This window comes from Bradyrhizobium sp. P3_C3 (assembly GCF_056402655.1).
In genome coordinates this window covers 1-54,686 of sequence record NZ_JBFUGY010000017.1, presented here as the reverse complement: position 1 = coordinate 54,686, position 54,686 = coordinate 1, and the positions used below count along the sequence as shown (strand labels likewise).

The following is a 54,686-nucleotide window of genomic DNA, read 5'->3' as shown; positions in this document are numbered from 1 at the left end:
GTCCGGCCGCTTGCGGCCTTCGATCGCGGCCTGCCACTCGCCGTCGCGGCCGTTGAACGCCAAAACCTCGGCCCCGGCGGCAAGCCGCAGCACATTGCCGAGATAATTGCTCTGGTCGCGGTCGAGCGGAACCCTGGCGTCCTGGGCAAGGGGGACATCGACAAACAGGCGGGGGGCGCGAAAATCGTGGGAGGGCATCGTCCAAAGGTCCAATTTGCCGCCGTTATTAACCGAAAGTCGCCATTTCGGGGGTAAATATTGCCAAATCGGTGCGTCGGCGCGCCGCGCTCTTGCCCTATTCGACGGGTTGTTAAGGGCCGGCGGGAATCGTAAAATCGCGAGCACGCTGGTTGCGCTTCAATTGAGAAGACGCCGCACCCCGTAAGCTCCTGCCGGAGAGACTGCCTTCATGATCCGTCGTTTGATGGTTCCGATCACTGCCGCCATGGTCACCTTGGGTGCCGTGGGCGCCCACGCACAGGGCTTCCCCGCGCCGCTCCCCGGCCAGGCCCCAACCAGTTCCGCGTTTCCGCCCGTGAACGGCTCGGCGCCGAGCGCTTCGGTCGGTGCAGCGCCCCAAGGATCGTTTCCCGTGAACGGCGCCGCACCCGTCGGTGGCGCAGGTGCCTTCAGCGCCGCCCCGCCGACGCAAGGCGGTCCCGGCGAGGACTGCATGAAAACCTTCATGCCGCTGCGCGAGGAAGCCGAGAAGCGCGGCAAGCTGATCAAGGCCGCGAGCGATCGTCACGCGGCGCCGGACGAAGCCTGCAAGCTGATCCGCAATTTCAGCCAGGCTGAGACCAAGATGATCAAGTACATCGAGGTCAACGCCTCGAAGTGCGGGATTCCGGCGCAGGTCAGCGCGCAGATGAAGGACGGCCACAAGAACACCGAGGCCATGGCGACGAAGGTCTGCAACGTCGCGCAGCAGATGCAGAACCAGCCGCGCGGTCCGGCCGGTCCGTCGCTGAGCGAGGTGCTGGGCTCGGGCTCGGCGCCTGAAGCCAATGCTGGCAAGAAGGGCGGCAGCACCTTCGATACGCTCAACGGCAACGTCCTCACCCGATGAGTGATACATCCGCCCGCGTTGCCGATTCCACCGGCAACTGGGTCGATACGCTCGCGCCGCAATGGGCGCGGCCTTATTTGCGCCTGTCGCGCTTCGATCGTCCGATCGGCTCTTGGCTCCTGTTGATGCCGTGCTGGTGGTCGGCGGCGCTCGCTGCCGGCATGGCCCACGACGTCCGCGGCCTGCCGCTCACCATCGTGCTGTTCTTCATCGGCGCCTTCGTCATGCGCGGAGCAGGCTGCACCTGGAACGACATCACCGACCGCGATCTCGACGACAAGGTCGAGCGCACCCGCTCGCGGCCGTTGCCGTCGGGCCAGGTGACGACCAGGCAGGCGCTGGCCTTCATGGTCGCGCAGGCGCTGACCGGTCTCGTGGTGCTGCTGCAATTCAACCGCTTCGCGGTCCTGACCGGCATTGCCTCGCTTTTGATCGTCGCGATCTATCCCTTCATGAAGCGCATCACCTGGTGGCCGCAGATCGTGCTCGGCCTCGCCTTCTCCTGGGGCGCGCTGATGGGATTTGCCGTCACCTTCGGCCGCATCGAATTGACCGCGCTGGTGCTCTATGCGGGATCGATTTCGTGGGTGATCGGCTATGACACGATCTATGCGCACCAGGACGCCGAGGACGACGCGCTGATCGGCATCAAGTCCACCGCGCGGCTGTTCGGCGCGCACACGCACCAGGCGCTTATCCTGTTCTACGGGCTTGCGGTGATGCTGATCGGCGTCGCGCTGGCCTCAGGCGATGCGCGCTGGCCGGCCTGGCTCGGGCTTGCGGCGTTCGCCGTGCATCTGGCCTCGCAGATCGTGCGGCTGGATATCAGCGACCCCTTGCTCTGCAAGCGCCTGTTCTTCTCGAACAAGTATGCGGGCTTCCTGCTGTTTGCGGGATTGCTGGTCGACGCGGTGATGCGGGCGGCGTAGCCCGTAGGGTGGGCAAAGGCGCTCTTGCGCCGTGCCCGCCATCTTCCCGAGATTGAGATCAAAAAGGTGGGCACGCTTTCGCTTTGCCCAACCTACGGCACTGTGCGTGCCGTTCAATTCCTTGCGATGATCTCGCGTTCGCCTTGATGAACCGACAGCTCGCGCGTCATGGCGGTGCGCCGGCGCATCAAGAATTTCGGACGGCGGGCGCGGATCGCGTTGGCGCGGCGACGGCGCGGCGTGGGCTTGCGGGCACCTTCGTCGAGCTGCGGAAGCGCGAACAGCTCGCTCCAGATCGCCCAGGCCTCGGCGAGCTCGTCGCCATCGGTGCTGACCAGCAGCGGAACGGAAAGCGAGGGATCGCGATGCACGAGGACGAGGGTCTGCGCCTCGTCATTGCCGCGCAACGCAACGCCGGTGAAGTCGCTGACGCGGACGTTGATCGCCATCTGCATGCCGCGGACGGCACGGCGCAGCACGACACGCTCGCGATGAAGCTCGATCTGCCTGGTGTATCCGTCGGCGCGCGGATCGTGCGCATCGAAGCGGACCGGAAGAGAAAGAGGGTCGAGCCGCAAGCTGCGGCCCGACCCGGCGGGAGCGATCCCGCTTGTTGCTGTTTGACGCCTCACGGCTTTAGTTCTCCCCGCCGGGATTATGTTCCCGGTCGATGCGAGGACCTTAGCGCGCGCCGTTCCGAAACCACTTAAAAAGGCTGGTTAATCCAGCGTCACCGCCGCTCATGATTGACAAGACCTTGGCACGCATGATTGACGAGACGTTGCGCCGGACTTGCGAATCTGAGCTTTTTGCGGGCTGAAAACGCTTGAAGTCCGTACCAATTGGGCACATCTGGTGTTCAGGGCCGGTATCGCCCCGAAACCTCCCGCCGCAACAGGATTTCGTTTGTGAACCCTTCACCAAGCTCGACGCTTTCGCCCCAGGATTCGTCCAAAGCCAATCGCGACCTGTTCGATCAGACCGCGCTCTCCGATCTCGCGCAGCGGCTGGTCGAGGCGGCCAAGCGCGCCGGTGCGGATGCGGCCGATGCGGTCGCCGTGCGCGGCGTCTCGCAGGGCGTCGAGGTGCGTGACGGGCGCGTCGAGGAATCCGAACGCTCCGAGGGCGACGATGTCGGCCTGCGCGTGCTGGTCGGCCAGCGCCAGGCGGTGGTCTCGACCAACGACGTCAGCGGCGATGCCGTGACCAAGCTTGCCGAGCGCGCGGTGGCGATGGCGCGCGTCGCGCCCGACGACAAATATGTCGGCCTCGCCGATCCCGCGCTGCTCGCGCGCGACTTCCCCGATCTCGATCTGCTCGATCCCGACGTGCCAGCGACCTCCGAGCTCGAGCGCCGCGCGCTCGAAGCCGAGGCCGCCGCGCTCGCCGTGAAGGGCGTGACCAAATCCGGCGGCGCTTCCGCCTCCGCCGGCATGGGCGGCATGGTGCTCGTCACCAGCACCGGCTTCCATGGTTCTTATTTGCGTTCCAGCCAGGGCATTTCGGCGACCGCGATATCGGGCGAAGGCACCGGCATGGAGCGTGACTACGACTTCACCTCGGCGCCGCACGGCGCCGATCTCCTGTCGCCGGAAGTCGTCGGCCGTTCCGCCGGCGAGCGCACCGTGGCGCGTTCCAATCCGCGCAAGGTCGAGACCTGCAAGGTGCCGGTCGTGTTCGATCCGCGCGTTGCGGGCTCGCTGGTCGGCCACGTCGTCGGTGCCATCAACGGCGCCTCGATCGCACGCAAGACCAGCTTCCTGAAGGACAAGCTCGGCCAGCAGCTCTTCGCCAGGAACATCCGCATCATCGACGATCCCCTGCGCAAGCGGGGCCTGCGCTCGCAGACCTTCGATGCCGAAGGCGTCGCGGTGAAGAAGATCGCGCTGGTCGACGAGGGCGTGCTGACGACCTGGCTGCTCGACTGCGCGACCGCGCGCGAGCTCGGCCTCACCACCACCGGCCACGCCCATCGCGGCGTCTCGTCCTCGCCGTCGCCGGGGCCGTACAATCTGCATCTCGAACCGGGCACGCCGACCCCGGCCGAGCTGATCGCCGACATCAAGCAGGGCTTCTACGTCACCGACCTGATCGGCTCCGGCGTCAACGGCGTCACCGGCGATTACAGCCGCGGCGCCTCCGGCTTCTGGATCGAGAATGGCGAGCTGACCTATCCCGTCAGCGAAGTCACGATCGCGGGCCATCTGTTCGAGATCTTCAAGTCGATGCAGCCGGCGAACAATCTCGAGTTCCGCTACGGCATCAATGCGCCGACGGTGCGCATCGAGGGTTTGACGCTTGGCGGACGCTGACGCGCATGCAACAGACGAAACCATCCTGACGCGCGACGCGGCGCTGTTGCAGGACGCGGTGCGGGAGGCAGGCAGCCTCGCGCAGTCGATGTTCCGCACCGAATTGAGGAAGTGGACCAAGGGCGCGTCCTCGCCGGTGTCGGAAGCCGACATTGCCGTCAACGATTTGCTCGAAGCGCGCCTGCGCTCGGCGACGCCCGACTACGGCTGGCTGTCCGAGGAGAGCGCCGACGACGAGGTGCGGCTGTCGCGGCGGCGGACCTGGGTGGTCGATCCCATCGACGGCACCCGCAATTATCTCGGCGGCCATGACGAATGGTGCGTCAGCGTCGCGCTGGTCGAGGATGCCTCGCCGGTGCTGGCTGCGGTGTTCGCGCCCGCGACCGACGAGTTCTACTTCGCGGCCCGCGGGCAGGGCACGACGCTCAACGGCAAGGCCGTGCGGGCGGCGTCCGGATCCGCGCTCGACTTCTCCCGCGTCGCCGGCCCGAAGCCGATGGTCGAGCGGCTCAATAGTGCTGGCGGCGACATCAAGCTGCATCCGCGAATCGGTTCGCTCGCGCTGCGCCTGTGCCGGGTTGCCGATGGCGTGCTGGATGCGGCTTTTGCCGGGGGCAACAGCCATGATTGGGACCTTGCGGCGGCCGATTTGATCGTGCAGGAAGCGGATGGTAGGATGAGCGACCTCTCCGGAGATCCCATCCTCTATAACCGCCGGGAAGTCACGCACGGGGTGCTGGTGGCAGCTGGTCGCGATCGTCATGCGGGCATCGTCGCGCATTTTCGAAATCGACCCTTGCCCTGAGTGCGTCCGCCGTGCTTCTCGAACACTGCTTTGCCGGGCAGCCCGTTAGGAACAGAACCCATGCCAGATAGTGCCCCGCAACAATTGCTGCATCTCGTCATCGGCGGCGAACTGCTCGATCTCGAGCACAACACCTTCAAGAACCTCGATGACGTCGAGATCGTCGGCCTCTATCCGAACTATGCGTCCGCCCACGTCGCCTGGCGCGCCAAGGCGCAGAGCACGGTCGACAACGCGCAGATGCGCTATTTCATCGTCCATCTCCATCGGTTGCTCGACCCGAATCAAGAACCGGCGCGTTGAAAAAACTGCTTCGCAATACGCTGCGAAGCAGCTGGCTTCAGCGTGCCGTCGGGGTTCTGGCGGCCGAATATCTGCGTCTGGTCTGGCGGACCAACAAATTCACGTTCGATCCGCCGGAGGTCTACGACATCGTCGAGCCGCAGATCCCCGCGATCTTCGCCTTCTGGCACGGCCAGCATTTCCTCACGCCCTTCATCAAGACCAAGGAGTCCTACCGGGCCAAGGTCCTGATCTCGCGGCATCGCGACGGCGAGTTCAACGCGATCGCCGTCGAGCGGCTCGGCATCGGCCTGATCCGTGGTTCCGGTGACCACGGCGGCGCCTTCCACCGCAAGGGCGGGGTGGGGGCGTTCAGGGAAATGGTGCACACGCTCCAGGACGGTTGTAATGTCGCGCTGACCGCCGATGTCCCGAAGCGCTCGCGCGTGGCCGGGCTCGGCATCATCATGCTGGCACGGGAATCGGGGCGGCCGATCATGCCTTTCGCGATGGCGACCAGCCGCTTCATCCGGCTCAAGAACTGGGACCGCACCACCATCAACCTTCCGTTCGGGCGGGGTGCATTGGTCGGTATCAAGGAAATCCACGTGCCGCCGGATGCCGACGCCGCCACTATGGAAGCGCTGCGGCTGGAGCTGGAAGAGACCTTGAACGAGGCGACCCGCCGCGCCTATGCGCAACTCGGCCGTCCGGGGCCCCAAGATGGCTAATTCGCTGCCGATAACGCTGCGGATGTACCGGCGCCTGGCCTCGGGCCTGGTGCCGCTTGCGCCGGCGCTGATCAAGCGGCGGCTGAAGCAGGGCAAGGAGGATCCCGCCCGCGTCGGCGAGCGGCGAGGCCTGTCCCGGGACGTGCGTCCGCACGGCCCCCTGGTCTGGATTCACGGCGCCAGCGTCGGTGAGGTGCTCGCCGCAGCCGCGCTGATCGAGCGCCTGCGCGACCTCAATCTTCGCATCCTGCTCACCTCGGGCACCGTCACCTCCGCCGCCGTCGTCGCAAAGCGGTTTCCGCCCGACGTCATCCATCAATACGTGCCGTATGATTCCCCGCGCTATGTCGCGCGCTTCCTCGATCACTGGAAGCCGTCGCTCGCGCTGTTCATCGAATCCGATTTGTGGCCGAACCTGATCCTGGCGGGCGCCGCGCGCCGCCTGCCGATGGTGCTGATCAACGGGCGGATGTCGCCGCGCTCCTTCCCGCGCTGGCGGCGGATGTACGGCACCATCTCGGCGCTGCTGTCGCGGTTCGACATCTGCCTGGCGCAATCGAAGACCGATGCGGAGCGCTTCTCGGCGCTCGGCGGCCGCGACGTGGTCACCACGGGTAATCTCAAGCTCGACGTGGCCGCGCCGCCGGCCGATCCCGCCAAGCTCGAGCGGCTGATGGCGATGACGCGCGGCCGCCCGATCATCGTCGCGGCCTCGACCCATCCGGGCGAGGACGAGATGCTGGTCGCGGCGCATCGCAGCCTCGTCGGTTTCTTCCCGCAGCTTCTGACGGTGATCGTGCCACGGCATCCGGATCGCGGCACCTCGATCGCCGGCTTGATCACGGCGTCGGGCCTGAAGCCGGCGTTGCGCTCGCGCGAGGAATTGCCGACGGCGGCGACCGACGTCTATATCGCCGACACCATGGGCGAGCTCGGCCTGTTCTACCGCCTCTCGCCGGTCGTGTTCATGGGCGGATCGCTGATCCGTCATGGCGGCCAGAATCCGATCGAGGCAATCAAGCTCGGCGCTGCGATCGTCCATGGTCCGCACGTCTTCAACTTCGCCGATGTCTACGAGGCGCTTGATAGCAGCGGCGGCGCGCGCCAGGCCGACACACAGGAGGCGCTGGTCAAGCAGCTCGGCCAGCTGCTGGCCGATCCCACGGTGCGCGACGGGATGCAGCGCGCAGGCTCAGGCGTGGTCGAGGATCTTGGCGGCGCGCTCAATCGCACGATGACGGCGCTCGAGCCCTATCTATTGCAGCTTACCATCGAGATGGGGGCCGCCAATGCGTGAGCCGGCCTTCTGGTACCGGCCGCGTTCCATCAAGTCTCATGCGTTACGGCCGTTGGGCTTGCTCTATGGCGCGATCACCGAACGGCGCATGTTGCGCCAGGGCTTTGACGCCGGCATCCCCGTGATCTGCGTCGGCAACTACCATGTCGGCGGCGCCGGCAAGACGCCGACCGTGCTCGCACTGACGAAGCTGCTGCGCGAGCTCGGCGAGACGCCGGTGGTGCTCAGCCGCGGTTATGGCGGGCGCCTCAAGGGTCCGGTCATGGTCGACCGCGAGCGCGACACCGCTTCCGACGTCGGCGACGAGCCGCTGATGATGGTGCGCGACGTTCCCGTCGTGGTCGCGCACGACCGTCTCGAAGGCGTTGCGCTCGCGAAGTCGCGGGGCGCGACCGTGGTCCTGATGGACGACGGTTTCCAGAACCCGCGCCTGCTGAAGGACGCCTCCCTGATCGTGATCGACAGCGAGCGCGGCCTCGGCAACGGCAAGGTGTTTCCGGCCGGTCCCTTGCGCGCGCCGCTGAAGGCGCAGCTCGCGCGCACCGATGCGCTGGTGCTGATCGGCAATGGCCATGCCGCCAACGATGTCGCGGCGGAGCTTGCGAAGCGCAACAAGCCGGAGCTGCGCGCGCGCCTGAAGCCGGATGCGGCCTCGGTCGCGCAACTCCTCGGCAAACGAGTCTTTGCGTTCGCCGGCATCGGCGATCCCGCGCGTTTCTTCCGCAGCTTGCGCGCCTGCGGCGTCGAGGTCGCGCGCACGCGCCCCTTCGCCGATCACCACATGTTTTCGCAGAACGAGATCGCGGCGCTCGCAGCGGAGGCGCAGCGCGAGCAGCTCACGCTGGTGACGACGGAAAAGGATCTTGCGCGCCTGCGCGGCCGCGAAGGCGTGCCTGACGGCATCGTGCCGTTCGCGGTGCAGCTCGAATTCGATGATCCGGCAGCGCTCCGGCAATTGATCAGCGATCATCTCTACAAGGCGCGCGAGCGGCGGTTCGGCAGGCGATGATGTCTTGATGATTTCTTGGCGTGGGCAAAGCGCTCCGCCGTAGCCCAACACCGCGCGCCTTGCGATATGCGACATGTCGCGGCGGATGAATTGTCTTCCGCACGTTCGGGAGTTGATGTAGCCTCGCATGAGAGCCGTCACCGGGACGTGCCGAACTCCCGGCAATCATCGGCGGCGTTTATGCCCACGGCGGGCAACGTACCATCATCATTTCAGATGCGAGACCGTTACGATCAGTTCGGAACGGCAGGAGAGTTATTGCCAAAAGCTCAGAGGAGAACATGCCATGCATTTTTGCCTCACAGGACAATATACACCACGCGCTCTCAACGCCATTTTGGAAAACCCCACGATCAATCGCCAGGAGGCGGCGACAAAACTCATTGAAGCGGCCGGCGGCAAGCTGATTTCGATGTACAGCGTTGCTGCCGACGGTCCGGGCGTTCTGGTGATTTTCGATGTGCCTGATCCGAGCACGGCTCCGGCCATCTCCGGTCTGACCGTCACGGTGGGCACCCTGCAGAACGTGAAACTGACCCGGCTGTTCACGCAGGACGAGATCAAGCAGGTCCGCCAGAACGCGGCAAAGCTGCGCTCTTCGTATAGTCCGCCCGGAGGCTGACATCCGGATCTCACGCGATGCCGCCGCAATCGTATCAGGCGGCGGCAACGCTCACCTCACAGCAAAAAGCAGGTCTGAGGCGAAGGCCTTCCGGCGTCCATCGACGGACGTTGCGGGAGGGCGCGTGCTGTGTCCGGCGCCACAGGTCCGACTGAACGTGCTTGCCAGCGGACCCGTCAAGGGCGTGCAATCCCGGCTCAGCGGTCAGTCCCCTCACCAGGCTCCAACAGCCATCATTCCGATGATGGTCAGGCACGAGACGCAGGCCACCATGACAGTATAGCATTCGGGTGTATTCATCGCTTGCTCCCAAACTGCCGCCAATTGCTTGGTCACTGCTACGCGGGAGAGTTCGCCGGTCTCGGGCCGCTTCAATGCGGCACGCCACGACCGGTCTTGCGTTGTGCGTCCGTCCTCTCATCGTCACCCTGATCCGCAAGATGATGATGCGCTTCGGAAGCTTCAGAGCGTTGAGCTATGATCAGAAGCTGTTTCCGCATTTCAGCGAGGCGGGCGCGGCAATATTCACGATAGAGCATGTCTAGTATGGTGGGCATGATCACCCCCATCGTTGACTTTCGATTTAAAAAGTATCCACCGCGAATTTTCGAGGTGATCGTAGCCCGTCAGATGGCTCTTCCGATGTGAGCCCGTTCACAGACTGCATCAATTCCAAAGCTCAATGGTCGTTTGGTTGACTTGATGGTCTGTGCGGCAAAGCAGCAGGGCTAATTACCTAACGCGCACTCTAGCAGCGCTCTGTTTCACCAGAACTTCGTCAAACAACTTAAGGGCGCCGAACCGCAGCGAAAAATCCAACCACAGCGCGAAGTGACTTACCACGGAGTGCAAGCGCAATTCGTTGCAACGCGGATCGGCGCGACGGAGATCATTTCGGCGGCGAGGCGCGCAGTTCAGGTGCGCGCGAACCTCGTCTCCACCCTCATGCTGTGCGAAAAGCTGTACCGCGTCGTGCGACGCGGGCAGGACAGTTACCCTTTGCTCACCCTGTAGCAGCCCGCCATTCAGGCGACATTCATCGCAAGACGCCTATCGGTTCCAGACGATCAGGAGAATCCGATGAAACTGCCATCCGCAGCCGTCGCTGCCAGTCTTGTGTGTCTGATCATTGCGCCCGTGTTTGCGCAGACGGCGCCGACGACGGCTCCCGCTGCGCCAACCAGCACGGTGCCCGTCCCCGCGACCAAGCGCGTCACGTGTCTTGCGACGACGCAAAGCCTGAAGGGACAGGACAAGCGCGATCAGATGCAGCTCTGCATGGCGCAGGCACGGGTCGATTGCCTCAAGCAGGCGATCGATCAGAAGGTCGTCGGCGAGCCCAGGAAGACCTTCATCAAGACCTGCGTGGGCGGAGATGCCACTGAACAGTGATAGAAGCGCAGGCGCGGCCTCACGGCTGCGGCTTCAGCGCGCCGGGGAAATGCCGCTGCAGCACGGCGGCGGGCGTGGCGTAGGCCTCTTGCAGGTCCACGCTCCAGTACTTCAATTCGTCGAGCGGTATCCGCGTGTCGGTGATCGCGCAGCGCACGAAGGTCCCCGGCGAGATCACGCGGAAATCGCCGTCGAGATATTGCACCTGCGCTTCGCCATGGCCCGAGGGGCCGAACTTGTTCAGCACGGTCGAAAGTCTCCGTGGAAGGCCACTCCGTGGAAAACCCTGGAGGGCACGATGTGTTGCACCGGATTTAGCATAGATAGGGTGGCTTGTCCGCCCGGTAAACCCACCGGTTTGTGATGTTTTGCCGCCGTTTCCGCATGATAGTGCTTCGCGCGAGGGATGGCCGGTTCCGGCATCTTCCACGGCAGAATCCGATGCGCCTTCGACTGACCGCCCTGTTCCTGATGCTGCTGACGTCGGCCGCGCACGCCGCGCCGGCGCCGCAGGAGGTCGACATTCCGCTGTCGTCCGGAATCCTGCATGCGCAGCTCTACAAGCCCGAAGGCGAGGGGCCGTTTCCGACCGTGATCGCGCTGCACGGCTGCGGCGGCCTTGGCAATCATTCAGAATCGGTGCTGCCGCGCTATCGCGACTGGGCGCTGCAATTGCTGAAGGCCGGCAATGCCGTGCTGCTGCCCGACAGCTACGGTTCGCGCGAGCTCGGGCCGCAATGCCGCGTCAAGGAGATGCACGTCAAGGCGCGGCGCGAGCGCGTCGCCGACATCGCGGCCTCGCGCGCCTGGCTGATGAAGCAGGGTTGGGTCGCGCGCGACCGCGTCAGCCTGATCGGCTGGGCCAACGGCGCCAGCGCGCTGCTCTGGGCCGTGCGTCCGCAGAGCGCCGCGCGCGAAGCCGGGCCGGATTTTCGCGCGGCGATCGCGTTCTATCCGGATTGCCTGGTCTCCGCCGGCCTCGGCTGGAGCGCGCGGGTGCCGACCCTGGTGCTGATCGGCGCCAATGACGACGTCTCGTCGCCGCCGGCCTGCCGCCAGATGGTCGACGGCGCGCGCGGCCGCAGCGCGCTCACGCGCATCGTGGTCTATCCCGGCGCCTATCACGATTTCGACCGCGCCAATACGCCGCTGCACGCAGCTGCCGGCACCACCGACGCCGCCGCGCCCGAGCACGGCCATCTCGGCACGGACGCAGAGGCGCGCGCGGAGTCGCAGAAGGAAGTCGCGGAGTGGCTGGCGCGGTGAGGGCGGTCCTGTAGCCCGGATGGAGCGGGCTTGTCCCGCCGTAGCTCGATAGAGCGAAGGCGGAAGCGGGGCCGCCCGAGGAACAACGTTAGGCGGACAGCCCCGCATCGACCACCGCCCTGCACGGAGTATGGCCGACCGTGAATCTACGTATCGCGTGCCGCGGCGGTTTCAGCAGGTGACGGCGCCTTAGTTCGACCACGTTGTCGATTAAACGCAGTCCTCATGCGCAATCGCTTCGTCCTGTTCTCATCCGCACTGATCGTCTTCACCGTCGCGATCTTCCTGTTCGAAGCCCACGCCGGCGCGCCGCAACGCGCACCGGAACATTGCGGCTTCTGGACCACGATCGACGCGGGATTGTCCTGCCGGTAGGCGGGCTGCGCTCGCAATGACGAGGTTGTGGCGACACGCGTCCCCTACACTCACTGTCATCGCCCGGCTTGACCGGGCGATCCAGTACGCCGAGGCAGCTGTGATTCACCGAGACGCCGCGGCGTACTGGATTCCCCGCTTTCGCGGGGAATGACAGCGGGGGCGGAAGGCCGCCGTAGCGCTTAGAACAACGTGCCCTGATCCACCGGCTTGCCCGCGCGCTTCGGCGCGGGCTTGGCGTCCTGCGCGGCCGGCTTTGCTTGCGCCGGCGCACGCTTTGCCGTCGGCGCCGGGCGATCCGCGTCCGCCGTCGCGCCGACACGGCCGTCCGCAAACTCGATCTCGACGCGTGCGCCGGGACCAATCGCGTCTGCCGCATGCAGGGGATGGCCGGCTTCATCCCGCACCAAGGCAAAACCGCGCGCGAGCACGCCGCGATACGACAAGGCCGAGAGCAGCTTGCCGCTGTTCTCGATGCGGGCATCCAGCCGCTGCAACAGCGTGACAAGCGCGCGGTTGGCGCGCTCGGCCAGACGATGCGTGCGCTCGCGCTGGCGGGCAATTGCGTTGCGCTGCGCCTGCGCATTCGAAAGTTTCGAGGCGCGCAAGCGCACCTCCAGCCCGGCGAAACGGTCGCGCCGTTGCCGCAGCAGCGAGCGCGCGGACAGGCCGAGCCGCTCGCCGCACACGGTGAGGCGGTGATCGGCCTGCGAAATCTGCCCGTGCAGCACCCGCAGCGTCAGCTTTGCGCTCGCAGCGGTAAACCGGCGGAAATGCGCGTGCGTGTTGGCCTTGAGGCCGCGGGGTAGCGACGCGCCCGCCGAATCCAGCCGTTGCCGCGGGATCGCGAGCAGATCGCCTGCCGCGGGCAGGGCGCGCGCGGCGGCGCGCAGCTCGCTGCGGCGGCTCTCATGGGCACGCTGCCAATAGGCGCGGGTGCGCCGCGCGAGATCGGCGACCTCGACGAAGAGATCGCTGCGCACCGGCACCGCCATCTCGGCCGCTGCTGTCGGCGTCGGCGCGCGCTTGTCGGCGACGAAGTCGATCAGCGTGATGTCGGTCTCGTGGCCGACCGCGGAGATCAGCGGGATCATGCTCTCGGCCGCCGCCCGCACCACGATCTCCTCGTTGAACGACCAGAGATCTTCCAGCGAGCCGCCGCCGCGCGCCACGATCAGCACGTCGGGCCGCGGAATCTTGCCGCCTTCCGGCAGCGCATTGAAGCCGCGGATCGCGGCAGCGACCTGCTCGGCCGAGCCTTCACCCTGCACCTTGACCGGCCACACCAGCACATGGCGGGGAAAGCGGTCCTCCAGCCGATGCAGGATGTCACGGATGACGGCGCCGGTCGGCGAGGTCACCACGCCGATCACCTCCGGCAGCCAGGGCAGCAACTGCTTGCGCGCCTCGTCGAACAGGCCCTCGGCGGCGAGCTTCTTCTTGCGCTCCTCCATCAGCGCCATCAGCGCGCCGATGCCGGCCGGCTCCAGCGCCTCGATCACGATCTGGTACTTGGAGGAGCCCGGATAGGTCGTGAGCTTGCCGGTGGCGATGACCTCGAGCCCTTCCTGGGGCTTGAAGCGCATCCGCCCGTGCACGCCCTTCCAGATCACCGCCTCGATCTTGGCGCTCTCGTCCTTGAGCGCGAAATAGCAGTGGCCGGAGGAGTGGGCGCCGCGGAAGCCTGAGATCTCGCCACGGACCCGGACATGGCCAAAGGCGTCCTCGACCGTCCGCTTCAGGGACTGCGAGAGCTCGGAGACGGTGAATTCGGGGGCGTTGAGCAGTGGTTCCGCAGGCGGCATCGGCAAACGATTCGGCATTTTGGGGTCAGACCCGACGTTAAGGATTTTCGCCGCGCGGCGCCAATCCGGGGATTGATATGAAGAGTACTCTGTAATATAGAGTTCTCTATTGATGGTCAGTTCGAGGGAGTTTGCGATGGCGATGCGGCTGCTGCGGGGTTCTCTAAGCCTGTTGAAATGGGGCCTGTGCGCGGTTGGCGCAGTCGCGCTGCTGCTCACCGCCCTGATCGCGACGCCGCTCGAGCGGCCTGCCGAGATGCGCTCGGTCTCGGACTCCGCCAAGGGGATCGACTGGTCCACCCTCCCGCCGCTGGAGCGGTTCCAGGCCCGCGACGGTACCTGGCTTGGCTTCCGGCACTACGCGCCGAAGGGGGCGGCCACCGACCGCGGCGCCATCTTCATCCATGGATCGTCCGGTTCCTCCGGCACCGTCAACCATGCACTGACGGCGGCATTCGCCGCGCACGGCGTCGAGACCTGGGCACTCGATACGCGCGGCCACGGCGCCTCCGGCACGCGCGGTGATATCGGCTATGTCGGCCAGCTCGAGGACGATCTGGTCGACTTCGTCGCCCATGTCCGCAAGAGCGCGCCCGATTTGCCGCTGACCTTGATCGGTCATTCCGCCGGCGCCGGCTTCTCGTTGCGTGTTGCCGCGACGCCGATCATGCAGGACCTGTTCGTCCGCACTGTCCTGATCGCGCCCTATCTCGGCTACGACGCGCCGACCAACAAACCGCACGCCGGCGGTTGGGCCAATGCTGACCTTCCGCGCTACTTCGGGCTGGCGGCGCTGCGCAAGCTCGGCATCGAATGCTGTGCGCAGCTTCCGGTGCTCGCCTTCGCCGTGCCGGCGAATTCGGCCAAGTACCTCACCTCTACCTATTCCGACCGCCTGATGCGCAACTTTGCGACACGCGGCTATCGCCTCGATCTGCCCGGGGTGACACACCCGATGACGATTTTCGGCGGCGCCGACGATGAGATGATGATCTCGGACAAATATGCCGAGACCGTGCAGGCGGTGAAGCCGTCGGTCGACGTCAAGATGATCGACGGCGTCAATCACATGGGCATGGTCACCAATCCGAAGGCGGTCAATGCGATCGCCGAGGACGTCGCAACGCGAGGGGCAGGGCAGTCATGATCGACAGCAAGGAGGCGTCTGCAGCGCTGGCCGACATCGACGACATCGTCCAGCGCGTGAAGCAATCGCAGCTCTACGAACTCGCAAGCCTCGCAGCGGTCTGGTGGGGAGTCCTGGTGTTCGCAGGCAATCTCGTGACCTGGCTCTGGCCGGTCTACGCGGTCCACGCCTGGGTTGCCGTGGACATTCTGGGCGTCGGCGGTCTGGTCGGAATCCGGCTGCTCAATCCATCGCCTCGTCCGCATGGTGCCGCCTTCGATGTCAGGCTCGTTCTGGTCTTCGTGCTGTTCTTCGCCTTCGGCTATCTCTGCACCAACGTCGTCGGCCATTTCGGCCCACGCCAGCTCGGCGCGTTCTGGCCGCTCTACTTCATGCTTTTCTACACGCTGGCGGGTCTCTGGTTCGGCTACGCCTTCGTCGCGATCGGTCTTGGCATCGCTGCGCTGACACTGATTGGTTTCTTCTACATCGGGGCGGCATTCCCGCTCTGGATGGCGTTCGTCAATGGCGGCGGTCTGATCCTCGGCGGACTCTGGATGCGGCGGATCTAGCGCATGGCCGAGCTCGACGACATCATCCACCAGCCGCTGCGGCTGAAGATCATGGCGGCGCTGAACGCGCTGCCTGCGACCGCAGGTCTGGAATTTTCGAGGCTGAAGAAGCTCACCGGCGCCACCGACGGCAATCTCGGCGCGCATATCGAGACGCTGGCCAAGGCGGGCTACGTCTCGGTCGACAAGGCCTTTGTCGGCAAGAAACCGCAGACCACAGTCACCGCCACCGCCGCCGGCCGCGGCGCCTTCGCGCGGCATGTGGCCACGCTGCAGGAGATCATTGCGGGGAAGCAGGTTTGATCGTTTGAAGCTGGCGCGAACTCTTACCCTCCCCTGGAGGGGGAGGGTCGATCGCGCGCAGCGCGAGCGGGGTGGGGTGATCTCTCAACACGGCCAGTGTTCATTGCGGAGAGACCGTCACCCCACCCCGTCTCACATTTCGCTGCGCTCAATGTGAGCCGACCCACGGGCGAGCTACGCTCGTCCCGGACCCCTCCAGGGGAGGGTAAGATTGGCTGTACGCCACGCCCCGGAATGACKGGGAGTGTGGGCGTTTCCCCTTGAGACCCGCCGCGATTCGTGCGACCTCCGGCCCCAGCAAACCCCTTATTCTGAGCCCTCGATGCACATTCTCCTGCTCGGTTCCGGCGGCCGCGAACATGCCCTGGCGTGGAAAATCGCAGCCTCCCCCCTGGTGACCAAATTCTGGTGCGCGCCCGGCAATGCCGGCATCGCGCGGGAGGCGGAATGCGTGGCGCTCGATGTCGCCGACCATGCCGCCGTGATCGACTTCTGCAAGACGAATGCGGTCGAGCTCGTGGTGGTCGGCCCGGAGACGCCGCTGGCCGCCGGCATCGTCGACGACCTCACCGCCGCCGGCATCAAGGCGTTCGGGCCGAGCGGGGTGGCGGCGCAGCTCGAAAGCTCCAAGGGGTTCACCAAGGCGCTGTGCACCGAATTCGGCATTCCGACCGGCGCCTACAAGCGCTTCACCAACGCCAATGATGCGCGTGCCTATGTCCAGAGCCAGGGTGCGCCGATCGTGGTGAAGGCCGACGGCCTTGCCGCCGGCAAGGGCGTCGTGGTCGCCAAGACCGTGCGCGAGGCTGAGGACGCCATCGCCATGATGTTCGAGGGCGCCTTTGGCGATGCCGGCGCCGAGGTCGTAATCGAGGAATTTCTGCCGGGCCGCGAGATCAGCTTCTTCGCGCTGTGCGACGGCGAGACGGCCATCCCTCTCGCTTCCGCGCAGGACCACAAGCGCGTGTTCGACCACGATCTCGGCCCGAACACCGGCGGCATGGGCGCCTATTCGCCGACGCCTTTGGTCACGCCCGCGATCCACGACGCGATCATGGCCAAGATCATTTTGCCGACGGTTGCCGGCATGAAGCAGCGCGGCACGCCGTTCCGCGGCATCCTTTACGCCGGGATCATGCTGACCACCCATGGCCCAAAGCTGTTCGAGTTCAACGTTCGCTTCGGCGATCCCGAGTGTCAGGTGCTGATGCTGCGGATGATATCCGACATCGTGCCGGCGTTCCTCGCCTCCTGCGACGGGGAGCTTAAGCACTTCGACCTGCGCTGGCATCCGGACTCCGCGCTCACCGTGGTGATGGCGGCGAAGGGCTATCCCGGCGACTATCAGAAGGGCACGCGCATCGAAGGGCTCGATGACGCCGCCAAGGTCGAGACCGCCGAAATCTTCCATGCGGGCACGGTAGAGAAGGACGGCGCGATCCTCGCCAATGGCGGCCGCGTGCTCAATGTTTGCGCGCTCGGCAAGACCGTGACGGAAGCGCAGAGCCGCGCCTATCAGGCGGTCGACCGCATCAACTGGCCGGAGGGCTTCTGCCGCCGCGACATCGGCTGGCAGGCGGTGGAGGCCGAGAAGGCCCGGGGCTGACAGGCTTTTTTCCGGAATACGCGCATGGTGGCATCAAGATTGCCGCGTGCCTCCGCCCCGCCACATCGACATTCCAAAATTGCGCAATCGCCTGTTGGGGTTAGCAACCCTCACAGGTGACCATCGTGCTACTGTGCATGGGGTTGTTTTCGACATTTTTGTTCGAGGCGGCCCAGGACTGACCAGACGGGACTGACCAGATAAGGATGCCGAAGATGTCCGATCTCGCCGACCTCTATCCGAGCTTTGGCTCCGAGTGGGTCAACACCTCCTTCGGGCGCATCTTCGCCCGCGTCGGCGGCAAGGGGCCGCCGCTGCTGCTGCTGCACGGCTTCTCAGAGACCAACGTGATGTGGCACCGCGTGGCGCCGCAGCTCGCCGACAAGTTCACGCTGATCATCGCCGATCTGCCGGGCTATGGCTGGTCCGACATGCCCGAGAGCGATGCGCAGCACATCCCCTACAGCAAGCGCGCGATGGCCAAGGCCATGGTCGAGGCGATGGAGCAACTCGGCCACGTCCACTTCGCGCTCGCCGGCCACGACCGCGGCGGCCGGGTGTCGTATCGGCTGGCGCTCGACCATCCCGGCCGGCTGTCGAAGCTCGCCGTGCTCGATATCCTGCCGACCTATAATTACTGGGAGCGGATGAACCGCGCCTACGCGCTGAAGATCTATCACTGGACCTTCCTCGCCCAGCCGGCGCCGCTGCCGGAGACGCTGATCTCGGGCAATGGCGAGTTCTTCCTGCGCTTCAAGATGGCGAGCCAGACCAAGTCGAAGACGCTGGACGCCATCGACGAGCGTGCACTCGAACATTACATCGCCCCGTTCCGCGATCCCGCCCGCGTGCATGCGATGTGCGAGGACTACCGCGCCGGCGCCTATTTCGATTACGACCTCGACAAGGTCGATTTCGAGGCCGGCAAGAAGATCACGGTGCCGATGCTGGCCCTGTGGGGTGGCGCAGGCATCGCCCAGGCCGCCGCCACGCCGCTCGATACCTGGAAGCAATGGGCGACCAACGTCGACGGCATGCCGGTGGACTCCGGCCACTTCCTCACCGAGGAAAACCCGGACGTCACCGCAAAGGCGCTGCGCGAGTTCTTCTCGGCGCCTTAGCGCCGCTCCCGAAAGAACTCCCGCAGCAGCCGCGCCGCCTCGCTCTCGCCGACCCCGGAATAGACATCCGGCGCATGATGGCAGGTGGGCGAGGCGAAGAACCGCACGCCTGATTCCACCGCGCCGCCCTTGGGATCGGCGGCGCCGTAATAGAGTCGCCTGACCCTTGCAAAGGAGATCGCGCCCGCACACATGGTGCAGGGCTCCAGCGTCACGTAGAGGTCGCAGTCGACCAGGCGCTCGCTGCCGATCTTCTTGGCGGCCTCGCGCAGCGCAATGATCTCGGCATGGGCGGTCGGGTCGTAATCGGTCAGCGTCCGGTTCGCCGCGGTGGCGATCACCTCGTAATTGCGGACCACGACGCATCCGATCGGAACTTCGCCCGCCTTTCCGGCATTTTCGGCCGTTTTGAGCGCCAAATCCATGAAAGAGGGGGCTTTCAAGCCTCGTATCATCGCCAGAAACCTGCTAGTAGCTCCGCCTTCAGCAAGAGTGAATACCGGATTTGCCTGAGCATGCGGCTCGAAGCGAGCGCGCACACTGCTTTTTGGCCACCCCCAAGTGAGATTATTCATGCCTCGCGACAGCGACAAAGACAACGATTCCCGCGGCCGGCGAGGCCCGGCAAGGGGAGGCCCGCCCAAGGGCCGGTCCGGCAAGCCGCGTGGCCCTGAGAAGAAATTCGCCAAGCGCGGCCCTGAGGGCAGGGGCGACGCCCGCCCGCCCCGTGGCGACCGCGACAGCCGTCCGCCTCGCGCCGACCGCGGGGATCGTCCGTTCCGCCGCCGCGAGGAGGGTGATGCCCCGCGCCGCGATTTCAGCGACCGTCCGAAATTCAAGCGCGACGACCGTGGTGGTGAGGAGCGCGGCGAGCGCAGTTTCAAGCCGCGCGGCGACCGCCCGTTCTCCGATCGCGGCGCGCGCGATGGCGAGAAGCGGCCGTTCAAGCCGCGTGGTGATCGTCCGTCCTATGGCCGTGACGACCGTCCGCCGCGCAGCCGGGATCGCGACGATTCACGTCCCGCCGGTCGGTTCGGTGACAAGAAGTTCGGCGACAAGCGGCCCTACGCGCCGCGTGGGGACCGCCCGGAACGCAAGTTCGACGGCGAGCGGAAGTTTTCGCGCGGCGCACCGGACCGCAGCGATCGCCCGCGTGACTTCGGCGACCGCCCGCGCGACCGTGGCGAGCGCAGCGATTCAAAGCCGTGGCAGAAGCGCGACGCGGGTCCGCGTGGCGATCGTCCGCCGCGTAAGGACTTCAGCAAGGGTCCGCGCAAGGATTTCGGCGGCCGCGACCGCAGCGAAGACAAGCCCTGGCAGAAGCGCGACGATCGGCAGGGTGGCGGCGATGATCGTCCGCGTTTCTCGCGCTCGCGCGACGATCGCGCGTCCGGCGATCGTCCGTTCCGCGAGCGGCCGAAGTTCGATCGGCCCAAATTCGATCGCCCGCGCGACGATCGTCCGAAATTCGATCGGCCCCGTCGTGATGGCGATGGCGAACGCGGCGGTGACCGTCCCAAATTCAATCGTCCGCGCGAGCGCTCCGAGGGCCGCTCTGACTGGCACGAGCATCCGCGCAGCGAAGGCCGCTTCGGCGATCGTCCGCGCCGCGAGAACGAGGATGAGAGCAGGATCTTCGAGAAGCGCCCCGCCTTCGGCGGCCGCGGCGCCTATCGTGACCGTGATCGGGATTTCGAGGGCCGTCCGCGCCGTGACGAAGCACCAAAGCCGAAGAAGGCCGGCGAGCGTATCGCAAAAGTGCTGTCGCGTGCGGGCCTCGCCTCGCGCCGCGACGCCGAGGAGATGGTCACGCAGGGCCGCGTCGCCGTCAACGGCCGCGTCATCAATTCGCCGGCGCTCGACATCACCTCGAACGACGTCGTCACTGTCGACGGCAAGCCGTTGCCGGAGCGCGAGCGCACGCGGCTGTTCCTCTACCACAAGCCGCGCGGGCTGATGACGACGCACGACGACCCCGAGGGCCGTCCGACCGTGTTCGACAATCTGCCCGAAGGCCTGCCGCGGCTGATCTCGATCGGCCGGCTCGACTTCAACACCGAAGGCCTGCTGCTGCTCACCAACGACGGCGGGCTCGCGCGCACGCTCGAGCTGCCGGACACCGGCTGGCTGCGCCGCTACCGCGTCCGCGCCCATGGCGACGTCACCCAGGCGCAGCTCGACGAATTGAAAAACGGCATCGAGATCGAGGGCGTCAAATACGGTCCGATCGAGGCGACGCTGGAGCGCGACCAGGGCGCCAATGTCTGGCTGGTGTTCGCGATCCGCGAGGGCAAGAACCGCGAGGTGCGCAACGTCTGCGCCCATCTCGGGCTCGAGGTGAACCGGCTGATCCGCGTGTCCTATGGACCGTTCCAGCTCGGCGAGGTCCCCGAAGGCCAGGTCGAGGAGATCAAGTCGCGCGTGCTGCGTGATCAGCTCGGTGACAAGGTCATCGAGAAGTCGGGCGCGCAGTTCGACGTGCCGAAGAAACCTTCTTCACCCGACGGCGAAGCGCCACGCGAGAAGAAGCCCGCCAGCAAGCGTGACGTGATCAACGATCGCAAGGGCCGCCGTGTGCTGGTACAGCGCACCGGCAGCGAGGAAGCGCGTGAGCGCAACGAGTCCGAGGCCAACGGCTACGGCCCGCCGCGCCGGCCCAAGCGCGGCTATCACGGCAAGCGCGATCTGACGCCGCGGGAGGACTGATTGCGCGTCGTCGGCGGTCGTTTGAAGGGGCGAAATCTCGCCTCACCGTCCTCGCGCGACATCCGCCCCACGGCGGACCGGCTGCGCGAGTCCGTGTTCAACATCCTCGTGCACGCCTATGACGATCCGATCGAGGACGCGCGCGTGCTCGATCTCTTCGCCGGCACCGGCGCGCTCGGCATCGAAGCGTCGTCGCGCGGGGCGAAGTTCACACTGTTCGTCGACAACGGCGCGGAAGCGCGCGCGCTGTTGCGCAACAATGTCGAGACGCTCGGCCTCGGCGGCGTCTCCAAGGTCTATCGCCGCGATGCGACCGATCTCGGGCCTGCGCATCCCGTCGAGCCGTTCTCGCTGGTGTTTCTCGATCCGCCCTATGGCCAAGGATTTGCGGAGAAGGCGCTCGCGAGCTTGCGCGACGGCGGCTGGCTCACGCCGGGCGCGCTGCTCGTGGTGGAAGAGGCGAAGGCTGCGCAGTTCGTGACGCCGGAAGGTTTCGAGGAACTGGAGCGGCGGGCGTATGACGACACGGAGTTCGTGTTTTTGAAGAGGCCGTAGTCTCGCTGCCGTAGGGTGGGCAAAGCGCAGCGTGCCCACCACTTCTATCGCGATCATGAAGAGATGGTGGGCACGGCGCGTTGCGCCTTTGCCCACCCTACGACACCGGCTACCTCCGCCCGAACAGCTTCTCCACATCGCTCAGCTTCAGCTCGACATAGGTCGGGCGGCCGTGATTGCACTGGCCGGAGTTCGGGGTGTCCTCCATCTCGCGGAGCAGGGCGTTCATCTCCTCCGGCCGCAGCCGGCGGCCGGCGCGCACCGAGCCGTGGCAGGCCATGGTGGCGGCGACGTGCATCAGGCGGCGCTCCAGCGGCAGCGCCTCGTCCCATTCGGCCATATGCTCGGAAAGATCGCGCAGCAGCCCGCCCGCGTTGGTCTTGCCGAGCAGCGACGGCGCCTCGCGCACCGCGACCGCGCCGGGGCCGAAGGATTCGATCGCCAGTCCAAATGACGCAAGCTCCTCGCTGCGCTCCAGCAGACGCTCGACCGTCGCCTCGTCCATCTCGACGATCTCGGGGATCAGGAGGATCTGCCGCTGAACGCCGTTGGCGGCGAGCGAGGCCTTCAGCCGCTCGTAGACGATGCGCTCATGCGCGGCATGCTGGTCGACGATGATCAGGCCGTCGCGGGTCTGCGAGACGATGTAGGTCTCGTGGATCTGGGTGCGCGCAGCACCAAGCGGGCGGTCGACGAGGTCGCTGACGGGCTGGGTCTCGATCCGCACGTCCGCACTGGGCGCGCCGACATCGAATGCCGCCTGTGCGCGCTCGGCGAAGGCGGGTGCGGCCGATCCGTCGAACGACGGCATCGGTGCGACCGGGGCGGATGGCGAGGCGCGCCAGTCCCAGCTCGCAGGCCGCGGCGTGAAGGCCGGCCGGAACGAGGACAACGCGCTCTCGCCACTGTTGGCGGCCGTGCGCCGGCCCTCGCGCGCGAGCGCTTCCTTCAGTCCGTGCACGATCAGCGCGCGGACGAGGCCGGCATTGCGGAAGCGCACCTCGGTCTTGGCCGGATGCACGTTGGCATCGACCTCGCGCGGATCGAGCGTGACGAACAACGCCAGCACCGGATGGCGGTCGCGCGGCAGATAGTCGGCATAGGCCCCGCGCACGGCGCCGAGGATCAGCTTGTCGCGCACGGGACGGCCGTTGACGAAGAGATACTGCCCGAGCGCATTCGCCTTGGTCAGCGCCGGCGCCGCAGCATAGCCGGCGACGACAACGCCCTCGCGCTCGGCATGGACCTCGATGGCGTGGCTGCGGAACTCCGCGCCCAGAATGTCGCCGAGCCGCGTCAGCCGTCCGGCGGCGCCGGGCAGCGCGGCGGTCCAGGTCACCGGCGCGCGCTCCTCGCCTGCGAGCGTGAAGGCGACGTCGGGCCGCGCCATGGCGAGGCGCCTGACCACCTCGCGGATCGCCTCCGCCTCAGTGCGATCGGTCTTCAGGAATTTCAGCCGCGCGGGCGTTGCATAGAAGAGGTCGTTGACCTCGACGCGCGTGCCGTGGGCCAGCGCCGCCGGCATGATCTCGGACTTGTCGCCGCCCTCGACTGACAGCGCCCAGGCATGTGGTTCGCTCGCGTGCCGCGTCGTGATGGAGAGACGTGCGACGGAGCCGATCGAGGGCAGCGCCTCGCCGCGGAACCCCAGCGTGCGGATCTGGAGCAGATCCTCGTCATCGAGCTTGGAGGTGGCGTGGCGTTCGACCGCGAGCGCGAGGTCCTTCGCGGTCATGCCGCCACCGTCGTCGGTGATCCCGATCCGCCGCCGGCCGCCGCCATCGGTGAAGACGTCGATCCGGCTCGCGCCGGCATCGATGGCGTTCTCGACCAGTTCCTTGACCACGCTTGCCGGACGTTCGACCACCTCGCCGGCGGCGATGCGGTTGACGACTTGCTCTGGCAGTTGGCGGACGGGCATGGGGCTTTCGATATGGATTCGCTGACGGCGCTATTCTAGGCCGTGTTGCGTCAAAAGCATGTGTTGGGCAACAGCCGTGTGGCGGCCTGGGGAAGAGGGATGCCTATCACATTGAAGGGATTGGACGTTCGAGAAAATTGCGCAACCGGGACGGAGCGGTCGCCCTGCCTGCCGTCCTGATTGTGGGGGCACGGGCAGCGGTGTAGCATCGTGAAAAAATGGCAACAGGACGGGAGGACGCCATGTGCAATTTCTTCGCGCACCAGCCCCAACGCAACTACGAATCCCAGACCCGCTCGTTGCGGATCGGCGGGCACTGCACCTCGATCCGGCTGGAAATGGCGTTCTGGGACACGCTGGAGGAGATCGCGGCCAAGGAGAGCATGAGCGTCGGCAAGTTCCTGACGACGCTCTACAACGAGGTGCTCGACCATCACGGCGAGGTCAATAATTTCGCCTCGCTGCTGCGCTGCTCGTGCCTGATCTACCGCTCCCGGAGCATGGTGCCGGTGCAGGAGTTCAAGGCAACCGTCGCGCCGATCCTGGATGCGGCCGAGTAGCTATCCCGACAAAAGTGCGTAGCCCGGATGAAGCGAAGCGCAATCCGGGATTCAGCTCACCCGCGAGCACCCCGGATTGCGCTTCGCTCCATCCGGGCTACGATATTCTCTCCGCTGTCATCGCGAGGAGCTCTTGCGACGAAGCAATCCAGACCGTCACCGCGGCGGGATTCTGGATTGCTTCGCTTCGCTCGCAATGACGGGAGGAGGAAACGGTTTCCTTTGAACCCTCAAATCTCCTTTTTCTGCATCGCCCCCGCAATGTAATCCGCCTGGCGGATCGCGAGCGCGACGATGGTCAGCGTCGGATTGCAGGCCGCCCCGCTGGTGAACTGACTGCCATCCGAGACGAACAGATTCTTGACGTCGTGGCTCTGCCCGAACTTGTTGACCACGCCATCCCGCGGCTTGTCGCTCATCCTGTTGGTGCCGAGATTGTGCGTGCTCGGATAGGGCGGCGTCGGATAGGTCACGGTGGCGCCGACGGCGTCGTAGACCGCCGCACCCTGCTTGTAGGCATGTGCGCGCATCGCGAGGTCGTTGGGATGGTCGTCGAAATGCACGCTCGCGACCGCTTGGCCGAACTTGTCCTTGACGACGGGATCGAGCGTGATGCGGTTGGTCTCCTGCGGCATGTCCTCGCCGACCAGCCACATGCCGGCCATCCTGGGATAGCCGTCGAGCGCTGCGGTGAACGGACGGCCCCAGGCGCCGGGATTGAGGAACGCCGCCATGAACGGCAGGCCGATCGACAGCGTCTCCATCTCGTAGCCGCCGACGAAACCGCGCTTCGGATTGTTGGCGGACTCGTCACGGATGATGCCGGCCATGGTGGTGCCGCGATACATGTGCACCGACTTCTCGAACACGGCGTAGACGCTGCCGGTCATGTGCCGCATGTAGTTGCGGCCGACCTGGCCCGATGAATTGCCGAGGCCATCGGGGAACATGGTCGAGGCACTGTTCAGAAGCAGTCGCGGGCTCTCGATCGAGTTGCCGGCAACCGCGACGATGCGCGCCTTCTGGCGCTGCATCGCGCCACTCTCGTCGGCATAGACAACGCCGGTCACCTTGCCGGAGGCGTCGTGCTCGATCTTGACCGCCATGCTGCTCGGCCGCACTTCGAGATTGCCGGTCGCCTCGCCCTTGGGGATTTCGGTGTAGAGCGTCGACCATTTCGCGCCGGATTTGCAGCCCTGGAAGCAGAAGCCGATCTGCTGGCAGGCGCCGCGGCCGTCACGCGGCTGGCTGTTGATGGCCATATTGCCGGTATGCACGGTCTTGTAGCCGAGCTTCTTCGCACCGGCCTCCAGCACCTTGAAATTATTGTTGCCGGGAAGTCCGGGAATGCCGTTGGTACGGGTCACGCCCATCTTGTTCTCGGCCTTGGCGTACCATGGCTCGATCTCGGCGAGCGTCACCGGCCAGTCCAGCAGGTTCGCGCCGGGCAGGCCGCCGTAGGTGCTCTTCACCTTGAACTCATGCTCGTCGAAGCGCAGCGACGCGCCGGCCCAATGCGTGGTCGAGCCGCCGACCGCCTTGACGATCCAGGCGGGAAGGCCCGAGAAATCCTTGGCGACGCGCCATGTCCCCGACGTGGTGCGGGCATCGGTCCAGGCGAGCTGGGAAAAGCTCTCCCACTCGTCGTTGACGAAATCCTGGTTCTCGATGCGTGGGCCGGCTTCAAGGATGACCACCTTGACGCCCTTCTGCGCGAGCTCGTTGCCCAGCGTGCCGCCGCCGGCACCGGAGCCGACGATCACCACAACGCTGGAGTCGTTCAGATCGAATTTTGCCATATGCGTTCTCCTGAACCGTTGGGTGAGCCTTAAGCCTTCGGCAGCCAGTCGATGTCGGCAAAGCCGCGGTTGATGTAGCCGCCGTGCTCGGCGGAGGAGCCCTCGTAGCCGAAGCGCGGCCAGACCTCTTTCTGGTTGTAGAGCGACACGACGAGGTCGCCGCGCACCTTCTGGAAGAAGTCGCTCTGCTCGATCTCCGTCAGCAGCACCACGCGGTCGGCTTCCCATGGCACTTCGGCGTAAGCCACCTTGTGGCGATCCCGCGCGTTCTGATCGAGCCGCGTGATGCCGTCGCTGATCAGAGACTTGACGGCGGGGTCCTTGGCCGCCTTGCCGTCCCACGGCTTGATCGCGGTGATGTAGTAGCTGTCGCCGAGGACGTCGTGCGGATAGATGTCGCGCGCGACCTTCAACAGCGTCTTCATCGTTGCGGGCGAGAGCGTGCTGGCATCATCCGCCCAGGCATCCTCGATGCTGACGGCGACGCTGGTCGCGACAGCGACGACCGGAACGGCGGTCGCCGCGCCCTTGAGAAAGACGCGGCGGCTGTGCTTGCTTCGACGATCGACTTCTCTCATGGCATTCCTCCGTAGATTTTGTGATTTGGATTTTTGTGATTTTGATCAGCCGAAACGACCCCCTCGCTGGATCACCTCGATCTTGTAGCCATCGGGATCGCTGACGAAGAAGAAGCGCGCCAGCGTCTTGCCGTCGTGCTTGAAGTCGCGCAGCGGTCCCGGTGCGAGCTTCTCGCGCTCGAAGCGGGCATGTTCGGTATCGAGATCCTCGACCACCACGGCGATATGTCCGTAGCCGTCGCCGAGCTGGTACGGCTCCTTGCGATCGAAATTCACCGTCAGCTCGACCTCGAAAGGTGAGGAGGGATGACGCAGATAGATCAGGGCAAAGTCCGAAAATTTCAGATGGTCGGCGACATCCAAGCCGAAGGCGCGCTTGTAGAAGTCGAGCGAGCGGGCCTCGTCGAGCACGCGGATCATGGAATGAACGGGCTTTGCCATTCAGTTCAGCTCCTTCAGGTAGGTGATGATGGCGGCGCGCGTCTCCGGCTTCGCCTGCCGGTAGACCATGGTCACGCCGGGAATGACGGCTTGCGGATTGCTCAGCCAGGCGTCGAGCCTGGTCTCGTCCCAGGCGAAGTCCGCTTTCGACAGCGCCTCCGAGTATCTAAAACCTTCGGTCTTGCCGGCGGGACGGCCGACGACCTTCACCAGCGCGGGGCCTTGCCGCGCCGGTTCTGACAGGCTTGTCGTGTGGCACACCGCGCATTGCTGCTTGAACAGCGTCGCGCCATCCGGCGGCTTGGCGGCCGGCAGGGGCATTTGCGCATCGGCAACCCGCGTCACCAGCACCATCGCGGTGCACAATCCAAGCACGACTGCGCGCATCGCCAAGAATCCGCCCATCCACATCAACGTGCGCAAACTCTAGGCGGCGTCAAAGATGCGGTGGTAGTAGCGGGCTGTTTCGATGCGCGCGGAGACACTGGTGGCCGCGTGTGTTCCGCAATGCCTTATATGCGGAGCACAATTCCGCGAAACCGCCGTCAAATCCCTAAACGATCACCACACCATGCGCATTGCATGACGACCGCGCCGCTTGAACTCTCTACGCGATGCAATGACCCGGTGCAGGTGAGCGGCGCAGGATGCAGCCGAGCCATTCGTCGCGGAAAAATCCAGGAGAAATGGATGAAGTTGGTGAAGACCTCGATGATCGCATGCGCTCTGTCGGCTCTCATTGCGACGCCGGTTCTCGCGCAAGGCGCGCCACCCGCCAAGACGGGCGGCGCCGTGCAAGGCAAATCGATGCAGGGCAGCACAATGGGCAGCGGGGATGAGGAGATGAATGCTCAGCCGGGCGCGGCGGGCGAGAAGACGGGCATGAAGTCGACCAAAGGCACCAGGGGCACGGTCGGCACCACCGGTAGCGCTGCGCATAAGGGAACCGCCGACGATTCCGCGACGGGCGGTGCAGCCCCGGCCAAGCGTTACTAGTCCCGCCGGGTGAAGCAAGCAGACTCCGGTCGCCCTGCGGCCGGAGTTTTTTTGACTGGGTCTGCTTTGCTAATCGTCGAAGCGGCCGCCGCCGCGCCCTGCCTTGATGTCGCTGCGGCGCTTCTTGCCGTCGAGCCGGCGCTGCTTGGAGCCAAAGGTCGGCCGTGTCGCGCGCCGCGGCTTCGGCCGTATCATCGCCTCGGTCAGGATCTCGGTGAGCCGGTCGATGGCGTCCTGGCGATTGCGCTCCTGGGTGCGGAAGCGCTGGGCGTGGATCACGATCACGCCGTCCTTGGTCATGCGCTGGCCGGCGATGCGGGCGAGCCGGATCACCGCATCCTCCGGCAAGGTCAGCTTGCGCGTGTCGAAGCGCAGCTGGGCCGAGGTCGAGACCTTGTTGACGTTCTGCCCGCCCGGGCCGGAGGCGCGGACAAAGCCGATCTCGATGTCGTCCTCGTCGATGACGAGATCGCGGGATATCCGCAGCATGATGGCACCATTCGTGATGTCCGGACATATCGCGGACGTCCACGTTCGGCAATGGCGCATCCTGGAAACGCAAATGGCCGGGCGAGCTCGGCCATTTCAGGAAATGTCAGGGGACGTCAGTTCGACTTCGTCGCGGGTGCCGCGGCCGGTTGCGCGGCCGCCTGTGGGGCGCGGCCGACGACGACGGTCAGGAGGCCCTGGCCCCAGAGGCGCTTGGCGGCGGCCTTGGCGTCGTCCAGTGTCACCGCATCGACGATGGCGTTGCGCTTCTCGATATAGTCGATCGGCAGCTTGTCCTGCTGGTATTGCAGCAGCGCCTGCGCGAGCTTCGAGGAGGTATCCAGCGCCAGCATCTGCGAGCCCTTGAGGTAAGACTTGGCTTCGTCGAGCTCCTTCTGCGTCGGGCCCTCCTCGGYGATGCGGCGGACTTCCTTGTCGATGGCGTCGATGGTGTCGCCGGCCCGGTCGGCGCGGGTGCCGGTGTTGCCGATGAAGACCGCTGAATGCTCCATCCAGAGCAGCGATTCGAACACGGAATAAGCCAGCCCGCGCTTCTCGCGCACCTCGCGATAGAGCCGGGAGGACAATCCGCCGCCGCCCAGGATGTGGTTGACGACGTAGGCGGCCATGAAGTTCGGATCGTTGCGCTTCACGCCGGGGCCGCCGAAGGTGATCACGGTCTGCGGCACGTCGAGCGGCACGAAGGCGCGCTGCGGCGGTTTTGCCGCCTCGACGTCAGCGACCGGCGTGAGATTGGCTTTTGCGGGCAGGCTACCAAAAGTGTGGTCGAGCAGCTTGCCGAGGGTGGCCGGATCGACGTCACCGACCACCGCGATCTTCAGCCCGTCCTTCGCAATCACGCGGCCGACATAATCCTTCATGTCGGCGACCGTGATGGTCGGCACGCTGTCCAGCGTGCCATTGGTCTGCCGGCCATAGGGATGGTCGCCGAACGCGACCTCCAGGAATTTACGGCTCGCCAGCGACGACGGATTGGTGGTTTCGCGGCGCAGGCCCGAGCTCACCTGTGAGCGGATGCGCTCGACGTCGGCGGTGTCGAAATGCGGCGAGGTCAGCGCGCTCCTGAGCAGGTCGAAGGCCTCGTCCTTGTTGTCGCGCAGCATCCGCAGGCTGCCGCGGAACGTATCGCGGGTCGCGCTGAAGGAGAGCTCGATGGCGCGGCGGTCGAGCCGCTCATGGAAGGTCTTGGAGTCGAGATCGCCGGAGCCTTCGTCGAGGAGATCGCCGACCAGATTGGCGACGCCGGACTTGTCCTTGGGATCCTGCGCCGAGCCGCCGGCAAAGGAATATTCCATGGCGATCAGCGGCACGGTCGCATCCTGTACGAACCAGGCTTCGATGCCGCCCGGCGAAGTCAGGTGCTGGATCTTTGCAGCCGCCTGTGACGGCGACACCGTAGCCAGCGCGAGCGCCGCACCGGTGGCAAGCGAGAATGCAACGCGTCGAAGGAAGGGATAGGTCACGAACGCTTCTCCTCGCGCTTGGCGGCACTGGTGTCCTTGATCAGATAGCCCGTCACCGAGCGCTTCTTCTCGAGCCATTTCTGCGCGACGGTGCGAACCTGCTCGGCGGTGACCGCGCGAATGCGGTCGGGCCAGCTCCTGATGTCCTCGATCGAAAGGCCCGTGGTCAGTGCGCCGCCATACCAGCGCGCCAGCACCGCCTGGTTGTCCTGGGCGTAGATCGCTTCCGCAATGAGCTGGGTCTTGACCCGTTCGAGGTCCTCGGCGCGGATCGGGTTCTGTGCGATGTCGGCGATGACGCCGTCGACCACTTGCTCGACATCGGCAAAGCTGACGCCCGGTTTCGGCGAGGCCGAGATCGCGAACTGGGTCGGGTCGAGCGAGATGCTCGAATAGCTGGCGCTGGCGGACACCGCGAGCGGCTTGTCGACCACGAGCGCGCGGTAGAGATAGGAATTGCTGCCGCTGCCCATCAGCTGCGCCAGCACGTCGAGGGCGGCGCTTTCACCGGCGGCGGCGGTCGTCGCCGACGGTACGAGATAGTAGCGGCGCAGGCTCGGCTGCTCGACGCGCGGGTCGGCCAGCGTGACCGTGCGCGGCGCCGCCGGCTCCGGCTCCTGCGGACGGATGCGGCGCTCGGGGATCGCGGGCTGGGCCGGAATGGAGCCGAAATTCCGCTCGACCAGCGGGCGGATGTCGGCGGCTTCCACGTCGCCGGCGATCACGAGGATCGCATTGTTCGGCGCGTAGAAGCGGCGGTAGAAGGCGAGCGCATCCTCGCGGTCGAGCTTCTCGATCTCCTGGTGCCAGCCGATCACCGGCCGGCCGTAGGGATGATTGAGATAGAGCGCGGCCATGATCTGCTCGTTGAGCCGCGCGTCCGGATTGTTGGCGACCCGCATGTTGTACTCTTCGAGCACGACGTCGCGCTCGGGCAGCACGTTCTCGTCCTTGAGGATCAGGCCGGTCATGCGATCGGCCTCGAACTCCATCATGGTCGGCAGCTGCTCTTTCGGCACGCGCTGGTAGTAGTTGGTGTAGTCGACCGAGGTCGAGGCGTTCTCGTTGCCGCCGACGCGGAGCACGGTCTGGGAGAATTCGCCGACCGGATGCTTCGAGGTGCCCTTGAACATCAGATGTTCGAGGAAGTGCGCGAGCCCGGACTTGCCCGGCGTCTCGTCGGCCGAGCCGACCTTGTACCAGATCATCTCCGTGACCACGGGCGTGCGGTGGTCCGGGATCACCACGACCTGCATGCCGTTGCCGAGCGTGAAGCTGGCGGGCGGAGCCGATGTCACCGTGGTCTGGGCGAGGGCGGCGCCGGTTGAGAGGACACTCGTCGAAAGCAGCGCGGCAAGGAGGCAGGCGGCCGATCGGTAAGAGGACATCATAATCCTTATGAAAAGGCCGAACCCGGATGTCCGGCTCGGAGGCACGGCATGCTACACCGTGCGGCTGAGGCTTCGCGTCACGAAGCAGAGAACTCAACGCGGTGGCAAGTTACTGATAAGCAATATGCAGACTGCGTCCGGCGTGCGTAAGCCGCCGGTGCCAGGATGCGCCTGTCAGGATGTCGCGGTGGGGCAGGAGCGCTATTATTCCTTTTCCTTGCCCGACATGATGTCGAAATAGGTCCGGCGCGACTTGTCCGGCCCGGCGCCATAGGCGTAGTTCGGGGACGGCGTCTGGTAGCCCGGCGGCGGCTCGACCAGCGACGAGCGCGGCGGCTCGCTGGTGAATTTCTTCTCTTCGGAGCTGTTGCCGCCCTTCATCATGTTCCACAGACCGCCGGCGTAGCCGAGTTCGGCGGGACTGAGCGACGGGTTGCCGTTGGTGCCCGGCTGGATCGGATCGTTGCTGGTGCGGGGGGCTGCGGCGACCTCGCCGGCCTTCATCTCGGCGGGCGTCAGCGGTTGGGCCGCCTGCCAGTTCTCCGTCGCCTTGGTCGCCTTCTTGCGCGCTGCGATGGCTTCCTTGCGGCGCTTCTCTTCGGGGTCCTTCGGCCAGTTCGGAGCATTCTTGGCCTGGGTTGCCGGAGGCGGCAGGTCGAGCTTGGGCGGCACGACGAGCGGCGAGCGCTCGCGGTATTCGATGCCGGGCTTTTCCATGCTCTTGGCACCGATGCCGGACATCAGATTGTCGATGATCTTCTCTTCGAAGGTCATCCCGTCATCATCATCGTCGTCGTCACCGGCACGGACCGGGCCTGCCGACATGACGAGGCCGATGCCGAGCATGACAGCGGACAATTTCAACGCCCGCCAGAACCCTGCTTTGGGGTCTCGAACCATCGAACCGCTGGTCTCGGAGCTGCGCATCACTGTACCTGTTCCATATTGTGGCAGATTGCTGCACTTTGCCGCTCGCACGCGGCCAATCCTCGCAAAAAGCAGGGTTCCACCTGCCGGTCCGTATCGGCCGGGATCAGGGCGCTTTTGCGGCGGGTACCCCCAGGAAGGAATCATACAATAGCGCCGCCACCCCGACAACGATGGCCACGTCCGCGAGGTTAAACACATACCAATTATAGGTATTTCCGGCGATCTCGATGTGGAACAGGGCGAAATCGACCACCGCGCCGTAGGCGAAGCGGTCGATGCCGTTGCCGATCGCGCCGCCGATGATCAGCCCGAGTGCGACCGTGGCGAGCAGGGTGTGCGAGCGGGCCATCCAGATCGCCAGGGCGACCACGGCGACGACCTTGACCGCCATCAGCGCGATCTGCGCCGACTGGCCGTCGTTCTGGAGCCAGCCGAAGCTGATCCCGATGTTCCAGGCCAGCACCAGGTCGAAGAACGGCATCACCTTCACCACGCCACGGCGGGCAAGGTCGAACACGTTCAGGAGCCACAGCTTTGAGGCCTGGTCGGCCACCAGCGTGACCACGGCCGCGAGGATGCCGGCGCGAAGCGGGGTCATGGCCGGGGATTAGACCCCCACCCCCAGCGCCTTCCATTCGCGCAGCGCCTGGGCGTCGCGCGGGGTGACGTCGGGGTATTCAGGGTCTTCACCGACCGTCGGCGAGATCTTCCAGGAGCGGGCGCATTTGGTGCCGACCGCCTTCTCGACGACGACCGCGACGCCGGGCACCGCATCGAGACGGAACGCGCCCGCCGGTGCTTCGCCCTCACGCACCTCGTAGTTCGAGGTGATGCAGACCTCGGCGAGATCGGTGTCGAACAGCGTCGCCAGCATGTCGCGGTCGGCGACATAGATCACCGGTGAGGCCTCGAGCGACGAGCCGATGTTCTTGGCGGCGCGCTCAAGCTCCAGCGCGCCGGTGACGACGCGGCGGACGTTGCGGATCGTCTCCCATTTCGCGGCGAGCTTGTCGTCGCGGAGCGTCTCGATGCCTTCGGGAAACAGGGTCAGATGGACGGAAGGCTCCGCGTTCGGCCGGAACATGCGCCAGGCTTCCTCGGTCGTGAAGCTCAGGATCGGCGCAAGCCATTTCAGGAGCGCATCGCACACCAGGTCGATCGTGGTGAGCGCGGCCTTGCGCGCCGCCGAGGACGGCGGGTCGCAATAGAGCGTGTCCTTGCGGATATCGAAGTAGAACGCCGACAGCTCGGAGTTCATGAAGGCCGCGAGGCTCGCGACGACGGTCTTGTAGTCGAAGGCCGCATAGGCCTTGCGAACGGTCTCGGCATGGCCGGCCAATTCGTGCAGCATCAGCCGCTCGAGCTCGGGCATCTCGGCATAGGCGACCTTCTCGCTCGCCTTGAAGTGATGCAGCGTACCGAGCATCCAGCGGATCGAGTTGCGCAGCTTGCGATAGGTCTCGATGGTGTTCTTCAGGATCTCCGGGCCGATGCGCTGGTCGTCGGCATAGTCGGTGGCGCAGACCCACAGGCGCAGGATGTCCGCGCCCGAATCCTTGATCACCTTCTGCGGCTCGACGGTGTTGCCGAGCGACTTCGACATCTTGCGGCCGTTCTCGTCGAGCGTGAAGCCGTGGGTCAGCACGACGTCGTAGGGCGCGCGGCCCCGCGTGCCTGCGCTTTCCAGCAGCGAGGAATGAAACCAGCCGCGATGCTGGTCGCTGCCTTCGAGATACATCACGGTATCGTTGCCGCCGTCGATCTTGCGGACGATGTTGCCGAGCTGCGGGAAGTTCTGCCGGTCCTCGAGCACGAAGGCGTGCGTGGAGCCTGAATCGAACCAGACGTCGCAGATATCGTCGACCTTCTTCCAGTCCTCGCTCGCGCGGGACCCGAGGAAGCGCTCGCGGGCGCCGTCCATGTACCAGGCGTCGGCGCCTTCCTCCATGAAGGCTTCGGCGATACGCTGGTTGACGATCTCGTCCTGCAGGATCTCGGCCGAGCCGTCGCTCTTCTCGCGCACGAACACGGCGATCGGCACGCCCCAGGCGCGCTGGCGCGAGATCACCCAGTCCGGACGGTTGGCGATCATGCCGTTGATGCGGTTCTCGCCCGACGGCGGCACCCATTGCGTGACCGAGATCGCGTGCAGCGCGCGGGCGCGCAGCGTGTCGCCCTTCTTCGCATGGCCGTCATCGCTGATGTCCTTGTCCATCGCGATGAACCATTGCGGCGTGTTGCGGAAGATCACCGGCTTCTTCGAGCGCCAGGAGTGCGGATATTGATGCTTGAGGCGGCCGCGCGCGAGCAGCTTGCCGCCCTCGATCAGCGCCTTGATCACGGCCTCGTTGGCATCGCCCTTCTCGCCCTTGTCGTTGAGCACGCGCTTGCCGGTGAAGCCGGGGGCCTGCGCGGTGTAGGCGCCGTTCTCGTCGACGGTGTAGGGGATCGCGGTCGGGATGCCGCGCGCATCGAGCTCGCGGGTGTTGGCCGTCCAGACGTCGAAGTCCTCGCGGCCGTGGCTCGGCGCGGTGTGCACGAAGCCGGTACCGGTGTCGTCGGTGACATGCTCGCCGGCGAGCAACGGCACGATGAACTCGTAACCGCCGTCGAACCCGCGCAGGGGATGGGCGCATTCCACGGCGTCCAGCGTGTCGCCGGGAATGTCGCGCACCTTCTCGTAAGACGTGACGCGCGCCTGCTTGAACACTTCTGCGGCGAGCGCATCGGCCAGGATCAGGAGATCGCCGGTCTTGGCCCAGTTGTCGGCGGGCGCATCCGTCACCTTATAAAGGCCGTAGGCGATCTTCGGCGAGAACGAGATCGCGCGGTTGCCGGGCAGCGTCCAAGGCGTGGTGGTCCAGATCACGACGGAAGCACTGGCAAGTGCGCCATGCGCCGGTGACGTGACGGGAAACTTCACCCACACCATGTCGGAGGTGTAGTCCTCGTACTCGACCTCGGCTTCCGCAAGCGCGGTCTTCTCGACCACGCTCCACATCACCGGCTTGGAGCCGCGATACAGCGTGCCGTTGGCCGCGAACTTCATCAGCTCGCGGGCGATCTGCGCTTCGGCCGGATAGCTCATCGTCTGATAGGGATGATCCCAGTCGCCGATGATGCCGAGCCGCTTGAACTCCTCGCGCTGCACGTTGATCCAGTGCGTCGCATAGGCGCGGCATTCCTTGCGGAACGCCACCATCGCGGCGGAGTCGCGGAAATCGGGCTTCTGCTTGCCCTTCTTGCGGTAGTTCTCCTCCTCGATCTTCCATTCGATCGGCAGGCCGTGGCAGTCCCAGCCCGGCACGTAATTGGAGTCGAAGCCGAGCATCTGCTGGCTCTTGGTCACGACGTCCTTGAGGATCTTGTTCAGCGCGTGCCCGATATGGATGTTGCCGTTGGCGTAGGGCGGGCCGTCATGCAGCACGAATTTGGCGCGGCCCTGGGCTTCCCGGCGCAGCTTGTCGTAGAGGCCGATGTCGTTCCAATACTTCAGCAGTTCCGGCTCGCGCTGTGGCAGGCCGGCGCGCATCGGGAAATCCGTCTGCGGCAAATAAAGGGTCTTGGAATAGTCTTTGGCGTCGGACTTTTGCGGCTTTTCGGACATGGGGCTGACTGGCTCGGAAGGGCGCGGAAACGGATAGCGACTGGAATCGCGGGGTGAAACGACGAAATCCCGGTCTTGCGCCGAGCCTTCAGGCTCAGGCGGAAGCCGGGCCGCTAATCCCTATGATGCACCGCGCAAACATGGGCTCTCCATAGCAGGGGGCCAAGGGAAGCGCAAAAGGTAGAAGCGCAAAAGGTACGGCGGACCGGATTTGGGCCTCAATCGATCACGCCAAGCCGCGGAAACGCGTCCGGGGCGGCGGCCAGTACGGCGCGGGCGCGGGCGGAATCGTCGTCCATCTGGCGGATCAGGGCCTCCAGGCTGTCGAATTTCAGCTCCTCGCGGATGAAGCCGACGAAGGCGCAGTCGAGCGCTTGTCCGTAGAGGTCGCCCTTGAAGTCGAACAGGAAGATTTCCAGCAGCGGCGCGCCATTATCAAAGGTCGGACGGCGGCCGAAGCTTGCCACCCCGTCCAGCCGCTCGGCGCCGCGGCCGACCCGCACCGCATAGATGCCGTGCTTGAGGCCGCAATTGGCATCGAGGCGGATGTTGGCGGTGGGATAGCCGAGGTCGCGGCCGCGCTTCTCGCCGTGGATCACCTCGCCGGTGATGAACCAGGGCGCGCCCAGCATGGTGGTGGCCTCGTCGATGAGGCCCTCGGCGAGCGCGATCCGGATGGCGCTGGAGGAAACCGGCCGCTCGTCGATGTCGACATGGGCCTGCACGTCAACCTCGATGCCGAGTCGAGGCGCCTCGTTGACCAGGAGGCTCGGCGAGCCGACGCGACCCTTGCCGAAATGGAAGTCGTAGCCGACCGCGATGCCGCTGACGCCGAGGCGTCCGATCAGGTCATGGTGAATGAAGTCTTGCGCGCTGGTCCCGGCCCTGGCCTTGTCGAAGGTCATGACCACGGCGCCGGCGAGCCCGGTGCCGGCTAAAAGCCGCAACTTGGCCGGCTCGTCCGTCAGGCGGAATTGCGGGGTGTTCGGGCTGAAAAACCGGCGTGGATGCGGCTCGAAGGTCAATGCCAGCGCAGGGCGGCCATGCGCCCGGCCCATTTCCAGGGCGGCTGCGATCACCGCGCGATGACCAAGATGAACGCCGTCGAAATTGCCCATGGCGACCACGGCGCCCCTCAAAATCGCGGAATCCGGCGTTGTGTCGCGGATAACGGTAAAATGCGGGACCATCAGGGGAATTCTCGAAGCGGCAGGACCTGCGGACCGTGGCTTGACCGGCCGGACGAAGTCAAGCGGCAGGGGGAGCGGCCGCATGAACGTGATTTCAGTCCTTCGGAGGCGCCCCCAGTTAACGCGCTGTTTAACGCCTTGGTGCTAGTCCTTGAAATGTGGAACAGCGGGGCTCCGGCTCCGGTGGGTCCGATCGTAATATTTCCTGGGTTTGCGTTGGGGGAGTCGAGATGGCGGTTGATTTGTCGATGTCGGTTCTGGTGGTTGATGACTACAGCACCATGATCCGTATCATCAGGAATCTCCTGAAGCAGCTTGGCTTCGAGAATATCGATGATGCAAGCGACGGTTCGGCGGCGCTGAACAAGATGCGTGGCAAGAAGTACGGGCTCGTGATTTCCGATTGGAACATGGAGCCGATGACGGGTTACGACCTGCTGCGCGAAGTGCGCGCCGATCCGAACCTCGCCACCACGCCTTTCATCATGATCACCGCGGAATCGAAGACCGAGAACGTGATCGCGGCCAAGAAGGCCGGCGTGAACAACTACATCGTCAAGCCGTTCAACGCGGCGACGCTGAAGACCAAGATCGAAGCGGTCTTCCCGGACATGGCGAGCGCGTAAGCGCCGCCTGACCGCATAGCAGCTCTCTATAGAGATCGTCATGCCCGGGCTTGTCTCGGGCATCCACGTTCTTGGATCCTGCAAATGAAGCCGTGGATGGCCGGGGCGTAGGCGAGCGGAAGCGACGCCGTCCTTCGGACGGCTAAGCCCGGCCATGACGGCATTTGGGTCTAAGCAATTGGTCTAAGCCCGCAGCACCTGCGTGGGCTCCACCATCACCACTTCAATTCGCGCATCAGCGCCTTCGGCGGGTGGCCGAACAACTCCATCACCGATTTCGGGTCGAGCTGGTCGAGGCCCTCGAACTCCTCGGCATGGATGCCGCGGGTGACGAACAGGCAGTCGATGCCGAATTCGCGCGCGCCGGTGAGGTCGGTGCGGACGGAATCGCCGATCGCAAGCACCTTTTTCCGGTCGATCATGTGACCCTGGCGTTCGCCGGCGAGCATCATCGCGCGCTCGTAGATCGGGCGATGCGGCTTGCCGTAGAAGATCACCTCGCCGCCGAGTTCGCGATAGAGTTCCGCGATCGCGCCGGCGCAATAGATCAGCCGATCGCCGCGCTCCACCACGATATCGGGGTTGGCGCAGACCAGCGTCAGCTTGCGCTCGCGCGCCTTCAGCATCATGCCGCGATAGTCTTCCGCCGTCTCGGTCTCGTCGTCATAGAGGCCGGTGCAGACGATGTAGTCGGCTTCTTCCAGCGGCGCGGTCGTCGCATCGAGGCCGCGATAGATCGAGTTGTCGCGCTCGGGTCCGAGCCAGAACATCTTGCGGCCGGGATGCTCGGCGACATAGAGCCGCGTCAGGTCGCCCGACGAGACGATCGCGTCATAGGTCTCGTCCGCGACGCCGAGCTTGCGCAATTGCCGTTGGACGGAGTCGGCCGGGCGCGGGGCATTGGTGATCAGGATCACCGTACCGCCGCGGCTGCGATAGGTATGCAGCGCCTCGCAGGCTTCGGGGAACGATTCCAGGCCATTGTGAACCACGCCCCAGATGTCGCTGAGCACAACGTCAACGCCGCCCACGAGCTCGCGCAGGCTTTCGGCGAAATGCAGCGTGGTCATGATGCGTGCGGCCGATCAGATCCGCCGCGCGAGCGCCGCGTTGCCGATGATACGTTGGGCTGGAGGCGCTGAAGACGTCGCGCCTGGGCTGGGAGAAGCGGAGCCATTGGATCCCTGAATTTCCTGCGCCGGGTTCGGCGAGGCCCCGCCGGTAGCAGATGCCCCCTCAGGCCGCAATGGCCGGGGCGGCGCGAAAAGGAACCCCTGACCGAACCGCACGTCAAAGTCGAGCAAATCGACCACTGCGCGCTCGCCCTCGATCCGTTCGGCGATCAGGTCGATGCCGAAGCGGCCGAGCAGGTCGGAGAGGTCGGAAGGGTGGATGTCCGAGGTCGAGGCCTGCCTGGGGTCGAGCAGGAGGGACGCCGGCACCTTGATGAAGCGCACGCCGCGATCGGCGAGCTCGCGCGGCTCGATCCTGAGGTCAGTGACATGGTCGATCGAGAAGCGGAAACCGCGCTGGGCGAGCGCCGCGAGGTTCTCGGTCTCGGCCGGGCCGAGATTGCGGAAGGTCGACTGCTTGAACTCCAGCACCAGCGAGGGCGCCAGCGCCCGGTTGGCTTCGAGGAAGTCGAGGCACTGCGCGAAGGTGGTGGAATTGCCGAGCGTGGAGGCCGCGACGTTGCAGAACACGCCGACATCCTTGTTGCGCACCATCAGGCGCCGCAGCACCTGCACACAGCGCAGCATCACCATGTTGTCGATGCGTCCGATCAGACCCGAGGCTTCGGCGATGCTGATGAATTCCTCGGCGGCGATCAGCTGGTCGCGCTCGTCGCGCAGGCGCGTCACGGCTTCGTAGAACCGCACCTTGCGCTGCGGCAGCGTCACCATCGGCTGGAGGAAGATGTCGATGCGGTTCTCGTCGATGGCGTTGCGCAGTGTCGCCAGTAACTGGGTCGGGTTGCGGCCATTGGCCGTCTGAACCGGAACGGCGGTGTGGGTCTGGATCGCCGGCGTTGGCCGCGGCGGCGGTGCGGGCAGCGGCGGAGGGGCGGCCGGCCGCTCCTCGAAGGCCGCAATCAGGTCGAGCGGCGCCTCCGGCTCTGGCCGGGCGACCGGAGCGGGGGCGGGGGTCGGCGCGGCCCCGGCCAAGAGGTCTTCATGGGCTGACACGGTGGTGGCGAGCTGCCTGACCAGCCCACCGAGCTCGTTGATCTCGCCGACCACTGACTGGATGCGGTCGGAGTTGGTCGAATTGGCCGAGGCGATGCGCCCCTCCATCGCCGCGAGCCGGCGGCCGAACTCGGCGACCTGGCGGGCGAGGTCGGCGGTGCCGCGCGAGAGGTCGGCGATCTGGCCGCCGACGTCACTGCGGTCGCGCAGCCGCATCGAGACCGCGTTGTAGAGGATCAGGAAGGTCAGCGCGGTCAGCGCCACGATGGCGGATTCGGTTCCGCTGATGCCGGCGACCGAGTAGAGGACAAGCCCGAGCGAGGCCGCGACCAGAACCATGCAGATGGCGATGAAGATCGTCGAAATGCGAATCATGCCGCGCGTTACGCCTCAAAGAGCTGACTGCCTCATCCGGGAAAACACGGGTCAGTGTGCGAACCCGTCACGCCTCATGCTCCCCCAAGCAAGGCGACCTTAACATCATTGTTGATTCGAGGGGATAGCGGCCTGTTCGCGGCGCCGGAGCATGATCCGGAAAAGTGTGTAGCGGTTTTCCCTCGCGACAAACGCGGAACGCGTTTGCGCGGAGATCATGCTCGGGCAGTCTAGGTCAGGCCGGCCCGGCGAAAGCCTTCGAGGTAGTGCTCGCGGTCGGCGGCGAGCTTGATCGGCATGAACTCGGCGATCCAGGCGAGCGAGACGTTGGGCTGGGCACGCTGGAGTTCCTTCAGCGCCGCGCGGGCGGTCTCGGTTTGCCCGGCCATCGCCGCGGCCGCAGTCAGCACCCGGTGCCCGCCGACGAAGTCACTGCGCTGGCGCAGGGCCTCCTGTGCGAGCCGGATCGCCTCCGCATAGTCCCTGCCGAGGAAACGGGCAAAGGCGGCGATGCCGAAATAGACGGGTGCATAGGGGTCGCGCGGGCTGAGGCGGATCGCCCGCCGCGCGGCCTCGTCGGCATCCCGCCAGCGGCCGCAATAGCTAAGCGTCAGGCCATAATAGCCCTGCGCCAGCGCAAAGTTCGGATTGAGCCGCAGCGCGGTCTCGAATTCGGCAAGTGAATCCTCGAACCGGCGTGCGAACAGATCGACATGGCCGAGCGCATTATGCGCCCAGGCATCCTGGTCGTCGGCGCGGATCGCGGCCCGTGCCGCGCGCTCGGCCACCGGCAGCGCCGCGGCCATCTCCATCCAGCCCATATGCGCCGTGAACATGTAGCTGGTGCCGAGCAGCCCGAGTGCCTTGCCGTAGTTCGGGTCGAGCGCGATGGCCTTTTCGAGCAGGGCTCGCGCCGCGACGTGGTCCTGCCGCGTCACGCGCCAGTAATGGGAGAGGGCGCGCATCAGAAGGTCCCAGGCGTCCAGGCTGTCGGGCGGCTTGCGCTCGGCGCGAAAATTCTCCGCGGCATAGAGCTGCGGCTCGATCGCTGCGACGATGCGTTCGGTGATCTCGTCCTGTACGGCGAAGACGTCGGCGAGCTCGCGGTCGTAGCGTTCGGCCCAGAGATGGCTGCCGGTGGCGACATCGTTGAGCTGCGCGGTGATGCGGACGCGATCGCCCTCCTTGCGGACGCTGCCCTCGACGACATAGCGCACGCCGAGCTCCTCGGCGACCTGCCGCAGGTGAACCGTGCGGCCCTTGTAGATGAAGGAGGAGTTGCGCGCGATCACGAAGAACCAGCGCAGCTTCGACAGCGCGGTGATGATGTCCTCGCTGATGCCGTCGGAGAAATAATCCTGCTCGGCCTCGCCGCTCATGTTGGTGAAGGGCAGGACGGCAATTGCGGGACGATCGGGCAGTGGCAATTCCGTCGGTATTGCGTCGGGCGGCTTGCCCGGCGCCGACGATGAGCCTGCTACGGAGCGTTCGGTCACTTCGCCGACGAACCGCACGCCCTTGCGCGCGACTGTGCGGATCAGCCGCTGATCTTCGCCATTGTCATTGACCGCGCGCCGCGCCGCGTTGATCCGGCTGGTCAGCGTCGATTCCGAGACGACGCGGCCGTTCCAGATCGCGTCGAGCAGATTGTCCCGCGTCACCACGCGCTCGCGGTTGCGGACCAGGTAAAGCAGGAGATCGAACACCTGGGGCTCGAGCGCGACGAGCGTCTCCGCCCGCCGCAATTCGCGGCGCGCGGGGTCGAGCACGAAGTCCTCGAAATGAAATGTCACGCCGCCCTCGGCTCGCGCGGGGAAATCAAGGTGTTCTCAGCGTAAAATAACGCCACTCTCAAGGCCAGCGAGCCGCATGCGCCCTATCGTCCCGGCGTCTTCAACCGCAGGAGAATTGCCATGTCGACATCCGCCGCGCTCAAGCCGGCCCTCGCCCAACCAGATCTCGCCGCCGTCAAGCAGCGCCAGCACAGCGCCTGGTCATCCGGCGACTATGCCATTGTCGGCACCACCTTGCAGATCGTCGGCGAGCAGCTCTGCGAGGCGCTCGACTTGCGCGCCGGCAGCAAGGTGCTTGATGTCGCCGCCGGCAACGGCAATGCGACGCTGGCCGCCGCGCGGCGCTGGTGCGACGTCACATCGACCGATTATGTTCCAGCATTGCTCAAGCGGGGACGCGAACGGGCCGCGGCGGAGCATCTGATGGTCGAATTCCGTGAAGCGGATGCCGAAGCGCTGCCGTTTGCGGATGCCAGCTACGACGTCGTGCTCTCGACCTTCGGCGTCATGTTCACGCCGGATCAGGACAAGGCGGCGTCCGAGCTCGCGCGGGTCTGCAAGTCCGGTGGCAAAATCGGCCTCGCCAACTGGACGCCCCAGGGCTTCATCGGTCAGCTCTTCAAGACCATCGGCAGGCATTTGCCGCCGCCAGCGGGCGTGARGTCGCCGGCCTTGTGGGGCACGCCGGCACGGCTTGAGGAGATGTTCGGCAGCCAAGCCTCCGAGATCGCCGCCGAGCCGCGCATGTTCGCCTTCCGCTATCGCTCGCCGGAGCACTGGCTCGAGGTTTTCAAATCCTATTACGGGCCGATGCTGAAAGCGTTCGTAGCGCTGGAGGAGACCGGCCAGGCCGCGCTGCGGCGCGATCTCATGGCGCTGCTCGGCGAATTCAACCGTGCCGACGACGGTACGGTGGTGGTGCATAGCGAGTATCTGGAGGTTGTGATCAGCAAGCGCTGAATTGCTGTCGTGATCCGGTCAGGCCGAGCCCCGGCCTGGCCGCCGGCAATCAGGATGGCGCGGCGGCGCCGACCGTGTCGGCCGAGACGGCCTGCCGGGTGCCGAGCGGCTTGGGCGGCCCGGTGGTCGTATCCCGAAGGGTCTGCCGTTCGATCTCCGAGTTCAGCTCGGCCCCGAACATGATGACGATCGCCGACATCCACATCCACATCATCAAGCCGATCGCCGCGCCGAGCGAGCCGTAGGTCGCGTTGTAATTGGCGAATTCCGAGAGATACCAGGACAGGAGCGCCGAGCCGGCGATCCAGAGGATGGCGGCCGTCACTGCGCCGAGGCTCAGCCATTGCCAGCGCGGCGCGTCGCGGCTCGGCGCGAAGCGATAGAGGACGGCAAGCGCGGCCAGCAGGATGACGAACAGCACCGGCCATCGCGCGAGAGCGACGATCAGCCTGCTTTCGGGCGCAATGCCGAGATGGTTGAGCGCGAGCGGGAAGGCGACCACGGTGCCCACCATCAGCAGCAGTGCCGCGATGCCGCCGACCGTGAAAGCCAACGATACGGTGTTCAGCCGGACGAAGCTGCGCTTTTCGCGCTCCTCATAGGCGACGTTGAGGGCATCGAAGATGGCTTTGACGCCCGCATTGGCGCTCCAGATCGCGAGCAAGAGGCCAAACAGGAAGGTGACACCCAGGGCGGTATTGCCGTTGGACACCACGCGCGCGACCTGGTCCTCGACGATCTGGAACGCGCCCTCGGGCAGCATCATCGCGAGCGAATGCAGGTTGGAACTGATCGTCGAGGGATCGGCGAACAGGCCGTAGGACGAGACCAGCGCGGTCACGGCGGGGAAGATCGCGAGCAGCCCCAAGAAGACGACGCCGCCCGCGGTCGCGAGCAGGCGATCGTCGTCGATGCGCTGATAGGTGCGCCAGAAGATGTCTTTCCAGCCCGCCCACGGGATCGCGAAGGGGCTTTTCGCGCGCCGGCCGTGGCCGGGCTGCATCGCTGCGCCGGCCGGGCTCGTTTCCGGCGAATTTGCTTCGTTATTGCGACGGTCTTGCGGAGGCCCCGATCGGATGGGGCCGAACTTCTGAAAGTAGCGTTCCGCAGACAGCACGAAGACGGCCGTGGCGGCCACCAGCAACCAACTGTCGAGGTGCTCGGTGTGCCGCGCGCGCATTTCAAGCGTCCAATCCGCGGCCGTGCCGCCGCCGCCGAGCGGCCGTGAAGCCCAACAGCCCGACGGCTGCGAGCATCAGACCTAGCTGCACGGGCCGGTTGGTCCGAGCTGACACGGCGTTGCCGCCACGGCCACGTTCGCCCGGTGCGGGCGACACCAGCGGAATCGTCGTTGCGACCTCTTTCACCGCCTGCTTGACCGTTCCGCGCGGGATCCGCGGGGTGGCGATCGCAACGCGCATACGGCTGGCAAGCGGCACGATCGGCTTGTCCCGACGCTTTATTTGGGCCAGAGCCACGCCGGCGCAGGATACGGCCAGCACCAGGAGCACGGCCGCGACGGCACCAAAGCCCCAGAATTGTCCCTGGGTGATTGCGACCCAACGATAAAGGGCGATCAGGCCGACAAAGAGGGTGGCGATCAGGAACAGCCCGGCCATTGCGAACAGTCCTGCCGCGACCGCATAGGACGTCGCGCGGCCCGTGGCCTGATTGGTGCGGTCGCGCAAGTACGATCGCGCGGCGCGCTTGAGATGATTGATCTTGAGCGCCATGCCGGCGCGCAGCAATTCGCCCGATGGCGCGAGCATGCGGACATCCTCCGAGAACGAAAAATTCGTCGGGGGATGAACGTGGCGGAATTTGACTTGTTCCGCGCGGAGTGCGGCTGCCGGGACGGATCAGCCGAGATCGGCGGCCGCGATCCAGAACACCTCGCCCTCGGACTCCTCGGTGTCGAGCCAGAGCAGCGGCAGTTCCGGAAAGGCCTCGTCAACCAGTTCGCGGCCGCGGCCGATCTCGCAGATCAAGCCGCCATCCGGCGTCAGGTGATCGGGCGCATCGCGCAGGATCCGGCGCACGACGTCGAGACCGTCGGGGCCGCCGTCAAAGGCGAGCTTTGGTTCGGCCCGGCATTCCGGCGGCAGCGCGGCCATGCCTTCCGCATCGACGTAGGGCGGGTTGGTGATGATCAGGTCGTATCTGTTGTCGCCGAGCGGGGCGAACAGGTCGCCGCGATGCAGGCTGATCCGGTCATCGAGCCCGAATTCGCCGACATTTCGTGTGGCGACTTCGAGCGCGCCCTTGGAGATGTCGACGGCATCAACGGTGGCATTCGGGAAATGATGCGCGGCGAGGATGGCGAGACATCCAGAGCCCGTGCAGAGATCGAGCACGCGTTCGACGGCCGTGGGGTCGTCGATCAGCGAGCCCGCCTCGCCGTCGCCGCCGAAATGCGACTCCAGCAGCTCGCCGATGAAGGAGCGCGGAACGATGACGCGCTCGTCGACATAGAAGGGCAGGCCGCGCATGTAGATCTTGTTGACGAGATAGGCGGTCGGTTTGCGCGTGGTGACGCGCTGATGGATGAGGTCGACGATGGTCTTGCCTTCCGCCGACGTGACGCAGGCATGGGCAAAGATCTCGAACTGGTCGGGATGCAGATGCAGGGCTTCGCAGACCAGGAAGGCTGCTTCAGCGACCGGATCGGTCGTGCCATGGGCAAAGGCGAGCTTCGCCTCGGTGAAGCGGCTCACGGCGTAGCGCACGAAATCGATCAGCGTGAGCAACTCGCCGCGGCCGATCTTCGCGAGCTTTGGCGCGGCGCGGCCGCGCGTGGTCTTCTTGGATGCTTTTGCCATCAGGATCGGGTCCAGCGTGCGGCGGCCTCGTCGTCACGGGCGTGGGCTTCGACCCAGCCGGTACCGGTGGCGCTCTCTTCCTTCTTCCAGAACGGCGCGCTGGTCTTGAGATAATCCATCAGGAACTCGGCCGCCTGGAACGCCGCCTGGCGGTGCTGCGACGCCGTGAGCACCAGCACGATATTCTGCCCGGGCATGAACCGCCCGACGCGATGAATGATGGTGACGCCGTTCAGCGGCCAGCGCGATGTAGCTTCGTCGGCATGGCGCTTGATCTCTTCTTCCGCCATGCCGGGATAATGTTCGAGCGTGAGGGCGGCGATCTTCGCGCTGTTCTCGTCGCCGCGGCAGATGCCGGAAAAGCTTACGACCGCGCCGATGTCGGTGCGGCTCCCGGTCAGGATCGCGATCTCGCGCGCGATGTCGAAATCATCCTGCTGGATTCGGATGGTGACGGGGCAGGGGCTGGCGGGGGCGGTGCTTACGGGGGAGGTCATGGCCTAGCCGCCGGTCATCGGCGGGAAAAACGCGATCTCGCGGGCGCCCGCGATCACGGCGTCCGATTTGACGTGGGCATGATCGATCGCGGTGCGGATCACCTTCGGCTTCTCGAAGGCGTAGGCATAGGCCTCGCTCTGGCCGGACAGCCAGGCGATCAGCTCCTCGACGGTGCGCACGGTCGCCGGCGGCTCGATGGTCTCCTCGGCCTTGCCGACGCGCTCGCGCACCCAGGCGAAGTACTTCACCTTCATGCCTCATCCTCCTTGATGAGGTGATGGATGCCGGCGCGGAAATAGTCGTAGCCGGTGTAAATGGTGAGGATCGCCGAGGCCCAGAGCAGCGCCAGCCCGATCATCGAGACCACGGGCACCACCTCATCGCCGGCCGGGCCAGCGAGCAGGAAGCCGATGGCGATGAGCTGAACGGTCGTCTTCCACTTCGCAAGCTTTGTCACGGGAACGCTCACCCGCAACGCCGCGAGATATTCGCGCAGGCCCGAGACCAGGATCTCGCGGCACAGGATCACGATGGCGGCCCACAGCGACCAGCCATGGATGATGCCGTCGGCGGCCAGCATCAGCAGGCAGGAGGCCACCAGCAGCTTGTCGGCGATCGGATCGAGCATCCGGCCGAACGCCGATTGCTGATTCCAGATCCGCGCGTAATAGCCGTCGAGGTAATCGGTCACTGCTGCCGCGATGAAGATGGCGACCGCGACCCACCGCAGCCACAGCGGCTGATCCAGAATCGACTGCGCATAAATGCACCCGACCACGACCGGGATCGCGGCGATCCGGCCATAGGTCAGGATGTTCGGGAGGGACATCGCGCGGCTGGTCGTCCCTCGTGTCGTGGCGATGTTCATCCGTCCTACCAATACCGCTCGTGCCTGAAGGTCAACCGTCCCGCTCCCCAAATGAGGTGCAGCATGCGACGACCATATGACCGCGGCCCCCTTAGTTCACCCCGGCTGGGGATGGAAATAGTCGAAAATCCTGCGGGCGCTCTCGGCGCTCACCCCCGGAACCTTGCCGAGATCGGCGATCGAGGCCCGCTCGATCTCCTTCAGGGTTCCGAAATGGTGCAGCAAGGCACGTTTGCGTGACGGGCCGATGCCCGGAATCTCCTGCAAACCGGCCTCGCGGATGTCCTTCTTGCGCAGCTTGCGGTGCGAGCCGATGACGAAGCGGTGGGCCTCGTCGCGCAAGCGCTGGATGAAGTAAAGCACGGGATCGCGCGGCTCCAGCTTGATCGCCTCGCGCTCCGGCATGAACAGGGTTTCGCGGCCGRCATCCCGGTCCGGTCCCTTGGCGACCGACATCAGCGACACCTGGGTCAGGCCGAGATTCGTAAAGATCTCCCGGACGGCGTTGAGCTGGCCGCGACCGCCGTCGATGATCACGAGGTCGGGCCATTGCGGGAAGTCGTCGTCCTTGGCCTTGCCGGCGGCGTCCTCGGGCGGATTGATCAGGCGCTTGAAGCGGCGCTCCAGCACCTCCTTCATCATGCCGTAATCGTCGCCCGGCGTGAGCCCTTCCGACTTGATGTTGAACTTGCGGTACTGGTTCTTCACGAAACCATCGGGCCCGGCGACGATCATGGCGCCGACCGCATTGGTGCCCTGGATGTGGCTGTTGTCGTAGACCTCGATGCGCTTGGGCGAATGCGGCAGGCTCAGCGTCGTGGCCATGGCGTCGAGCAGGCGGCTCTGTGTCGCGGTGTCCGCGAGCTTGCGGCCCAACGCCTCGCGCGCATTGGTCAGCGCGTGGGCGACCAGCTCCTTCTTCTCGCCGCGCTTGGGCGCCGTGAGCTCGATCTTGTGGCCGGCCTTGATCGACAGCGCATTGGCGAGCAACTCGCTCTCCTCGATCTCGTGCGAGAGCAGGATGTTCTTCGGCGGCGGCTTGTCGTCGTAGAACTGGGCAAGGAAGGACCCCAGCACTTCCTCCGGCGTATAGGTCTTCTCCGCGCGCGGGAAATAGGCGCGATTGCCCCAGTTCTGTCCGGTGCGGAAGAAGAACACTTCGACGCAGGAGAACCCGCCCTCCTGGTGGATGGCGAACACGTCGGCTTCTTCCACCGTACGTGGATTGATGCCCTGCTGCGACTGGATCGCCGACAACGCGGCGAGGCGGTCGCGGTAGAGCGCCGCGCTCTCGAATTCGAGTTCGCCGGAGGCCTTCTCCATCTCGCCTGCGAGCTCCTGCTTCACCGCCTGGCTCTTGCCGGAGAGGAAGTCGGTCGCCTCGCGCACCAGCGTGGTATAGCCGGGGAAGTCGATCTCGCGCGTACAGGGGCCGGCACAGCGGCGGATCTGGTAGAGCAGGCAGGGCCGCGAGCGGCTCTCGAAGAAGGAATCGGTGCAGGAGCGGATCAGGAACGCGCGCTGCAAGGCGGTGATGGTGCGGTTGACCGCGCCGGCGGAAGCGAACGGGCCGAAATAGCGCCCGGGCCGCGACTGCGCACCACGATGCTTGAGGATCTGCGGCGCCCAATGGTCGCCGGTGATCAGGATGTAGGGAAACGACTTGTCGTCGCGCAGCTGCACGTTGAAGCGCGGCCGGAGCTGCTTGATGAGATTGGCTTCCAGCAGCAGCGCTTCGGTCTCGGTGTTGGTCGAGACGATCTCCACGGTCACCGTGGCTGCGATCATGCGCAGGATGCGCGCCGGTTGCGGCGCGCTCTGGCGCGCATAGTTCGACAGGCGCTTTTTGACGTTCTTGGCCTTGCCGACATAGAGCACGTCGGCATTGGCGCTGAGCATGCGATAGACGCCCGGCGAGGTGGGCGCCAGGCGGACCGCGCGCTCGATCGCCTCATGGCCGGTCGCCAGCGGCTCTTCGCCGACCGCGCCGCTCTCCTCCAGGATGTCAGGCAGCAGCGCATCGTCCTCGTCCTCGCCAGCGGTGGTGGCGGGATCGAGGTCCGGCGGCGCCAGGCTCTCCGGCGGGGCGTCGGCGGTCGTGCCGCGCGGAGATTTGTGCGCGCGTGCGTCGTCCGGATTGTCGGTGGAATCGTGAGCCATGATGCGAATTTAAGCGCTGGGGGTGCCGATTTGAAGTTCCAGCCTTGCGGCACACACAGGATGGCGGCGCGGTTCCGGGTAACACTTGCTTAAGCCTGTTAAGAGCGCGGTAACCCGGCTTAACAGGCCTTTAACTTAAAACTCTCGATAAATCTTACGCGAAAAAGAGGAGGTTCCGTAACCATGCGATTTTGCCTTGCGCGGCGGCGCAGGCATCGCGGGGGGCGGCCGTTGCGTTGGAGAGTACCGATGAGGGGGTTCGTTGTAGGCGCAGCCGTGTTGGTTGCAGCCGGCTGGACAGCTTCGGCAGAGGCCGCCGATCTCAATTACGGGCAGGGTGCGCCCTACACCGTCAATCAGCCGCTCAATGCCTATAGCTGGGCCGGTCCGTATCTCGGTGCCAATCTCGGCTATGAGTGGGGCTCGGTGAGTAATTCGCCCGTCAAGCCCTCCGGTTTCGTCGGCGGTGTGCAGGCCGGCTACAATTTTCAGAATGGTCCATGGGTGTTCGGCGTCGAGGGCGATATCCAGGCCGCGGGCGCTGATGACACCTTCGCGCCGTGGAAGTTCTCCAACCCCTGGTTCGGCACGCTGCGCGGCCGTGCGGGCTATGCCTTCAGCAACGTGCTGTTCTACGGCACCGCCGGCCTCGCCTTCGGCGAACTGCGCGCGCAGACATTCGGCTGGACGGAGTCGCACACCACCGCAGGCTGGACCATCGGTGCCGGCGCGGAAGTCGGCTTCGCGCCGAACTGGAGCGCCAAGCTCGAATATCTCTACATCGATCTGTCGACGAGCCAGTTCGCAATTACCGGCGTGTCAAACGGCTATAGCGCCAGCGTTGTGCGCGCAGGCGTGAACTATCACTTCTGATAGTTGAAGAAGAAAATACCGGACAACAGCCTCCCGGCCGCTCGCGGCCGGGATTTTTTTCGCCAGGTGTTCGCTCGAAAACGCTCTAGGAGACGATGACCAAATTGACTGCCTTTGGTCCCTTCCCCTTCTTGTCCGGCTCGACTTCAAAAGTAATGCGCTGTCCTTCGGCGAGATCTTTCAGTCCCGCCCGCTCCACAGCAGTAATGTGCACGAAGACGTCGCGCCCGCCGTCGTCGGGCTTGATGAAACCGTAGCCGCGCTCGCCGTTAAAAAACTTGACCGTTCCCGTCATGGCCATCGGGAAACTCCCCCTCATTGCTCCTCCGTCGCGACGCAGACTCACGTCACGACATGACCGGGCCTTACGAAGCCCGGGAGCTGGCCATCCTTGGGCGGACCTTTCTTTCGGTCCGATCGGATCTTTCTTAGGCCTTCACTCCGCCGCAACCATTCGCGGAAGCGGAACGTAAAGCCAGTCACGGAAACAGCATAATACGGTTCTCTGCAGATTGACTACCGCTCCTGCATCTTTTTCCCAAGAATGCCGGTGTGTTACGGTCTCGGCACCTCTAATCGGAATCTGGCAGCTCCGCCCTGTCCGAGCGGTATCTCCAGCTCGGGCAGGATCGTCTTGAGCTCGCCATGCAGCGTGTACGGCGGATTGACGATCAACAATCCGGCGGAGGTGAGGGCGGCGCCATCAAGCTGCGGCGCGACACTGAATTCGAGACGCAGACATTTTCCTGGTGGTTTTGCTGCGGCTGCGAGCCGCGCCACTGATTGCACCAGCGTGTCGGTGGCGCGCCGGCTCTTGGCCGGATACCAGATTACATAGATACCGGTCGGCCATTTGGTGAAAGCCGCCGCGAAGGCGTCGCCGAGCTTTTCGAACTCGTCTTTCGCCTCGAACGGCGGGTCGATCAGCACGAGCCCGCGCCGTTCTTTCGGCGGCACGAAGGCCGGCAGCGCGACCCAGCCGTCGAGATCGACCACGCGCGCCTGTTCGTCGCGGCGCAGCACACCGATCAGCGCCTTGCGCGCCTTCGGCTCGAGCTCGCAGGCAACGAGGCGGTCCTGCGGCCGCAGCAGGCCGCGCGTGATCAGCGGCGAACCCGGATAGGCCTTGAGCTCGCCCTTCGGATTGTAGGCGCGAACGATGTCGAGATAGGGCTTGGCCAGCGCCACGGCGTCGTTCGACAGGCGCGCCTGCATCAGCCGCGCGATGCCGGTCAGCCATTCGCCGCTGCGGCGCGCCTCGTCGCTTTCGAGATCGTAGAGGCCAGCGCCGGCATGGGTGTCGATGACACGGAATGCCCCCGGCTTGTCCTGAAGGTAGGTAATGATGCGCGCGAGCACGATGTGCTTGATGACATCGGCGAAGTTTCCGGCGTGGAAGGCGTGACGGTAGTTCATGAGACAGGACTACGCTACGTCACGGCTTGAGCAAAGCGGCATGCGCGCCTGTGCCGGACGCGCTGCAACGCTCTTAGCGTTGCGGGCCAGGGGCCGGGGTTTGGATTCCCATGCAGCATGAGCCCCGAATCTGCAGCGCACCGCCGAACCGGCGCTGCGTCCGGGGCACAAACACTTGGACTAGCCACCTCTGATCGGCGGCATCGTCACCTGGTCGCGGCGGCAGGCGCGGCGCTCGATCTCCTCGCAGGCCCGGAATTGCAGGTCCTTGCTGAGGCAGATGCGGACCTCGGAGAGCCGGGTCCGATTGCAGGTGACCGAGATGGCCGCGTTGCTCAGGCCCGCATTGGCCTTGATGAAGGCTTCCTCCACCTCGCCCGGCGCCACGGTCTTGGCCTGCGACAGTTCGAGATATTCCGCCGGGATCTTGATCGCGGCGCGCGCCTTTCGGATCGTCTCGAAATAATTGCGGCTGTCGAGCCCGGAGCAGGTGCCGTGCTTGTCCCACTCGTTGAAGATCAGCCCCGGCGCCGGCATCAAATCGAGCATCGAAGAGACGATGTTGCGGTTCAGGCGTGGCGACGGCCGCTGGCAATATTCGGGGAAGCCGTTCTCATATTGCGGCCACAGCCCGTGCACCACGAACGCGTAGGGCCGCCCGCTGCACTGCATCTGCGAGCGACCACCGCCGCCGCGGTTGCGCTCGGACGCCTCCTCGCAGAACGAGGGCGACCATGACAGCGACAGCACATAGAAATCGAATTCGCCGGGCGCGTTCTGCCGTTTGTCCTGGGCCTTCGCGCCGCCCGGCAGCGCGACCAGCCCGGCGGCCAGAACCAGAGGAAGGGTCAGTGAGATCACGAGACGGGTGAACGAATGCAATCTAAAATGAAACATGGCGACGCCCCTCAACTAGACTGTGCAATCAGCCTAGCAGGCAACAAGAACATTTCAAGAACAAAATTCGGGCCGGCCCGCTGGGCGCCTGATCAGTCCGATTCAGGCCTTTCGATCGAGGCTCAGGGCCTGGCGGCGCGGCAGGACGGATTGTAGGCCCAGTTGCGGTCAAGCCCGACCACGCACCATTCCACACCATTGCCGTAGCCGGAGAAGCCGCCATCCTCGATGATCGAGAAATGCACCTTGCGCACCTTGCCGTCATTGAGCATGGCGTCGCCGGTGCAATAGCGGCGCGGAATGTTGTCGGACTGCCAGGGCCGGAACGCGATCTCGTGAACGGCGGCGAAGCCGGTGATCTTCAACGAGGAATTCCAGAACGAGCTTTCCTTCTCCCAGAACTGGGTGGCGATGGTCGGCAGCGCCCTCTCGCAATCGACGACGGCGCCGTCATAGCGCGGCCCGTTCAGCCAGAAGTTCAGCTCCAGCGGATTGGCGGCCCTGGCCTCACCGAGCGACAGCGCTCCGAACATGAGGCCAAGCAAGGTGGCAAAGCGGAGCGATTTCAGGGGGAGGGCGCGCATGGGCAATCCGGACAGCTGGGTCTTGCGAAGGATGGACGGTGCCGCGAAGGCCGGGGCAGGTCAAGTGCAGCGCGGCAACACTTGGCCAAGAGTTGACCCCAACCTCGCAGCCGGCGGGGCATCAGTTCTTTTCATGGACCTCCCGGCACCGTAAACTGGCGCCAACCAATTGGAGTGACGGGAATGCGAATCATTGCGGCCGCGGGCTTTCTTGCCCTGGGTATGATGGCCAGCCAGTCGGCACGCGCCGATCTCCTTCCGGTGCCTCCGTTCAAGGGCAACGACACCGGCGGCATCATCGCTTATTCGCTGGCGACCCAGGCGGATGCGCGGCAGGTCGCGGTCGATCACTGCGCGCGCTACGGCAAGGTCGTGAAATTCCTCGCGGTGCAGGCCTTTGAGGGCGGCTACATCTCGTTCTCCTGCCGTTGGGTGCCCTATGGCTCTGCCCAACAGCCGATCCGCACGCTGTACTGAGGCGCTTTCGGAACGTCGGGAGCTTCCCACATGACGCGCAAGCTCGCTTTGCTCGGCTCGGCCCTTTGTCTTGTGGTGTCGGCAGGCAGCGCCGGCGCTGACGATCTGCCGGTGCGCAAGGCCGGTCTCTGGGAAATGAAGATGGTCAGGACCGGCACGCCCATGCCGGAGATGACCATGCAGCACTGCACCGACGAGACCGTCGATAAGGAGATGAACAACAACGTCTCCCCGATGACCAAGCAGATCTGCGCCAAGCAGGACATCAAGAAGACCGCGACCGGCTATGTCAGTGATTCCGAGTGCAACGTCGCCGGCATCAGCACGACCTCGCATGCCGAGATCACCGGCGATTTCAACTCGGCCTATACGGTGAAGACCTCGTCGCATGCGCAAGGCGGCGCCGCCGGCGCAGCGGGCCGCGACACCACGATGCAGCTCGAAGCCAAGTGGCTGGGGGCCTGCAAGCCCGACCAGAAGCCCGGCGACATCGTGATGCCCGGCGGCTTCAAGATGAACGTGCGCGACATGGACAAGCTGAAGGCGCTGCTGCCGAAGTAGGTTTGTCTTCCCCTCTCCCCTTGTGGGAGAGGGTGGCTCGCCGCGTAGCGGCGAGACGGGTGAGGGGTATCTCTCCGCGCGTGACTCTCTTACTTCTGAATTCGCGGAAACAACCCCTCATCCGGCGCTTCGCGCCACCTTCTCCCACAAGGGGCCTGTTGCGTAATTCGTCAATTGTGATTCCCTAGGGCAAAGCCTTGGAGGGTAGCGATGGCGGTCAAGCGGACGGGACAGCCGAGCTTTGTGGAAGCGCTGATGCCGAAGGGCGCCGGCGCCAATGCGGCGCTGGATCGGCTGGCTGGCCTGGTCAAGTGGTACCGGTTC

Annotated in this window: 58 protein-coding genes (1 of these 58 running past the window's edge); 27 read left to right on the top strand and 31 right to left on the bottom strand. The window is 65.4% G+C overall.

The features are described from left to right. On the bottom strand, positions 1–198 hold the start of the coding sequence (locus tag AC1DW2_RS20565) for a 16S rRNA (uracil(1498)-N(3))-methyltransferase (RefSeq protein WP_477007063.1). The gene continues 567 nt to the left of window position 1, outside the view; 198 of the gene's 765 nt are visible here — the first part of the coding sequence; the start codon lies at positions 196–198; the stop codon falls past the left edge of the window. Positions 199–409: 211 nt separating this feature from the next. On the opposite strand from AC1DW2_RS20565, the gene AC1DW2_RS20560 reads away from it, so the two are divergent. Continuing rightward, complete coding sequence (locus AC1DW2_RS20560) at positions 410–1,069, top strand: hypothetical protein (RefSeq protein ID WP_166344731.1); 660 nt, start codon at positions 410–412, stop codon at positions 1,067–1,069. After that, positions 1,066–1,998: a 4-hydroxybenzoate octaprenyltransferase gene (gene ubiA, locus AC1DW2_RS20555; protein ID WP_166083823.1), complete on the top strand. Its 933-nt coding sequence runs from the start codon at positions 1,066–1,068 to the stop codon at positions 1,996–1,998. The genes AC1DW2_RS20560 and ubiA overlap by 4 nt, the downstream gene beginning before the upstream one ends. Positions 1,999–2,111: 113 nt before the next feature. Here ubiA and AC1DW2_RS20550 read toward each other — a convergent pair whose 3' ends face one another. Continuing rightward, positions 2,112–2,630 carry a DUF6101 family protein gene (locus tag AC1DW2_RS20550; protein WP_166344729.1) on the bottom strand — a complete coding sequence of 173 codons (519 nt, stop codon included), beginning with the start codon at positions 2,628–2,630 and terminating at the stop codon, positions 2,112–2,114. 276 nt (positions 2,631–2,906) lie between these two features. Here AC1DW2_RS20550 and AC1DW2_RS20545 point away from each other — a divergent pair, with 276 nt between their 5' ends. From AC1DW2_RS20545 to AC1DW2_RS20505, 9 genes are all read left to right on the top strand, one after another. Continuing rightward, the gene (locus AC1DW2_RS20545; RefSeq protein ID WP_208084486.1) at positions 2,907–4,310 is read left to right on the top strand and encodes a TldD/PmbA family protein; all 1,404 of its coding nucleotides are present in this window, start codon (positions 2,907–2,909) and stop codon (positions 4,308–4,310) included. Continuing rightward, positions 4,297–5,115, top strand: coding sequence for a 3'(2'),5'-bisphosphate nucleotidase CysQ (locus AC1DW2_RS20540; RefSeq protein WP_477007062.1), 819 nt, complete (start codon positions 4,297–4,299; stop codon positions 5,113–5,115). Before AC1DW2_RS20545 ends, AC1DW2_RS20540 begins: the two co-directional genes overlap by 14 nt. A gap of 60 nt (positions 5,116–5,175) precedes the next feature. Next, positions 5,176–5,418, top strand: coding sequence for a DUF4170 domain-containing protein (locus AC1DW2_RS20535; RefSeq protein WP_014491932.1), 243 nt, complete (start codon positions 5,176–5,178; stop codon positions 5,416–5,418). Next, positions 5,415–6,128, top strand: a complete 714-nt coding sequence (locus tag AC1DW2_RS20530; RefSeq protein ID WP_477007061.1) for a lysophospholipid acyltransferase family protein — start codon at positions 5,415–5,417, stop codon at positions 6,126–6,128. Before AC1DW2_RS20535 ends, AC1DW2_RS20530 begins: the two co-directional genes overlap by 4 nt. After that, positions 6,091–7,425 carry a 3-deoxy-D-manno-octulosonic acid transferase gene (locus AC1DW2_RS20525; protein ID WP_477007060.1) on the top strand — a complete coding sequence of 445 codons (1,335 nt, stop codon included), beginning with the start codon at positions 6,091–6,093 and terminating at the stop codon, positions 7,423–7,425. Before AC1DW2_RS20530 ends, AC1DW2_RS20525 begins: the two co-directional genes overlap by 38 nt. After that, complete coding sequence (gene lpxK / locus AC1DW2_RS20520) at positions 7,418–8,434, top strand: tetraacyldisaccharide 4'-kinase (RefSeq protein WP_477007059.1); 1,017 nt, start codon at positions 7,418–7,420, stop codon at positions 8,432–8,434. The genes AC1DW2_RS20525 and lpxK overlap by 8 nt, the downstream gene beginning before the upstream one ends. A 286-nt stretch (positions 8,435–8,720) precedes the next feature. Next, positions 8,721–9,056: a GYD domain-containing protein gene (locus AC1DW2_RS20515; protein ID WP_063985608.1), complete on the top strand. Its 336-nt coding sequence runs from the start codon at positions 8,721–8,723 to the stop codon at positions 9,054–9,056. Between the two features lie 374 nt (positions 9,057–9,430). After that, on the top strand, positions 9,431–9,601 hold the full coding sequence (locus AC1DW2_RS20510; protein ID WP_477007058.1) for a hypothetical protein: 171 nt from the start codon (positions 9,431–9,433) through the stop codon (positions 9,599–9,601). A gap of 535 nt (positions 9,602–10,136) precedes the next feature. Beyond that, on the top strand, positions 10,137–10,448 hold the full coding sequence (locus AC1DW2_RS20505; RefSeq protein ID WP_477007057.1) for a hypothetical protein: 312 nt from the start codon (positions 10,137–10,139) through the stop codon (positions 10,446–10,448). Between the two features lie 19 nt (positions 10,449–10,467). Here AC1DW2_RS20505 and AC1DW2_RS20500 read toward each other — a convergent pair whose 3' ends face one another. Continuing rightward, complete coding sequence (locus AC1DW2_RS20500) at positions 10,468–10,695, bottom strand: DUF2093 domain-containing protein (RefSeq protein WP_014491939.1); 228 nt, start codon at positions 10,693–10,695, stop codon at positions 10,468–10,470. Positions 10,696–10,889: 194 nt separating this feature from the next. Here AC1DW2_RS20500 and AC1DW2_RS20495 point away from each other — a divergent pair, with 194 nt between their 5' ends. Both AC1DW2_RS20495 and AC1DW2_RS20490 read left to right on the top strand, forming a co-directional pair. Beyond that, entirely contained in the window at positions 10,890–11,714 is an 825-nt protein-coding gene (locus AC1DW2_RS20495; protein ID WP_477007056.1) for a dienelactone hydrolase family protein, read from the top strand. Positions 11,715–11,939: 225 nt separating this feature from the next. Continuing rightward, the gene (locus tag AC1DW2_RS20490) at positions 11,940–12,089 is read left to right on the top strand and encodes a hypothetical protein (RefSeq protein ID WP_196236551.1); all 150 of its coding nucleotides are present in this window, start codon (positions 11,940–11,942) and stop codon (positions 12,087–12,089) included. Between the two features lie 182 nt (positions 12,090–12,271). Here AC1DW2_RS20490 and xseA read toward each other — a convergent pair whose 3' ends face one another. Next, complete coding sequence (gene xseA, locus AC1DW2_RS20485) at positions 12,272–13,894, bottom strand: exodeoxyribonuclease VII large subunit (protein WP_247315890.1); 1,623 nt, start codon at positions 13,892–13,894, stop codon at positions 12,272–12,274. A 136-nt stretch (positions 13,895–14,030) separates the two neighbouring features. Between xseA and AC1DW2_RS20480 the strand changes: the two genes are divergently transcribed. The 5 genes from AC1DW2_RS20480 to AC1DW2_RS20460 all read left to right on the top strand — a co-directional run bounded on the left by AC1DW2_RS20480 (position 14,031) and on the right by AC1DW2_RS20460 (position 18,622). Beyond that, positions 14,031–15,041: an alpha/beta hydrolase gene (locus AC1DW2_RS20480; RefSeq protein ID WP_477007055.1), complete on the top strand. Its 1,011-nt coding sequence runs from the start codon at positions 14,031–14,033 to the stop codon at positions 15,039–15,041. After that, on the top strand, positions 15,038–15,592 hold the full coding sequence (locus AC1DW2_RS20475; protein WP_477007054.1) for a hypothetical protein: 555 nt from the start codon (positions 15,038–15,040) through the stop codon (positions 15,590–15,592). Before AC1DW2_RS20480 ends, AC1DW2_RS20475 begins: the two co-directional genes overlap by 4 nt. A 3-nt stretch (positions 15,593–15,595) precedes the next feature. Further along, positions 15,596–15,895 carry a winged helix-turn-helix domain-containing protein gene (locus AC1DW2_RS20470; protein ID WP_063985603.1) on the top strand — a complete coding sequence of 100 codons (300 nt, stop codon included), beginning with the start codon at positions 15,596–15,598 and terminating at the stop codon, positions 15,893–15,895. 322 nt (positions 15,896–16,217) lie between these two features. Further along, on the top strand, positions 16,218–17,501 hold the full coding sequence (gene purD / locus AC1DW2_RS20465) for a phosphoribosylamine--glycine ligase (RefSeq protein WP_477007053.1): 1,284 nt from the start codon (positions 16,218–16,220) through the stop codon (positions 17,499–17,501). Positions 17,502–17,716: 215 nt separating this feature from the next. Beyond that, complete coding sequence (locus AC1DW2_RS20460; RefSeq protein WP_477007052.1) at positions 17,717–18,622, top strand: alpha/beta fold hydrolase; 906 nt, start codon at positions 17,717–17,719, stop codon at positions 18,620–18,622. On the opposite strand, the gene AC1DW2_RS20455 is transcribed toward AC1DW2_RS20460, so the two are convergent. Beyond that, positions 18,619–19,077, bottom strand: coding sequence for a nucleoside deaminase (locus AC1DW2_RS20455; RefSeq protein WP_041954073.1), 459 nt, complete (start codon positions 19,075–19,077; stop codon positions 18,619–18,621). The two genes, AC1DW2_RS20460 and AC1DW2_RS20455, sit on opposite strands and share 4 nt — an antisense overlap. Before the next feature lie 118 nt (positions 19,078–19,195). On the opposite strand from AC1DW2_RS20455, the gene AC1DW2_RS20450 reads away from it, so the two are divergent. Together AC1DW2_RS20450 and rsmD are read left to right on the top strand one after the other, a co-directional pair. After that, positions 19,196–21,328, top strand: coding sequence for a pseudouridine synthase (locus AC1DW2_RS20450; RefSeq protein WP_477007051.1), 2,133 nt, complete (start codon positions 19,196–19,198; stop codon positions 21,326–21,328). Next, positions 21,329–21,883, top strand: coding sequence for a 16S rRNA (guanine(966)-N(2))-methyltransferase RsmD (gene rsmD / locus AC1DW2_RS20445; protein ID WP_477007050.1), 555 nt, complete (start codon positions 21,329–21,331; stop codon positions 21,881–21,883). A gap of 109 nt (positions 21,884–21,992) precedes the next feature. Here rsmD and mutL read toward each other — a convergent pair whose 3' ends face one another. Beyond that, the gene (gene mutL, locus AC1DW2_RS20440) at positions 21,993–23,804 is read right to left on the bottom strand and encodes a DNA mismatch repair endonuclease MutL (RefSeq protein WP_477007049.1); all 1,812 of its coding nucleotides are present in this window, start codon (positions 23,802–23,804) and stop codon (positions 21,993–21,995) included. Positions 23,805–24,046: 242 nt separating this feature from the next. Here mutL and AC1DW2_RS20435 point away from each other — a divergent pair, with 242 nt between their 5' ends. Beyond that, positions 24,047–24,364, top strand: coding sequence for a ribbon-helix-helix domain-containing protein (locus AC1DW2_RS20435; protein ID WP_208073598.1), 318 nt, complete (start codon positions 24,047–24,049; stop codon positions 24,362–24,364). Between the two features lie 230 nt (positions 24,365–24,594). Here the strand turns inward: AC1DW2_RS20435 and AC1DW2_RS20430 are convergent, their stop codons facing one another. From AC1DW2_RS20430 to AC1DW2_RS20415, 4 genes are read right to left on the bottom strand one after another with little or no spacing between them, the layout of a single operon-like run. Continuing rightward, complete coding sequence (locus AC1DW2_RS20430) at positions 24,595–26,163, bottom strand: GMC family oxidoreductase (RefSeq protein ID WP_477007048.1); 1,569 nt, start codon at positions 26,161–26,163, stop codon at positions 24,595–24,597. A gap of 29 nt (positions 26,164–26,192) precedes the next feature. Then, a complete protein-coding gene (locus AC1DW2_RS20425) occupies positions 26,193–26,741 on the bottom strand; it encodes a hypothetical protein (RefSeq protein WP_063985596.1) in 549 nt (182 codons plus the stop codon). Between the two features lie 45 nt (positions 26,742–26,786). Then, entirely contained in the window at positions 26,787–27,182 is a 396-nt protein-coding gene (locus AC1DW2_RS20420) for a VOC family protein (RefSeq protein ID WP_071909530.1), read from the bottom strand. Beyond that, the gene (locus AC1DW2_RS20415) at positions 27,183–27,569 is read right to left on the bottom strand and encodes a c-type cytochrome (RefSeq protein WP_081369413.1); all 387 of its coding nucleotides are present in this window, start codon (positions 27,567–27,569) and stop codon (positions 27,183–27,185) included. A 195-nt stretch (positions 27,570–27,764) separates the two neighbouring features. On the opposite strand from AC1DW2_RS20415, the gene AC1DW2_RS20410 reads away from it, so the two are divergent. Next, positions 27,765–28,178, top strand: a complete 414-nt coding sequence (locus AC1DW2_RS20410) for a hypothetical protein (RefSeq protein WP_245328492.1) — start codon at positions 27,765–27,767, stop codon at positions 28,176–28,178. 69 nt (positions 28,179–28,247) lie between these two features. Here AC1DW2_RS20410 and arfB read toward each other — a convergent pair whose 3' ends face one another. The 7 genes from arfB to AC1DW2_RS20375 all read right to left on the bottom strand — a co-directional run bounded on the left by arfB (position 28,248) and on the right by AC1DW2_RS20375 (position 37,269). After that, positions 28,248–28,667 carry an alternative ribosome rescue aminoacyl-tRNA hydrolase ArfB gene (gene arfB, locus AC1DW2_RS20405; protein ID WP_063985592.1) on the bottom strand — a complete coding sequence of 140 codons (420 nt, stop codon included), beginning with the start codon at positions 28,665–28,667 and terminating at the stop codon, positions 28,248–28,250. Positions 28,668–28,783: 116 nt separating this feature from the next. Further along, entirely contained in the window at positions 28,784–30,151 is a 1,368-nt protein-coding gene (locus AC1DW2_RS20400) for a M16 family metallopeptidase (protein WP_477007047.1), read from the bottom strand. Beyond that, positions 30,148–31,542: a M16 family metallopeptidase gene (locus AC1DW2_RS20395; RefSeq protein WP_477007046.1), complete on the bottom strand. Its 1,395-nt coding sequence runs from the start codon at positions 31,540–31,542 to the stop codon at positions 30,148–30,150. Before AC1DW2_RS20395 ends, AC1DW2_RS20400 begins: the two co-directional genes overlap by 4 nt. A 204-nt stretch (positions 31,543–31,746) precedes the next feature. Further along, positions 31,747–32,469, bottom strand: coding sequence for a hypothetical protein (locus AC1DW2_RS20390; RefSeq protein ID WP_477007114.1), 723 nt, complete (start codon positions 32,467–32,469; stop codon positions 31,747–31,749). A 106-nt stretch (positions 32,470–32,575) separates the two neighbouring features. Continuing rightward, a complete protein-coding gene (gene lspA, locus AC1DW2_RS20385) occupies positions 32,576–33,070 on the bottom strand; it encodes a signal peptidase II (protein WP_071909533.1) in 495 nt (164 codons plus the stop codon). 9 nt (positions 33,071–33,079) lie between these two features. Further along, positions 33,080–36,079, bottom strand: coding sequence for an isoleucine--tRNA ligase (gene ileS, locus AC1DW2_RS20380; RefSeq protein WP_477007045.1), 3,000 nt, complete (start codon positions 36,077–36,079; stop codon positions 33,080–33,082). Positions 36,080–36,297: 218 nt separating this feature from the next. Continuing rightward, positions 36,298–37,269: a bifunctional riboflavin kinase/FAD synthetase gene (locus AC1DW2_RS20375; protein WP_259256169.1), complete on the bottom strand. Its 972-nt coding sequence runs from the start codon at positions 37,267–37,269 to the stop codon at positions 36,298–36,300. 230 nt (positions 37,270–37,499) lie between these two features. Here AC1DW2_RS20375 and AC1DW2_RS20370 point away from each other — a divergent pair, with 230 nt between their 5' ends. After that, a complete protein-coding gene (locus AC1DW2_RS20370; protein WP_007596883.1) occupies positions 37,500–37,895 on the top strand; it encodes a response regulator in 396 nt (131 codons plus the stop codon). A 215-nt stretch (positions 37,896–38,110) separates the two neighbouring features. On the opposite strand, the gene AC1DW2_RS20365 is transcribed toward AC1DW2_RS20370, so the two are convergent. The 3 genes from AC1DW2_RS20365 to AC1DW2_RS20355 all read right to left on the bottom strand — a co-directional run bounded on the left by AC1DW2_RS20365 (position 38,111) and on the right by AC1DW2_RS20355 (position 42,249). Further along, positions 38,111–38,965, bottom strand: a complete 855-nt coding sequence (locus tag AC1DW2_RS20365; protein ID WP_014491965.1) for a TIGR01459 family HAD-type hydrolase — start codon at positions 38,963–38,965, stop codon at positions 38,111–38,113. Between the two features lie 15 nt (positions 38,966–38,980). After that, entirely contained in the window at positions 38,981–40,456 is a 1,476-nt protein-coding gene (locus AC1DW2_RS20360) for an EAL domain-containing protein (RefSeq protein WP_477007044.1), read from the bottom strand. A gap of 230 nt (positions 40,457–40,686) precedes the next feature. Beyond that, positions 40,687–42,249, bottom strand: coding sequence for a winged helix-turn-helix domain-containing tetratricopeptide repeat protein (locus AC1DW2_RS20355; RefSeq protein WP_085403346.1), 1,563 nt, complete (start codon positions 42,247–42,249; stop codon positions 40,687–40,689). A 120-nt stretch (positions 42,250–42,369) separates the two neighbouring features. On the opposite strand from AC1DW2_RS20355, the gene AC1DW2_RS20350 reads away from it, so the two are divergent. After that, a complete protein-coding gene (locus tag AC1DW2_RS20350) occupies positions 42,370–43,209 on the top strand; it encodes a class I SAM-dependent methyltransferase (protein ID WP_477007043.1) in 840 nt (279 codons plus the stop codon). 49 nt (positions 43,210–43,258) lie between these two features. Here AC1DW2_RS20350 and AC1DW2_RS20345 read toward each other — a convergent pair whose 3' ends face one another. The 7 genes from AC1DW2_RS20345 to uvrC all read right to left on the bottom strand — a co-directional run bounded on the left by AC1DW2_RS20345 (position 43,259) and on the right by uvrC (position 49,554). Continuing rightward, positions 43,259–44,389 (bottom strand): YihY/virulence factor BrkB family protein, encoded by a 1,131-nt coding sequence (locus AC1DW2_RS20345; RefSeq protein ID WP_477007042.1) that lies wholly within the window; start codon positions 44,387–44,389, stop codon positions 43,259–43,261. A gap of 1 nt (position 44,390) precedes the next feature. After that, positions 44,391–44,978: a phage holin family protein gene (locus AC1DW2_RS20340; RefSeq protein ID WP_477007041.1), complete on the bottom strand. Its 588-nt coding sequence runs from the start codon at positions 44,976–44,978 to the stop codon at positions 44,391–44,393. Between the two features lie 90 nt (positions 44,979–45,068). Further along, positions 45,069–46,028 carry a 50S ribosomal protein L3 N(5)-glutamine methyltransferase gene (gene prmB, locus AC1DW2_RS20335; protein WP_477007040.1) on the bottom strand — a complete coding sequence of 320 codons (960 nt, stop codon included), beginning with the start codon at positions 46,026–46,028 and terminating at the stop codon, positions 45,069–45,071. Then, the gene (locus AC1DW2_RS20330; protein WP_208084516.1) at positions 46,028–46,525 is read right to left on the bottom strand and encodes a molybdenum cofactor biosynthesis protein MoaE; all 498 of its coding nucleotides are present in this window, start codon (positions 46,523–46,525) and stop codon (positions 46,028–46,030) included. The genes prmB and AC1DW2_RS20330 overlap by 1 nt, the downstream gene beginning before the upstream one ends. Positions 46,526–46,528: 3 nt before the next feature. Further along, entirely contained in the window at positions 46,529–46,780 is a 252-nt protein-coding gene (moaD, locus tag AC1DW2_RS20325; protein ID WP_014491973.1) for a molybdopterin converting factor subunit 1, read from the bottom strand. Further along, positions 46,777–47,394 (bottom strand): CDP-diacylglycerol--glycerol-3-phosphate 3-phosphatidyltransferase, encoded by a 618-nt coding sequence (gene pgsA / locus AC1DW2_RS20320; protein ID WP_014491974.1) that lies wholly within the window; start codon positions 47,392–47,394, stop codon positions 46,777–46,779. The genes moaD and pgsA overlap by 4 nt, the downstream gene beginning before the upstream one ends. Positions 47,395–47,490: 96 nt before the next feature. Next, positions 47,491–49,554 (bottom strand): excinuclease ABC subunit UvrC, encoded by a 2,064-nt coding sequence (gene uvrC, locus AC1DW2_RS20315; RefSeq protein ID WP_477007039.1) that lies wholly within the window; start codon positions 49,552–49,554, stop codon positions 47,491–47,493. Between the two features lie 249 nt (positions 49,555–49,803). On the opposite strand from uvrC, the gene AC1DW2_RS20310 reads away from it, so the two are divergent. After that, positions 49,804–50,427 (top strand): outer membrane protein, encoded by a 624-nt coding sequence (locus AC1DW2_RS20310; RefSeq protein WP_014491976.1) that lies wholly within the window; start codon positions 49,804–49,806, stop codon positions 50,425–50,427. A gap of 85 nt (positions 50,428–50,512) precedes the next feature. On the opposite strand, the gene AC1DW2_RS20305 is transcribed toward AC1DW2_RS20310, so the two are convergent. The 4 genes from AC1DW2_RS20305 to AC1DW2_RS20290 all read right to left on the bottom strand — a co-directional run bounded on the left by AC1DW2_RS20305 (position 50,513) and on the right by AC1DW2_RS20290 (position 53,324). After that, positions 50,513–50,728 (bottom strand): cold-shock protein, encoded by a 216-nt coding sequence (locus tag AC1DW2_RS20305; protein WP_063986700.1) that lies wholly within the window; start codon positions 50,726–50,728, stop codon positions 50,513–50,515. A 254-nt stretch (positions 50,729–50,982) separates the two neighbouring features. Continuing rightward, positions 50,983–51,843, bottom strand: a complete 861-nt coding sequence (locus AC1DW2_RS20300) for a 23S rRNA (adenine(2030)-N(6))-methyltransferase RlmJ (RefSeq protein WP_063985579.1) — start codon at positions 51,841–51,843, stop codon at positions 50,983–50,985. Between the two features lie 180 nt (positions 51,844–52,023). Then, entirely contained in the window at positions 52,024–52,740 is a 717-nt protein-coding gene (locus tag AC1DW2_RS20295) for a ribonuclease T2 family protein (protein ID WP_028152821.1), read from the bottom strand. Between the two features lie 122 nt (positions 52,741–52,862). Continuing rightward, positions 52,863–53,324, bottom strand: a complete 462-nt coding sequence (locus tag AC1DW2_RS20290; RefSeq protein WP_063985577.1) for a hypothetical protein — start codon at positions 53,322–53,324, stop codon at positions 52,863–52,865. A gap of 183 nt (positions 53,325–53,507) precedes the next feature. Here AC1DW2_RS20290 and AC1DW2_RS20285 point away from each other — a divergent pair, with 183 nt between their 5' ends. Together AC1DW2_RS20285 and AC1DW2_RS20280 are read left to right on the top strand one after the other, a co-directional pair. Then, positions 53,508–53,801, top strand: coding sequence for a hypothetical protein (locus AC1DW2_RS20285; protein ID WP_477007038.1), 294 nt, complete (start codon positions 53,508–53,510; stop codon positions 53,799–53,801). Positions 53,802–53,831: 30 nt separating this feature from the next. Next, entirely contained in the window at positions 53,832–54,362 is a 531-nt protein-coding gene (locus AC1DW2_RS20280; protein WP_477007037.1) for a DUF3617 domain-containing protein, read from the top strand. The last annotated feature ends 324 nt before the right edge of the window (positions 54,363–54,686 follow it).

What these genes read in the sequence shown, in the direction of transcription:
- AC1DW2_RS20525 (WP_477007060.1), top strand. Translation starts at nt 6,091, where the DNA reads ATGCGCAACTCGGCCGTCCGGGGCCCCAAGATGGCTAATTCGCTGCCG.
- AC1DW2_RS20360 (WP_477007044.1), bottom strand. Translation starts at nt 40,456, where the DNA reads ATGATTCGCATTTCGACGATCTTCATCGCCATCTGCATGGTTCTGGTC.
- AC1DW2_RS20505 (WP_477007057.1), top strand. Translation starts at nt 10,137, where the DNA reads ATGAAACTGCCATCCGCAGCCGTCGCTGCCAGTCTTGTGTGTCTGATC.
- AC1DW2_RS20490 (WP_196236551.1), top strand. Translation starts at nt 11,940, where the DNA reads ATGCGCAATCGCTTCGTCCTGTTCTCATCCGCACTGATCGTCTTCACC.
- AC1DW2_RS20300 (WP_063985579.1), bottom strand. Translation starts at nt 51,843, where the DNA reads ATGAACTACCGTCACGCCTTCCACGCCGGAAACTTCGCCGATGTCATC.
- mutL (WP_477007049.1), bottom strand. Translation starts at nt 23,804, where the DNA reads ATGCCCGTCCGCCAACTGCCAGAGCAAGTCGTCAACCGCATCGCCGCC.
- AC1DW2_RS20345 (WP_477007042.1), bottom strand. Translation starts at nt 44,389, where the DNA reads ATGCGCGCGCGGCACACCGAGCACCTCGACAGTTGGTTGCTGGTGGCC.
- AC1DW2_RS20455 (WP_041954073.1), bottom strand. Translation starts at nt 19,077, where the DNA reads ATGATACGAGGCTTGAAAGCCCCCTCTTTCATGGATTTGGCGCTCAAA.
- AC1DW2_RS20460 (WP_477007052.1), top strand. Translation starts at nt 17,717, where the DNA reads ATGTCCGATCTCGCCGACCTCTATCCGAGCTTTGGCTCCGAGTGGGTC.
- AC1DW2_RS20495 (WP_477007056.1), top strand. Translation starts at nt 10,890, where the DNA reads ATGCGCCTTCGACTGACCGCCCTGTTCCTGATGCTGCTGACGTCGGCC.
- purD (WP_477007053.1), top strand. Translation starts at nt 16,218, where the DNA reads ATGCACATTCTCCTGCTCGGTTCCGGCGGCCGCGAACATGCCCTGGCG.
- AC1DW2_RS20560 (WP_166344731.1), top strand. Translation starts at nt 410, where the DNA reads ATGATCCGTCGTTTGATGGTTCCGATCACTGCCGCCATGGTCACCTTG.
- AC1DW2_RS20295 (WP_028152821.1), bottom strand. Translation starts at nt 52,740, where the DNA reads ATGTTTCATTTTAGATTGCATTCGTTCACCCGTCTCGTGATCTCACTG.
- ileS (WP_477007045.1), bottom strand. Translation starts at nt 36,079, where the DNA reads ATGTCCGAAAAGCCGCAAAAGTCCGACGCCAAAGACTATTCCAAGACC.
- AC1DW2_RS20280 (WP_477007037.1), top strand. Translation starts at nt 53,832, where the DNA reads ATGACGCGCAAGCTCGCTTTGCTCGGCTCGGCCCTTTGTCTTGTGGTG.
- AC1DW2_RS20310 (WP_014491976.1), top strand. Translation starts at nt 49,804, where the DNA reads ATGAGGGGGTTCGTTGTAGGCGCAGCCGTGTTGGTTGCAGCCGGCTGG.
- AC1DW2_RS20450 (WP_477007051.1), top strand. Translation starts at nt 19,196, where the DNA reads ATGCCTCGCGACAGCGACAAAGACAACGATTCCCGCGGCCGGCGAGGC.
- AC1DW2_RS20475 (WP_477007054.1), top strand. Translation starts at nt 15,038, where the DNA reads ATGATCGACAGCAAGGAGGCGTCTGCAGCGCTGGCCGACATCGACGAC.
- moaD (WP_014491973.1), bottom strand. Translation starts at nt 46,780, where the DNA reads ATGAAGGTGAAGTACTTCGCCTGGGTGCGCGAGCGCGTCGGCAAGGCC.
- AC1DW2_RS20415 (WP_081369413.1), bottom strand. Translation starts at nt 27,569, where the DNA reads ATGCGCGCAGTCGTGCTTGGATTGTGCACCGCGATGGTGCTGGTGACG.
- AC1DW2_RS20425 (WP_063985596.1), bottom strand. Translation starts at nt 26,741, where the DNA reads ATGAGAGAAGTCGATCGTCGAAGCAAGCACAGCCGCCGCGTCTTTCTC.
- AC1DW2_RS20410 (WP_245328492.1), top strand. Translation starts at nt 27,765, where the DNA reads ATGACGACCGCGCCGCTTGAACTCTCTACGCGATGCAATGACCCGGTG.
- xseA (WP_247315890.1), bottom strand. Translation starts at nt 13,894, where the DNA reads ATGCCGCCTGCGGAACCACTGCTCAACGCCCCCGAATTCACCGTCTCC.
- AC1DW2_RS20290 (WP_063985577.1), bottom strand. Translation starts at nt 53,324, where the DNA reads ATGCGCGCCCTCCCCCTGAAATCGCTCCGCTTTGCCACCTTGCTTGGC.
- lpxK (WP_477007059.1), top strand. Translation starts at nt 7,418, where the DNA reads ATGCGTGAGCCGGCCTTCTGGTACCGGCCGCGTTCCATCAAGTCTCAT.
- AC1DW2_RS20515 (WP_063985608.1), top strand. Translation starts at nt 8,721, where the DNA reads ATGCATTTTTGCCTCACAGGACAATATACACCACGCGCTCTCAACGCC.
- arfB (WP_063985592.1), bottom strand. Translation starts at nt 28,667, where the DNA reads ATGCTGCGGATATCCCGCGATCTCGTCATCGACGAGGACGACATCGAG.
- AC1DW2_RS20375 (WP_259256169.1), bottom strand. Translation starts at nt 37,269, where the DNA reads ATGGTCCCGCATTTTACCGTTATCCGCGACACAACGCCGGATTCCGCG.
- AC1DW2_RS20510 (WP_477007058.1), top strand. Translation starts at nt 9,431, where the DNA reads ATGCGGCACGCCACGACCGGTCTTGCGTTGTGCGTCCGTCCTCTCATC.
- AC1DW2_RS20365 (WP_014491965.1), bottom strand. Translation starts at nt 38,965, where the DNA reads ATGACCACGCTGCATTTCGCCGAAAGCCTGCGCGAGCTCGTGGGCGGC.
- AC1DW2_RS20470 (WP_063985603.1), top strand. Translation starts at nt 15,596, where the DNA reads ATGGCCGAGCTCGACGACATCATCCACCAGCCGCTGCGGCTGAAGATC.
- AC1DW2_RS20535 (WP_014491932.1), top strand. Translation starts at nt 5,176, where the DNA reads ATGCCAGATAGTGCCCCGCAACAATTGCTGCATCTCGTCATCGGCGGC.
- AC1DW2_RS20390 (WP_477007114.1), bottom strand. Translation starts at nt 32,469, where the DNA reads ATGCGCAGCTCCGAGACCAGCGGTTCGATGGTTCGAGACCCCAAAGCA.
- AC1DW2_RS20395 (WP_477007046.1), bottom strand. Translation starts at nt 31,542, where the DNA reads ATGATGTCCTCTTACCGATCGGCCGCCTGCCTCCTTGCCGCGCTGCTT.
- AC1DW2_RS20435 (WP_208073598.1), top strand. Translation starts at nt 24,047, where the DNA reads ATGTGCAATTTCTTCGCGCACCAGCCCCAACGCAACTACGAATCCCAG.
- prmB (WP_477007040.1), bottom strand. Translation starts at nt 46,028, where the DNA reads ATGGCAAAAGCATCCAAGAAGACCACGCGCGGCCGCGCCGCGCCAAAG.
- AC1DW2_RS20430 (WP_477007048.1), bottom strand. Translation starts at nt 26,163, where the DNA reads ATGGCAAAATTCGATCTGAACGACTCCAGCGTTGTGGTGATCGTCGGC.
- AC1DW2_RS20480 (WP_477007055.1), top strand. Translation starts at nt 14,031, where the DNA reads ATGGCGATGCGGCTGCTGCGGGGTTCTCTAAGCCTGTTGAAATGGGGC.
- AC1DW2_RS20330 (WP_208084516.1), bottom strand. Translation starts at nt 46,525, where the DNA reads ATGACCTCCCCCGTAAGCACCGCCCCCGCCAGCCCCTGCCCCGTCACC.
- AC1DW2_RS20305 (WP_063986700.1), bottom strand. Translation starts at nt 50,728, where the DNA reads ATGGCCATGACGGGAACGGTCAAGTTTTTTAACGGCGAGCGCGGCTAC.
- AC1DW2_RS20340 (WP_477007041.1), bottom strand. Translation starts at nt 44,978, where the DNA reads ATGCTCGCGCCATCGGGCGAATTGCTGCGCGCCGGCATGGCGCTCAAG.
- pgsA (WP_014491974.1), bottom strand. Translation starts at nt 47,394, where the DNA reads ATGAACATCGCCACGACACGAGGGACGACCAGCCGCGCGATGTCCCTC.
- AC1DW2_RS20285 (WP_477007038.1), top strand. Translation starts at nt 53,508, where the DNA reads ATGCGAATCATTGCGGCCGCGGGCTTTCTTGCCCTGGGTATGATGGCC.
- AC1DW2_RS20370 (WP_007596883.1), top strand. Translation starts at nt 37,500, where the DNA reads ATGGCGGTTGATTTGTCGATGTCGGTTCTGGTGGTTGATGACTACAGC.
- ubiA (WP_166083823.1), top strand. Translation starts at nt 1,066, where the DNA reads ATGAGTGATACATCCGCCCGCGTTGCCGATTCCACCGGCAACTGGGTC.
- lspA (WP_071909533.1), bottom strand. Translation starts at nt 33,070, where the DNA reads ATGACCCCGCTTCGCGCCGGCATCCTCGCGGCCGTGGTCACGCTGGTG.
- AC1DW2_RS20420 (WP_071909530.1), bottom strand. Translation starts at nt 27,182, where the DNA reads ATGGCAAAGCCCGTTCATTCCATGATCCGCGTGCTCGACGAGGCCCGC.